This window comes from Burkholderia sp. Bp9031 (assembly GCF_003857965.1).
Taxonomy (GTDB): domain Bacteria; phylum Pseudomonadota; class Gammaproteobacteria; order Burkholderiales; family Burkholderiaceae; genus Burkholderia; species Burkholderia ambifaria_A.
Genome location: NZ_QTPW01000004.1, coordinates 1 through 56,727, shown reverse-complemented (window position 1 = coordinate 56,727; position 56,727 = coordinate 1). Strand labels below are relative to the sequence as shown.

Below are 56,727 nucleotides of genomic sequence, written 5' to 3'. Positions count from 1 at the left end.
GCCGCGCCGTCGCTGCCCGCGCAGTACAGCACCGCGATCGAAGGCGCATCGATCGGGCCCGCCGCGGGCTCGTGCGGCACGGCGATGTACGAGCGCCGGATGATCGCCGTCGAGGATATCGAAACCGATCCGCTGTGGGCCGACTATCGTGCGTTCGCGCTGCCGCTCGGCCTGCGCGCGTGCTGGTCGGTGCCGTTCCTGGACGATACGGGTACCGTGCTCGGCGCGTTCGCCGTCTATCACCGTATGCCGCGGCGGCCCAGCGACGCGGAAACCGACCTGCTGCTCGATATCGGCAACAGCGTCGGCCTTGCGGTGCACCAGGACTGGATCGCGCGGCAGCTCGCACGCAGCGAGGAACATCACCGCCTGGTCGTCAACAGCCTGAACGAGGGGATTCTCGTCGTGTCGCCCGACGGCGTGGTGGTCGCAAGCAATCCGAGCGCGAACCGGATGATGCGCGTGAAGGGCGACCTCGTCGGACGCCGGCTGTCGACGGTGGTCCTGTACAAGCTGCACGAGGACGGCACGCCGATCGCGCCCGACGAATGGCCGACCCGGCGCGCATTCGTCACGGCCATGCCGCTGCTCGACTACTCGGTCGGCTTCGGGCTCGCGGACGGCGACATCATCTGGGTGCGCGGCAACGCGGTGCCGATCGTGAAGCCGGGCGAGACGCAGCCCGAATCGGTGCTCGTGTCGTTTCACGACATCGGCCCCGTGCGCGAAGCGCAGCAGCAGCTGCGCTACCTGGCGACGCGTGACGCGCTGACGGGGCTCTACAACCGGCGCTGGCTCTCCGAGCGGATGCGCGAGCTGTTCGGCACGCGCGATGCGGCGGACGGGCCCGCGCGCGTCGCGATCCTGTTCATCGATCTCGTCGGTTTCAAGAAGGTCAACGACACGGCCGGCCACGACGCCGGCGACGCGCTGCTGCGCAGCGTCGCGGCGCGCCTCGCGGCCTGCGCGGGCGGGCGCCATGCGCTCACGCGCGTCGGCGGCGACGAATTCGTGATCCTCGTCGACCACTGCGACGATCCCGACGAGCTGGCCGTGCTCGCACGCGAGGTGATCGACACGATCGCGAAGCCGTTCGCGATCGCGAACAACGAGTACTGGCTCGGCGTGTCGATCGGGATCAGCGTTGCGCCGCGCGACGGCGACGATGCGGTCACGCTGATGCGCAATGCCGACTCCGCGATGTACGACGCGAAGCAGCGCGGCCGCAATCACTTCACGTTCTTCACCGCGCAACTGAATCTGCGCCTGCAGCGCCGCTTCGCGATCGAGCAGTCGTTGCGGCGCGCGATCTCCTCGGATGCGCTGCGGCTCGCCTACCAGCCGGTCGTCGACGCGCGCAGCGGCCGGACGGTGGGCGCCGAAGCACTGCTGCGCTGGACGAGCCCCGAGCTCGGGCCGATGTCGCCCGCGGAATTCATCCCGGTCGCGGAAGATACGGGGCTCATCGTCGCGATCGGCCAGTGGGTGCTCGAAACGGCCTGCCGGCAGGCCGCCGAATGGCGCCGCACGATCGCGCCCGACCTGATGCTTGCGGTCAACCTGTCGCCGCGGCAGTTCCACGAAGGGCTCGTCGAGTCGGTCGACCGCTGCCTTGCGCAGACGCGACTCGATCCGGGCGCGCTCGAGCTGGAAATTACCGAAGGATTGCTGATGAACGACACGGACACCGTGCTGCCGATGCTCGAGGCGCTCACGGACATGAACGTGCGGATCTCGGTCGACGATTTCGGCACCGGCTATTCGTCGCTCGCGTACCTGAAGCGGTTTCCGCTGCACAACCTGAAGGTCGACCGGTCGTTCGTGTCGGGTGTGCCCGATCATCGCGACTCGGTCGCGATCACGCAGGCCGTCGTCGCGATGGCGCATTCGCTCGGGATGAAGGTGACCGCGGAAGGCGTCGAGACGCAGGCGCAGTCGTGGTTCCTGCAGCAGATCGGCTGCGACATGCAGCAGGGCTACCTGTTCGGCCGGCCGCTCGATCCGACCGACTACGCGCGCCGGCTCGTCGCCGTGTAGGCGCTCAGGCGAAACCGCCGCCGGCCGGCGGGGCGGGCGGGACGGTTGGCGCGGGCGGCGCATCGATCTCGACACGATTCTTGCCGTCGTGCTTCGCGCGATACAGCGCACGATCGGCCGCCTCGATCAGCGATGTCGTCGGCAGGCCGTGGGCCGGCACGATGCTCGCGCCGCCGATGCTGATCGTCACGTAGCGACCGGTCGACGAGTGCATGTGCTCGAGCCGCAGCGTCTCGATCGCGAGGCGGATCTTCTCGCCGAGCAGCCGCGCGGCGCCCGGCGACGTGGTCGGCATCACGACGGCGAACTCCTCGCCGCCGAAGCGCGCGGCGAGATCGCCGGACTGCCCGAGACAGCGCTCGATGGTCGCCGCGACCTGCTTGAGCACGCTGTCGCCCGACACGTGGCCGTACGTGTCGTTGTACAGCTTGAAGTTGTCGACGTCGATCATCAGCAGCGACAGCTCGCTGCGCTCGCGCGTGGCGCGCCGCCACTCGGCGGCCAGGTATTCGTCGAGATAGCGCCGGTTCGACAGCCCGGTCAGGCCGTCCGAATGCGTGAGGCGCCGCAGTTCGAGATTGGCTTCGAGCAGTTGCTGCTGCGATTGCCGCAGCGCGCGATAGGCCTCGTCGCGCTGCAGCAGGTTCATGTACGAGCGCGAGTGATAGCGGATCCGCGCGACCAGTTCGATGCGGTCGGGCAGTTTCACGAGGTAGTCGTTCGCGCCGGCCGCGAATGCGGCGCTCTTGATCACCGGCTCCTCCTGCGTCGACAGCACGATGATCGGTACGTCGCGCGTCGCCGGATTGACGCGGTACGTCTTCACGAGGCTCAGCCCGTCGGTGCCGGGCATCACGAGATCCTGCAGGATGACGGTCGGCCGCGTCTCGATCGCGGTTGCCAGCGCGTCGTCCGAGCGCGGACAGTAGTGGAAGTCGATGCCGTCTTCGTCGACGAGCGCGCGCCGGACGGCTTCCGCGACGATCGTCTGGTCGTCGACCAGCAGGACCATCGCGGGGGCGTCGGCGTGCGGCGTGGGCCGGACGTGTGCGGCGTCGAACGCCGCATGCAGGCCGCCGGGCGGCCGGGTGAGATCGCTAGTCATGATTGATGCCAGGTTGCGCCATGGCTGCGAGGGGTGTAACGGGGTTTCATCGGGCTGGGTCAGATCCGTGCGAGCGCCGCCAGTTCGCCCGCGATGCGCTCGAGCGGCAGGATCGCGCGTGCCGCGCCGAGCGTCGCGGCCGCTTTCGGCATCCCGTAGACGGCGCTGGTCGCCTCGTCCTGCGCGATCGTGTGGTAGCCCTTCATCCGCAGGGCCTTCAGGCCGATCGCGCCGTCGCGTCCCATGCCGGTCAGCAGCACGCCGATCACGCGGCCCGGCCAGTGCTCGGTCAGGCTGTTGAAGAACACGTCGACCGACGGCCGGTACGGCGTGGCGGCCGGCTCGCGCGTGTATTCGAGCGTGCCGGCGCGCGTGATGCGCAGGTGATCGTCGGTCGCCGCGAGCAGCGCGACGCCCGGCTGCGGACGGTCGCCTTCGCGCGCGACGCGCACGGTTAGCGGCGTCTGGCCGTCGAGCCATTGCGCCATGCCTTCGGCGAATGCGCGATCGACGTGCTGGACGATCACGATCGGCGCGCTGAAGTCGGCCGGCAGGCTGCCGAGGATCGACGCGAGCGCGCCGGGGCCGCCGGCAGACGCGCCGATCGCGATCAGCGGGCCGCCGCCCGCGCGTGCAGTCGTGCCGGCCGCGCGCATGCCGCCGGGCGCCTCGAGCAGCCGGCCGATCTGGTCGATCTTCGCGAGCAGCAGCCGGGCGGTGTCGCCTGCTTCGCCTTCGCCGAGGCGCGGCGTGTCGACCGCGTCGAGCGCGCCGGCGCCCATCGCTTCGAACACGCGCCATGCGTTCGTGCCGATGCAGCTCGTCACGATCAGGATCGCGCACGGGCGGCTCGAACGCATGATCCGCCGCGTTGCCTCGATCCCGTCGAACTTCGGCATGATCAGGTCCATCAGCACGACGTCGGGCGGTTGCGCGGCGCACAGTTCGACGGCCTGCGCGCCGTCGGTCGCGACCCACAGCACGCGGTGCTCGGGCCGGCGCGCGATCACACGGCGCATCGCCTCGACGGCAAGCGGGAGGTCGTTGACGATGCCGATGTTCACAAGCGGGATACTCCGGTCGGTTCGTAGTGTTGGAGGTGGGCCGGGTTCATGGAAGGCAGTGCCGGGCGGCGCCGCCGAATGGCATCGGCGGCCGGGACGGCACGGAATTCTTTTCGATTGGCGACGCCCGCATGCTGTCATGCGGCGCGAGCGGCGGCAATCGAAAAAATTGCGCATTGTGTCGTTTCCGCCCCTTTCTTCGATGGCCGGGCGGCATTCTTGCCGTCCGCGCGGCGAAAAACCGCGCACGCGGTCATGCGGCGGTGCGGAAAAGCCGCCGGCGCGCCATGCCGGTGCGTTCGTTTCGACAGGAAGGGACGAGCGCCCGGGGGCGCGTGCGCGGCGCTTGCGTGCCGGCCGTACGACGGCAGGCACGCGTTCAGTCGTTCAATGGCTGCGCGCGTACCCCTGGATCAGCGCGCGCATCATCCCTTCGACAGTCGCGTCGAGCAGATCGGTTTCCTGCTCCGATTCCTCGACGAGCGCGGCATAGGCGGTCGCGAGCGTCACGCGGTCGACTTCCTGGCGTTGCTCCATCAGCGTCACCATCCCGTCCTTCGCCAGATGAGCGGAGAACGCGCGGCTGCCGATGGTCTGGAATACGTCAATCATGGCGGCTCTCCCGAACGTTGCCGATGCCTTCCAGTTTAGTCGGCGCACCGGCGCTCCGCCATGCGTGGCGGGAGCGGGGCGCACGCCGCGGACCGCTCCGGTTCGACACCGCAGAAACACCACGGACACACGGCCGGCGCAACGTAGTACCGGTTTCAACGTTTACCCGAAGCTTCAAATTATCGACTTTTTATCGATAAAGTCTCGTGTTAGATTTTGCGGCCTGAACCCGGTCGAAACCGGGCAGGCGGCGCGTCTTCGCGACGCCGCACATCCGACACAAGGAGGGGCAATGCTGGTGCTGATTGGGGTGCCGATCGTCGTGATCGGTTTCGCGCTGCGCTTCAATGCGCTGCTGGTGGTCACGATCGCGGGCCTCGCGACGGGGCTGGCGGGCGGGATGAATCTCGTCGACATCGTGAGCGCATTCGGCAAGGCGTTCACCGACAACCGCTACATGGGGCTGATCTGGCTGACGCTGCCGGTGATCGCGCTGCTCGAGCGCAACGGCCTCAAGGAACAGGCGAAGCGGATGATCTCGCGCGTGCACGCGGCGACCACCGGCCGCGTGCTGATGCTGTATTTCGTGCTGCGCCAGGTGAGCGCCGCGCTCGGCCTCACGTCGCTCGGCGGACACGCGCAGATGGTGCGGCCGCTGATCGCGCCGATGGCCGAGGCCGCGGCCGTCAGCCAGCACGGCGACCTGCCCGAGTCGGTGCGCCAGCAGATCCGCGCGCACGCGTCGGCCGCCGACAACGTCGCCGTGTTCTTCGGCGAGGACATCTTCATCGCGATCCAGTCGATCCTGCTGATCAAGGGCTTTCTCGAACAGAACGGGATCGCGATCGAGCCGCTGCACCTGTCGGTCTGGGCGATCCCGACCGCGATCGCCGCGCTGCTGATCCACTGCACGCGGCTCGCGCTGCTCGACCGCCGGCTGTCGCGCGGCTTCGGCGCCTTCGGGCGGGAGGGCGCGCGATGATCGGCCTCGAACCGCTCTATACGCTCGCCGGGCTGATGTTCGCCGCGTTCGCGTGCTTCAACCTGACCGACCGCACGAATCCGCGCCGCGTCGTCAATTTCGCGTTCTGGGCGATCTACGCGCTCACGTTCCTGTTCGGCGCGCTGCTGCCGCATTTCGTGACGGGCTGCCTCGCGATCGCGATCGCGCTGATCGCGGGCTCGGGCAAGCTCGGACGCGGCAAGTCGGATGAAGCAGGCGTTGCGGCGGCCGCGCGGCGCGACGCGAAGGCGCTGCGCTTCGGCAACCGGCTGTTCCTGCCGGCGCTGCTGATTCCCGTCGTCACGCTGATCGGCACGTTCGCGCTGAAGCGCGTGCCGTTCGTCGATCCGAAGAGCGTGACGCTGATCTCGCTCGTGCTCGGCACGCTCGTCGCGTTCGCCGTCGCGCTCGCGATGTTGCGCGATTCGCCCGTGCACGCGCTGAAGGAGGCGCGCCACACGATGGACGCGGTCGGCTGGGCCGCGATCCTGCCGCAGATGCTCGCGGCGCTCGGCGGGCTGTTCGCGGTCGCGGGCGTCGGCGGCGTGGTATCGGGGCTCGTGAAGGACTGGGTGCCGATCGACTCGCCGTTCGCGGTCGTTGCCGCCTATACGGTCGGCATGGCGCTGTTCACGATGATCATGGGCAACGGGTTCGCCGCGTTCCCCGTAATGACGGCCGGCATCGGCCTGCCGCTGATCGTCCATCAATTTCACGGCAACCCGGCGATCCTCGGCGCGATCGGGATGCTGAGCGGCTTCTGCGGTACGCTGATGACGCCGATGGCCGCGAACTTCAACATCGTCCCCGCGGCGCTGCTCGAACTGAAGGACAAGAACGGCGTGATCAAGGCGCAGTGGCCGACCGCCGTGCTGCTGCTGGCCGTAAACACGCTGCTGATGTATGCGTTCGTATTCCGCTTCTGACGAGATGAGATGCCCATGACCGACCGACTGACTCCCGAACTCGCATCGAAATTCGCGTCGCTCGCGCTCGCGCACCTGACCCGCGAATATCCGAACAAGCTCACGCATTCGCTCGAAGGCCCGCACGACGTGCAGGGGCCGCGCGCGCTGCACCCGATCTTCTACGGCAGCTACGACTGGCATTCGTGCGTGCACGGCTACTGGCTCGTGCTGCGCGTGCTCGAACGCCATCCGGCGCTGCCGGAGGCCGAACGGATCATCGCCGTCGTCGACGCGCACTTCACCGACTTGAACGTCGCCGGCGAACGCGCGTATCTCGCGCTGCCGCACAACAGCGGCTTCGAGCGGCCTTACGGATGGGCGTGGCTGCTTGCGCTGTCCGCGCAGCTGGAACGGCTCGCGCTGAAGGGCGTGGTGCCGCAGGCCGCCCGCTGGGCGAAGACGATGGCGCCGCTCAACGACCTGTTCGTCGCGCGCTTCGAGACCTTCCTGCCGAAGGCGACCTATCCGCTGCGCGTCGGCACGCACTTCAACACCGCGTTCGCGCTTGCGCTCACGCTCGACTTCGCGCGCGCGACGCAGCGCGACGGGCTCGCGGCGCTGGTCGTCGATACGGCAAAGCGCTGGCACCTGAACGATGTCGCGTGCCAGGCGTGGGAGCCGTCGGGCGACGAGTTCCTGTCGCCCGCGCTGATGGAGGCGGAGCTGATGCGGCGCGTGCTGCCGGCCGGCGAATTCGACGGCTGGTTCGCGCGCTTCCTGCCGGATCTCGCGCGCGGCGAGCCGGCGACGCTGTTCGTGCCGGCGACGGTCAGCGATCGCAGCGACGGCAAGATCGCGCATCTGGACGGGTTGAATCTGAGCCGCGCGTGGTGCCAGCGCTCGCTGGCCGGCGCGCTGCCGGAAGGCGATGCGCGGCGCGCGAAGCTGCTCGATGCGGCCGACCGGCATCTCGCGAGCGCGCTCGCGCATGTGGCCGGCGACTACATGGGCGAGCACTGGCTCGCGACGTTCGCGCTGCTGGCGATCGACGCGTAGTCGATTCGCTGGAGATCGGGCGACCGCCGGGCGGGGTGGCGGCCATAGCGTGAAAGTGTGCTTCGATCGCGTCCCCATCGGCAGGCGGGTGCGCCCGGGCTGCCTGGGCCCGCGTCGATCGTGATCGCGTTCGGGTACGCGCAACCGGCGAACACGTGCCGTCAGCGATCGCGCTTCTACGAACCATGACTGAACATGTAAACGATCGAATGGTCTTTGTACGAAATCCGTCGGGTTTTCGTGATTGGCGCGACGCCTTTGCATCGGGCGCAATACCGCTTTCCATCGGCCGACCGGCGCGACCCGGTGGCGAGTCGATACACTGCCGTACCGGTTGCACGGGCCCCGGCAATCAGGCCCCGACGAAGGAGACAGCAAGATGGACACCCAACGCGCAGCGGTCGTCACGTACCGCGGCAATGCGATCGAGAACACGCACGTCGCCGATGTGGCGGTGGTGAACGCCCGCGGCAAGCTGCTGTTCCGGCTCGGCGATCCGTTCCGGACGACGCTCGCGCGCTCGGCGGCGAAGCCGGCTCAGGCGCTGTCCGTGATCGAGACGGGTGCGCCCGAGCAGTTCGGCTTCGACGATGCCGATATCGCGCTGATGTGCGCGTCGCACAGCAGCGAGGAGCGGCACATCGCGCGCACGCGGGCGATGCTGGCGAAGGTCGATGCGCAGGAGTCGGATTTGCGATGCGGCGGCCATGCGCCGCTGTCGGACGCGGTGTACCGGGCGTGGATCAAGCGCGACTACACGCCGACCGGCGTCTGCAGCAACTGTTCGGGCAAGCACGTCGGGATGCTGGCCGGCGCGCGGTCGATCGGCGCCGCGATCGCCGACTACCATCTGCCGGAGCATCCGATGCAGGTGCGTGTCAAGCATGTGGTCGCCGATGCGTGCGGCCTGCGCGACGACGAGGTCGACTGGGCGATCGACGGCTGCAACCTGCCGACACCGGCGTTCCCGCTCGACCGCCTTGCGCGTCTGTACGCATCGCTGGCCGACGGCGCGGATACGCTGGAAGCCGGCGGCGCCGCGACGACCGATCGCGTGCGCGCGCTGGCGCGGATTCATCATGCGATGACGGCCCATCCGGAGCTGGTTGCCGGAGAGGGGCGCTACTGCACGGTGCTGATGGACGCGTTCGAAGGGCAGGTCGTCGGCAAGCTCGGCGCGGATGCGTGCTACGGGATCGGCGTACGCGCGTCGGCGCGCACGCGGGCGCTCGGTGCCGACGGCGCGCTCGGCATCTCGGTGAAGATCGAGGACGGTAACATCGACGTGCTGTACATGATGGTCAGCGAACTGCTGGAACGGCTGCAGATCGGCACGGACGCGCAGCGCGCGCGGCTCGCCGCGTTCCACCGGCCGCGGATGCTGAACACGCAGGGTGTCGAGATCGGGCACGCGACATTCCCGTTCGAATTGCAGCCTGCCTGAAGGGCGGCAGCGCGTCGATGCCGTGCGCCGTGGCGGCAAGGGCGGCGCGCATCGGCGCCTGATTGCCGACCGGCGTGACCGCGGCGGCGGCTGCCCTCGCAGCCGCTACGCGAGCGCGTCGCGAATCTTCATCAACTCGACTTCCGACAGCTCGCCGATGTGCGCGAGATGTTCCGCGAGAAAGTCCTTCAGCACGCGCAGCTTCGCCGAGCTGCGCCGGTTCGCCAGATACGCGATGTAGATGTAGTCGCCCGTCAGCTTGTTCTGCAGCCGATAGCGCGGCAGCACGGCTTCGAGCCGGCCGCTCGCGAGCAGGTCGCGCACCAGCCAGATCTCGAACTCGGCGATGCCGAGCCCCGCGCAGGTCGCATCCAGCAGCAGCTCCGAATGATCGGTGACGAGGTTGCCGGCCGGCAGTACGCTGTGCCGCGCGTCGCCGCGCACGAGTTCCCAGCGCGGATCGCCTTCGGGATGCACGTAGCGCAGGCAGTTGTGATGCTGCAGGTGGTCCGGCGTCGCGGGGCGCCCGCAGCGGTCGAGATAACCGGGCGTCGCGCACAGAATGCTGTCGTTGCGCGACAGCCGGTGGACGACCAGGTTGTCCAGGTAGTTCTCGCCCTCGTGAATGTCGAGATCGAAACCGCCGGCGACGAGGTCGTTGTGGTTGTCGGTGAGCCGCACGTCGAGCTGGATCGTCGGGTAGCGCGCGAGAAACGGCGCGATCAGCGGCGCGAGATGGCGGCGGCCGAACGCGACCGGCGCGGTGAGCTTCAGCGGGCCGCTCGGCTGGCTATTGAGCTCGGCGACGACGCGCAGCGTGTCGTCGAGGTCGGCGATCAGCGTGACCGCGCGTTCCAGGTAGATGTGGCCGGCCTCGGTCAGCGTCACGCTGTGCGTCGAGCGATGCAGCAGCGCGACGCCGAGCGCATCCTCGATCGCCGTGATCTTGCGCGCGACCGTCGACGTCGACACGTGCATCTCCTTGGCGACCGCGGAAAAGCTTCCCATTTCGACGACTCGCACAAACGCGCGCATCGCGCCGAGGTGATCGATGCCGGTGTCTCTCGCCATTGTTTTCATTCGTCTCTCGCTGTTGCGCCCCGCGCAAAACCGCTTTCGATAATACAGAAGCGAGCTTCTTTATGCAAAGGCATAGAATGCGACCCGTCGTACCGGGAAGCGGCGCACGCAGCCGGTTTCCTGCGGCGGCACGAGACAATTCAGGAGGGGCACCATGACGGAAAACGGCTTCCGCGTCGAAGCGGATCTTTTAGGGAAACGAAGCGTTCCGGATTCGGCGTACTACGGCGTCCACACGCTGCGCGCGAAGGAGAACTTCGACATTTCGGGGCGGACGATCGCGTCGCTGCCGTACCTCGTCATGGCGCTCGCGGCCGTGAAGGAAGCCGCGGCCGATGCGAACTGCGAGCTCGGGCTGCTGCCGGCCGCGTATCGCGATGCGATCGCCGCCGCCTGTGTCGAGATCCGCGAAGGCCGGCTGCACGACCACTTCGTGGTCGACATCATCCAGGGCGGGGCCGGCACGTCGACCAACATGAACGCGAACGAGGTGATCTGCAACCGCGCGCTCGAAATCATGGGGCATGCACGCGGGCAGTACGAATTCCTGCATCCGAACGAGCACGTCAATCTCGCGCAGAGCACGAACGACGTCTATCCGACCGCGATCCGGATCGCGACCTGCTTCGCGGTCGAGCATCTGCTCGAGGCGATGGCGCGCCTGCGCGATGCGTTCGCGGAGAAGGCCGATGCGTTCTCGGGCCTCCTGAAGCTCGGCCGCACGCAACTGCAGGACGCCGTGCCGATGACGCTCGGCCAGGAGTTCTCGACCTACGCGGTGATGGTGACGGAAGACATCGCGCGCCTGCAGGAAGCCGGCCGGCTGATGCGCGAGATCAATCTCGGCGCGACCGCGATCGGCACCGGCATTACCGCGCATCCGCAGTACGCGGAGAAGGCGCTGGCCGCGCTGCAACGCATTACCGGCCTCGACCTGAGCACCGCGCCGAATCTGATCGAAGCGACGCAGGATTGCGGCGCGTTCGTGCAGATCTCCGGCGTGCTGAAGCGGATCGCGGTCAAGCTGTCGAAGATCTGCAACGACTTGCGGCTGCTGTCGAGCGGCCCGCGCGCGGGTTTTGGCGAGATCAACCTGCCGCCGGTGCAGGCCGGCTCGTCGATCATGCCGGGCAAGGTGAACCCGGTGATTCCGGAAGTCGTGAACCAGGTCGCGTTCGAAGTGTTCGGCAACGACCTGACGGTGACCTTCGCCGCCGAGGCCGGACAGCTCCAGCTCAACGCGTTCGAGCCGGTGATCGCGAGCGCGCTGTTCCGCAGCTTCAGCCACCTGACGGCCGCGTGCACGACGCTCGCGGACCGCTGCGTGAGCGGAATCACCGCGAACCCCGAGCGGCTGCGCGAAACGATGGAGCGTTCGGTCGCGCTTGCAACTGCGTTGAACCCGTACATCGGCTACAAGCGCGCGACCGCCGTGGCCGCCGAGGCCCACGAGAGCGGCAAGTCGATCCGCGAGGTCGTGCTGGATCACCAGCTGATGACCGACGCGCAACTGGACGAAGCGCTGCAGCCTGAAGCGCTGATCCGCCCGCGCGCGTACTGATACCGGCCGCGCGGCGCCGGCGCATGCCGCCGGCGACCCTCGCGCTGCCGTTCCCGCAGCGTCCTGTCGACGGACGCCACACATCAAGAAACGGAGACATACCATGAAGCACGCCAGCGAGCGCCCGGCCGAGACGGCCGGCGGCGCGGATCCCCGTCATGCCGACCGGGATGCGATGTTCGCGTCGCACGAATCCGGCTATGAGAAACAGTTGAAGCCGCGACACGTGCAGATGATCGCCATGGGCGGTGCGATCGGCACCGGCCTCTTTCTCGGCGCGGGCGGCCGCCTGCAGAGCGCGGGGCCCGCGCTGGCGGTCGTGTATCTCGTGTGCGGCGTATTCGCGTTCCTGATCATGCGCGCGCTCGGCGAGCTCGTGATGCATCGGCCGACCAGCGGCTCGTTCGTGTCGTACGCGCGGGAGTTCATGGGCGAGCGCGCGTCGTTCGTCGCGGGCTGGATGTACTACCTGAACTGGGCGACCACCGGCATCGTCGACATCACCGCGGTCGCGATCTACATGAAGTACTGGGCCGTGTTCACCGACGTGCCGCAGTGGGTGTTCGCGCTCGGCGCGCTGGGGATCGTGTCGGTGATGAACATGATCGGCGTGAAGGTGTTCGGCGAGATGGAGTTCTGGTTCTCGATCGTCAAGGTGGGGACGCTCGCGCTGTTCCTCGCGGTCGGCGCCGTGTTTCTCGCGAGCGGCCATCCGGTCGCCGGGCAGATGACGGGGCTGCACCTGATCGCGGATCACGGCGGGATCTTCCCGCACGGCATCCTGCCGGCGGTGCTGATCGTGCAGGGCGTCGTGTTCGCGTATGCGAGCATCGAGCTCGTCGGCGTCGCGGCGGGCGAGACCGCCGATGCGCGCAAGGTGCTGCCGAAGGCGATCAACAGCGTGATGTGGCGTATCGCGCTGTTCTACGTCGGCTCGGTCGTGCTGCTGACCATGCTGCTGCCGTGGACCGCGTACAGCGCGCACGAAAGCCCGTTCGTGACGTTCTTCAGCAAGCTCGGCGTGCCGTACGTCGGCACGGTGATGAACATCGTGGTGCTGACCGCCGCGCTGTCGAGCCTGAATTCCGGCCTCTATTCGACCGGGCGCGTGCTGCGCTCGCTCGCGATGGGCGGCTCGGCGCCGCGCTTCGTGTCGCGGATGAATGCGCGCGGCGTGCCGTACGGCGGGATCCTCGTCACGGTCGCGATCAATGCGATCGGCGTGCCGCTGAACTACATCGTGCCGTCCCAGGCGTTCGAGATCGTGCTGAACATGGCGTCGCTCGGGATCATCTCAACCTGGGGCTTCATCGTGATGTGCCAGATCCTGTTCCGCCGCGCGGTCAATCGCGGCGAGCTGAGCCCCGTGTCGTTCCGGATGCCCGGCGCGCCGTTCACGTCGTGGCTCACGCTCGGGTTCCTCGTCAGCGTGCTGGTGCTGATGGCGTTCGATTATCCGGGCGGCACGTGGACCGTCGCGATGATTCCCGTCGTCGTGCTCGCGCTGGTGGTCGGCTGGAAGCTCGCGAAGCGCGGTGCCGCGCGGGAGGCCGCTGCCGCGGCCGGCGCGCCGATCGGCGCCGATCCGGCGAGCAACGTCTGACGATATGTTCGATCGGCACGGGCGGGTCGACCGCCCGTCGCGCTCAGTTCAATCCGGCGCGTGCGCCGACCCAGCGGCCGAAGTCGCCGGCCATCTGCGCCGTGAGTTCGTGGCCGGCGTCATAGAGGCGCGTGTCGTGCGCGACGCCGAGCGCCGTCAGCTTCGCGTCGGCCGTGGTTGCCCACGCGACCGGCAGCTTGTCGTCGAAGCGGCCGTGCATCACCAGCGCGTGGACCGCGCTCAAGGCATCGCGCGACGCGATCAGCGGATCGATCTCCGGCAGGATGCGCCCGCACAGCACCGCGAATGCGGCGACGTCGGCCGGCGACGTGAGCGCGACGCTCGCGCTCATGATGCCGCCCTGGCTGAAACCGGCGATCACGACCGGCAACGCGGGGCTTTCGTTCGCGTCGTCCCGGGCGCGCAACGCGCGCAGCAGCGCGATCAACTGCACGCGGCTCGCCTCCGCGCGGGCCGCATCGATTTCCGGGCCGTTCGGGCCGAAGCGCACCGGAAACCACGCGTGCTGGCCAGGGCCGAACGTCAATGGGCCGCGCACGAACGCGATGTCGATGCGCGGATCGATCGTGCCGGCCAGGTTCAGCAGGTTGGTTTCGTTGCCGCCGACACCGTGCAGCAGCAACAGCCGGCCAGCGGGGTGGCCGGCGGCCGGGCGCAGCCGGTACTGGAGGCCGGATTCGGAGTCGGTGGTCAGCGGCAGGACGTCGGTCATTGCGTGGGTCCGGTAGGGAATCAGTCGACAGTCTAGAGCGCGCGGGCGGGGAGGTGAATCGCCGGGTGGCGATTGATTGTTTCCTGATTGGAATGAATGCGGAGGCCGGGGCCCTCGGTATTGGGGACGGCTACTTATATCGTAGTGCGTGCAAATTTGCCGAGAGGCGACGGTTTGTCGTCAATATGCCGATTGGATGACTCGTCATCGCAACCCATAGTTGATAAAATAGATACGTTTTGTAGATACATGGGGTTGCGAGATGGAGACTGCCAAGATTTTCAAGCATGGTGGATCGCAGGCCGTCCGCTTGCCGAAGGATTTCCGCTTCGATACAACGGAGGTTCGGATTCGTCGGCACGGCGCGTCTGTCATTCTCGAACCGGTGCCGCAAGACTGGGCATGGCTGACACCGTTGATCGGCCCGGTTGACGCCGATTTCGAGGCCGCCGCGGCAACCGAGCCTGCCGCTCAGGAGCGTCCGGGACTGGACGTGTTTGAATGAAGTTTCTGCTGGATACCAATGCGGTGATCGCCATTCTGAAAGGCGAGCCGGCCATGCTGGCCCGATTGCGTAGGCATCAACCCGCAGATTTCGGAATTTCCGCGATCGTCGCGCATGAACTCTATTACGGGGCGTACAAAAGTCAGAGAGCGGCAGCGAATCTGGCACGCGTGGAGGGGCTTCAGTTCGAGGTCGTGTCGTTCGATGCGGAAGATGCGCAGCATGCCGGTGAAATTCGTGCGCAACTGGCCGCGGCGGGAACACCGATCGGGCCATATGATGCATTGATCGCAGGACAGGCGCGAGCGCGGCGCCTGGTGCTTGTCACGCACAACACGCGCGAATTCGAGCGGGTCTCGGAGCTACAGGTCGAGGATTGGCTCGCGGCGGCGCGCGAAAACTGACCGCGGTGCAAGTCATGTGGCAATCGGCGCGGATGACAATCGCGAGCGGCTGGTCTCGCAAGGGCGGTATCGGGCTCGATCCGTGAGCGGCGATGACCGGACCGATGAGACGTCGCGCGTTATTGAATTCGCTATCGTGCGTAAAGGGCTGTATGACCGATTCGCTTCGCAAGATAATGCGCAAACGTTTTACCGATATTCGACCGGATTAAACTGTCGGGTCATGAATAAAAGAATGAATATCCGGATTCGTTTGTTGCACGCTGCCGGGCAACCCCACAGGGCCTCGCAGGCCAGAGGTTAACGGCCGATTCGAGAAAAACTTTAGGGTTTTCTCGCCGCAATTGATCATTGCGATTTCCTCAATGACTGATTGATTCCTGGTCATCGGACGGTCATACACCATCCCCGATAATTCGGCGCTCATATTCTTTCAATCGGCCAAACGGCGATCGAAGCCGGATCGCTGCGGGGAGCTGTACTCATGACCATCCGTCATCGCATTACGCTGCTAGTCGTCCTGACGTTTTTCGCGCTGTCCGCGATCGGCGTGTACGCCGTGTACCAGACGCGCAAGAGCGCGACCGAGGTGCGTCAGGTTACCCAGGGAATCGTGCCGAGCGCGCTCGCGTCCGCCGATCTCGTCGCCGACGTGAAGAACATCCAGATCGCGACGATGACGCTGGTGTACGCGCCCGACGCGAACACCGCCGCGCAGGCGCGCGACGAGCTGAAGGCAAAACAGGCCGCCCTGCGCGCGGCGCTCGACGCGCAGGCCGGATCGGCGGTCGGGCAGGCGCAGCAGGGCCTCGTCGCGCAGGCGAAGGACAGCGCCGCGAACTACTTCGCGGCGATCGACGATACCGTGAAGATGAAGGCTGACGGGAAGCCGGAGATGGCGCAGGCGTACCTGTTCGCGAACGTCGCGCAGTATCGCGACGAACTCGAGAGCATCGTCGATACGCTGCGCGTCGAGAAGAACCGCCAGAAGGACGACGCGATCGGCGCGCTGAACGGCATGCTCGCAACGACGGCGACCGCGATCGCGGCTGTCGCGGGCACGGTCGTCGTGCTGCTGACCGCGCTCGGTTTTGTGCTGTACCGGCAGATCACGCGCCCGCTGATCGGGATGCAGACGGCGATGAGCGAGATCGCGGCGAGCCAGGATTTCACGCGTCGCGTGCCGGTGGGCCGGATGGACGAGATCGGCCATTCGATCGTCGCGTTCAACGGGATGATCGAGAAGATCCAGGAGAACGCCGCGCAACTGAAGCAGAAGACGGCCGACATCCAGGCGATGCTGCAGAACATGCAGCAGGGGATCCTGACCGTCGTCGAGGGCGGCGTCGTGCATGCGGAGTACTCGGCTTACCTCGAGCGCATCTTCGAGACGAGCGACATCGCCGGGCGCGACCTGATGACGCTCGTGTTCGACGATTCGAGCATCGGCGCCGACGCGCGCTCGCAGGTCGATGCGGCCGTGCATGCGTGCCTCGGCGAGGACAGCATGAACTTCGCGTTCAACGAGCACCTGCTCGTCAACGAAGTCGCGAAGCGCATGCCGGACGGCCGCGAGAAGTGGCTCGACCTGAGCTGGTCGGCGATCACCGACGAGACCGACACGGTCGTGCGCCTGATGCTGTGCGTGCGCGACGTGACCGAGATCCGTGAGCTGACCGCGCAGGCCGGGGAGCAGCAGCGCCGCCTCGAGATGATCGGCGAGATCTTGTCGATCAGCCAGGACAAGTTCCACGATTTCGTGCACAGCGCGAAGGGCTTTCTCAGCGAGAACGAGCGGATGATCCGCCAGCACGAACGCGCGGATCATTCGATCGTCGCGGCGCTGTTCCGCAACATGCACACGATCAAGGGCAATGCGCGCACGTACAGCCTGCAGTATCTGACCAACATCGTGCATGAAGCGGAGCAGGCGTACGAAGCGCTGCGCCGCGCGGACGGCGGCCCCGAGTGGAACCGCGATGCGCTGATGGACGACCTGGCCCGCGTGCGCGAGGCGGTCGATCACTATGCGACGATCAATGCGGTCACGCTCGGCCGCCACGGCGAGCCTGCGCAGCACGGCGGCGCCGACTACCTGATGGTCGAGCGCGTGCATATCAGCGAGGGCCTGCGCATGCTCGATGGCGCCGATCCGGCGAACGCGGGCGACTGGCACGCGGCACGCGACTCGGTGCGCCGCCTGCTGAGCCAGTTCGGCACGCAGGGCATCGGCGATGCGCTGGGCGGCGTGATCGAGTCGCTGCCGTCGCTCGCGGCCGAACTCGGCAAGCCGGCGCCCGTCGTGCATATCGACAGCAACGGTCATCGCGTGCGCAGCGAGATCGGCGCGACGCTGAAGAACGTGTTCATGCACCTGCTGCGCAACGCGATCGACCACGGGATCGAGACGTCCGACGAGCGTCGCGCGGCCGGCAAGGCGCCGGCCGGCAAGATCGACATCGCGGTCGACGTCGAGGATGGTGCGCTGCGCTTCGTGCTCGGCGACGACGGCCGCGGCCTCGCGCTCGACCGGATTCGCGGGATCGCGCGCGAGCGCGGCTGGATCGATGCCGGCAACGAAGCCGCGCTGACCGACGAGGCGGTGGCCGAGCTGATCTTCCGTCCGGGCTTCTCGACCGCGCGTGCAGTGACCGAGGTGTCGGGGCGCGGCGTCGGGATGGACGCGGTGCGCAACTTCCTGAAGCGCGACGGCGGCGACATCGCGCTGCGCTTCACCGACGATCGCGTCGGCTCGCCGTATCGCGCGTTCGAGACGATCGTGTCGTTGCCCGTGCGTTTCGCCGCGAACGGTACCGCGCACGACGCCGAGCCGCACGCACGCGCCGGCATCGCGAACGTCGACGCGGTGGTGTGATCGTGCAGGCGTGGATGATTCCGATCGGCGCCGCGCTGGCGGGCGGCCTGGTGGTTGCGGCGATCGCCGCGATCGTGTGTCGCGTCGCGCGAGCGCGGCTCGTCGCCGCGATGATGCGCGAAGCGGATGCGTTGCGCGATGCGCTCGGCACGGCCGATGCGCGGGCCGACGAAGTCGTCGCCGCGCATGCCGAAGCGGCGCAGGCATGCGCGCGCCGCGAAGCGGAGCTCGAGGAAACGCTGGCGCGCGAGGCGGCCGGCACGGGCGAGCAGCGCGACGCGCTGCAGGCGCTCGCGACCGAGCGCGCCGCACTGTCGCAGCATGCGACGAAGCTCGCCGGCGAAGCGGCGCGGTTGCGCGGGCTGGCCGGCACGTTCGAGCGCTGGCACGAGCAGATGATCTCGCTGACCACGCAGAACCAGGACATGCGCACGAAGAACCAGGAGCTATCGGCGATCGTCGCGCACGTGTCGATCGTGTCGCTGAATGCGTCGATCGAAGCCGCGCGCGCGGGCACGGCCGGCCGCGGCTTCTCGATCGTCGCGAGTGAGGTGCGCGGGCTCGCCGCGCGCTCGCAGCAACTGTCGAACAGCTATCGCGACAGCCTGAACCGCAACGATCTCGTGACGGCCGCGACGTTCCAGGACATCCAGGCCGGCGGCAAGATGATCACGGCCGCGCTGGCGACGGTCGAAACGCTGGCCGGGCAGCTGCACGCGCGGCTCGAAGGAGCGGCGGCGTGATCAGTGCGCAGGCCCGGGCCGGTTTCGAGCGGATCTTCTTCGATGCGGCGCGCACGCGGCTCGCGTCCGGCGGCGCGTGCGAGATCCGGCCGGCCGCGGGCGATGTGCACGACGCGTCGCACGACCCGTCACGCATGCAGTCGCGCACGAAGTCGTACGCGGCGCCGAAGGTGCCCGAGCACGTCGCGGTACTGACCATCTCGGCACTGCATTTCCGGCTGCTGCTCGCGCTGCGCTTTCGTGACGACGAGCCGACGCGCCGTCATGTCGCCGCGGCGGCGCCTCGCGCGAGCACGCAGCGGCCGCTGCCCGAAGCGTTCATGGAAGTCGCGAACCTGTGCTGCGGCGCGATCAACCAGGCGCTGACCGCGCCGTTTCCCGATCTCGGGATGTCGACGCCTTACCTGCTGAGCGGCGCGAGCATCGACTACCTGCCGGCGCTGAACCTCGATCACGTGGCCGCATACGACGTGACGCTCGGCGGCGACGTGCGGATCGGCGCGACGCTGTGCGTGTGCGCGAATGCGCCGGTCGATTTCCACGTGCCGGAAGTGGCGAGCGTGGACACGGGCGGCGAGCTCGAACTGTTTTGACCGATTCCGAGGACTTCCCGAGATGACCGTAGACCAACCCGTCAGCAAGGTGCTCGTGCTCGACGACAGCCGTGCGCACGCCGCGACGATCAAGCGCTTCTGCGACGAGCACAACCTGGTCGGGCTGACCGTGCGGCGCAACCGGCTGCTGAAGGTGCTGCGCTCGAACATCGATCTCGGCGCGATCCTGCTCGCCGAGGACTACGGCGGCTCGCCGGACGAGAGCGCGATCATCGCGACGCAGATCGATGCGCTGCGGCCGGAGCTGCCGATCATCCTGCGCCGCGCGTCCGACGCGTCGCGCGACGGGCTGCCCGATGCGCTCGCGCGCGTCGCATGCGCGGCCTACGTCGCCGACGATCTGACGCCGCTCAAGCACGCGATCGATGAATACCTGTTCGGCCGCGACTACCCGAACGCGCTGGTGCGCGGCATCGCGGAGATCACCGAGGCGCGGCTCGACAGCCTGTTCCCGGGCCTCGCGATCGAGCGGGACACGCCGTGCATCGTCCGCGACCAGATCATCTTCGGCGAGGTGTTCAGCCTGATCGCGCTGGAAAGCGCCTGGTGCCGCGGCTACATGCTGCTGCAGACGAGCGAGCAGCCGCTGCTCGACATGATCGGCGGCACGCGAGACGACGCGCGCGCAGCCGATTTCCGCGACGTGAACAGCGTGCTCGGCGAGTTGACCAATCTCGTGTGGGGCGCGTTCAAGAACCGCTATCTCGGCGACGCCGAGGCGCTTGCACGCCATCCGGTGCAGGTGCCGCTCGTCGTCAATCACAAGCAGAAGTTCATTTCGTTCGGCGGCGACTGTCCGCAGCTCTGTTTCAAGTACCGGATGACCGACCCGGCATCGGGGCGGTCGGTGCGGATCGACCAGCGTTTCGTGTTCAGCCTGAGCTGGTCGCCGGAGGATTTCCGCGAATCGGTGCAGGACGTGGGGCCGATGGTCGAATCGGGCGAACTCGAACTGTTTTGAATGTTGAAGTCAGCAACAACGAAAGGGGAAGATGGCATGGCAAAGATTCTGGTGGTCGACGATTCGGGCACGGTGCGCGATGAAGTCGCGGGTTTCCTGCGCAATCACGGGCTCGACGTCGCGACGGCGGTGGACGGCAAGGACGGGCTCGCGAAGCTCAAGGCGACGCCCGGCGTGCGCCTCGTGATCAGCGACGTGAACATGCCGAACATGGACGGCCTGACGATGGTCGAGAAGATCCGCGGGGAACTGGCGAACACGTCGGTCAACGTCGTGATGCTGACGACCGAAAGCAGCCCGGCGATGAAGGAGCGCGGCAAGGCCGCCGGCGTGAAGGGCTGGATCGTGAAGCCGTTCAAGGGCGACGCGGTGCTCGACGCGCTGAAGAAGCTCGCGGGCTGACGGCGCGGCCGGCATGGTGCCGGCATCCACAGACTTCCCCGTTGGACTATATTGATGCGGTATCGCATCACGATCCGCATCACGATCGCTTTCGAATTGGGGACGTCATGGACTCGAATCCCGCTTCAGCAGAACCCATCCTGTTGCGCGACGTGCGCGACGGCGTCGTCACGCTGCGGCTGAACCGGCCGCAACAGTTCAACGCATTGTCGGAGGCGATGCTGGCGAGTCTGCAGGATGCGTTCGATTCGCTGGCCGCCGATCCGCGCGTGCGCTGCGTCGTGCTGGCCGCGGAAGGCAAGGCGTTCTGCGCAGGCCACGACCTGCGCGAGATGCGCGGCAAGCCCGCTCTCGACTACTACCGCACGCTGTTCGCGCAATGCACCCGCGTGATGCTCGCGATGCGCGCATTGCCGGTGCCGGTGATCGCGCGCGTGCAAGGGGTCGCGACGGCGGCCGGCTGCCAGCTCGTCGCCGCGTGCGACCTCGCCATCGCGGCCGACACCGCGCGCTTCGCGGTGTCGGGCATCAACGTCGGGCTGTTCTGTTCGACGCCTGCTGTCGCGTTGAGCCGCAACGTGTCGGCGAAGCGCGCGTTCGACATGCTCGTCACCGGGCGTTTCGTCGATGCGGCGACGGCGGCTGCGTGGGGGCTCGTCAACGAAGCGGTGCCCGAGGATGCACTCGACGCGGCCGTCACGCGCAAGGTCGCGGAGATCGTTGCGAAGAGCCCGGCGGCGGTGCGCTACGGCAAGCAGATGTTCTACCGGCAGCGCGAACTGCCGCTCGACGAAGCGTATGCGTATGCGGGCGACGTGATGGCGCGCAACATGATGGAAGAAGATGCCGGCGAGGGGATCGACGCGTTCCTGGAGAAGCGCAAGCCGGCGTGGCGTTCCTAGCGCGGGGCAATAGCGGTAGCGCGTGCGCGTCGCACGATGCGTGCGTCCTTTTCACACGCCGCAAAAGCAAACGGGCCGCTGGCAAGGCGGCCCGCGATCGGATCCGGATGCGAGGCGACACGCGATCGTGCCGCCGCATCGGCGACCGGCGTTATCGCCCGTAGCTGCCCGTGCGCAGCGCCGGCTGCGCCGTCGACGCGCCGGACGGCACGATCACGACCGGCACGCGCGGTGCAAGCGCGCACATCAGCTCGTAGCCGATCGTGCTGCTGGCTTCCGCGACGTCGTCGACCTTCACCTGATCGCCCCACAGCTCGACGCTCGAGCCGATGCCCGCGTTCGGGCACGGCGTCAGGTCGACGGTCAGCATGTCCATCGACACGCGGCCGACGACGCGCGTCATCGCGCCGTCCACCGCGATCGGCGTACCGGTCGGCGCGTGGCGCGGATAGCCGTCCGCGTAGCCGCACGCGACGACGCCGATCCGCATCGGCTGGTCGGCCGTGAAGCGGCGGCCGTAACCGACCGTTTCCTCGGGCGCGAGCGTCTGCACGCCGATGATCCTGCTGGTCAGCGTCATCGCGGCCATCAGCGGCGTGTCGGCGATGTGCCGCGACGCGCCCGTCGGCGACGCGCCGTACAGGATCGTACCGGGCCGCACCCAGTCGCGGTGCGCGCGCGGATGCCACAGCACGGCCGCCGAGTTCGACGCCGAGCGCTCGCCCGGAATCCCGGCCGTGGCCGCATCGAACTGCTCGAGCTGCCAGTCGACTTCGCCTTCGTCCGCATTTGCGAAATGCATCATCAGCGTGATCTTGCCGATCGACGGCGCGGCCGCCGCGCGTTCCCACGCGGCGCGGAAGGCGTGCGGCCGGTAGCCGAGCCGGTTCATCCCGGAGTTCATCTTCAGCTGGATATCAATCGGCTGCTGCGGCTTCGCGGCGATCAGCAGGTCGAGCTGCTCGTCGCAGTGCACGGCTACCGTCAGCCGGTGGCGGTCGGCCAATTCGACGTCGGCCGGCTCGAAGATCCCTTCGAGCAGCAGCACCGGCTTGTCCCAGCCGAGCTCGCGCACGCGTACGGCTTCGTCGAGATCGAGCAGCGCGATGCCGTCGGCGGCCGCGAGGCCCGGATAGATCCGCTCGATCCCGTGGCCATAGGCATTGGCCTTGACCACCGCCCACACGCGCGATTGCGCGGCGGTGCGGCGGATGAAATCGAGGTTGTGGCGGACGGCGTCAGGACGAATATGGGCGACGATGGGACGGGGCATGACGATGTCTCGGGTCGGAGTGTCGTTCGGCGCACGTGGCGGCGCGGGTTCGGCAGGCTGCTGGCGCGACAACGCATCGAGCCAGTGTTGAGCGCTATCTTATTGGTGATCGACCAGTTTTAATTAACGTATTTGTCCGGGATTTGGTTGAATTTTTGGCGATGGGCCACTGCCGTCGCAACCTCCAGAGGCACCGCTGCCGAGTCTCCCGTCTAGAAAACCGGTGCGCGAACCGCTGGCGCAATGCTAAGCTCTGCGCCACCGTGTCATTGATCAATGTAATCATAAAAGAGGAGACTTTGATGACGACGTCCCAGCTGTGCCTGTTCATCGTCGCGCTGCTGCCGTTCCCGATGACGTTTCTGGCCAAGGCCCGCAAGGGGTACGACAATCACGTGCCGCGCGAGTACCTGGCGAAGCTCGAAGGCTGGCGCGCGCGGGCACAGGCCGCGCACCAGAACGCGTGGGAGGCGCTGGCGCTGTTTACGGCCGGATTGGTCGTCGCCTGGCACAACGGCGCGAACGCGCACCACGTCGACCAGCTCGCGATGGGGTTCGTCGCGATTCGCATCGTTTATGCGCTGATGTACCTGCTGAACTGGGCGTCGCTGCGCTCGCTCGTATGGTTCGCGGGGATGGCCTGCGTCGTCGCGCTGTTCTTTGCCGCACCGTGACGAGGGAATGAACCGCCGACGCCCGCGCGGGCTTCGGAGGCGGGCACGCTACGCGCCGCCCGCACCACCCGCACCGCCCGCGCCGCACACGGCGCACACGCCGCCCGCGCCGCCCGCGCCGCCCGCGCCGCCCGCGCCGCCCGCGCCGCCCGCGCCGCACACGGCGCACACGGCGCACACGGCGCACACGGCGCACACGGCGCACACGGCGCCGCCTTGAGGTCGCGCCGGATGGCGTTGCCGTTCGGGGCTCAGCCCGCTCGTTGAGCCGCGCCGGCGGTTGCCGGTATCAGGGGGTCACAGGTCCGGTGCGCAGTGCCGCATCGAAGCACCAGGCACCCGACACCAAACGCCCGCCCATGCGGCGGGGCACATCGCGGCGATCCGGGCTCGCGGATCGCCGCGGCAACACGCCAGTGCGCGGCAACGGCGGTCGCGCGCACCACAACATGCCCGACTTCAGGCGCCGCCGCACCCCCGGGCGCTTCCGCCGCCATTGCTTCCCACCTGCACCGCGCTTCCTTTTCCTCCGATCTATCCCGTCCGTCCGGCTCGGGTTTGTCTCGATGCATTTACCCATTGAGTATTTTTTTTGGTGTCGTACTATCCGTGTTGACAACACTTGTTGCACTACGGTCTAATTCAACATCGCATGTTGCGGTGCGGCTTGATGTCGTCGTTCCCCGGCCAGCCGGCCGGTTACATCGCTCAATCATGCGGAGAGAAACCATGAGTCGCCGTTCCTTCCTGAAAGCCGTCGCGGTGGTCGCCGCGCTCGGCGCCAGCATTGCGCACGCGGATACCAAGGCGCTCGTCGTCGGGACCGATACGTCGTTCATGCCGTTCGAATTCAAGCAGGGCGACAAGTACGTCGGCTTCGATCTCGACCTGTGGGCGGAGATCGCGAAGGACCAGGGCTGGAAATACACGATCCAGCCGATGGATTTCGCGGGCCTGATTCCGGCGCTGCAGACGCAGAACATCGACGTCGCGCTGTCGGGGATGACCATCAAGGAAGAGCGCAAGAAGGCGATCGACTTCTCCGCGCCGTACTACGACAGCGGGCTCGCGGCGATGGTGCAGGTCGACAATACGTCGATCAAGTCGATCGACGACCTGAACGGCAAGGTGATCGCCGCGAAAACAGGCACGGCGACGATCGACTGGATCAAGGCGCACCTGAAGCCGAAGGAGATCCGCCAGTTCCCGAACATCGACCAGGCTTACCTCGCGCTCGAGGCCGGCCGCGTGGACGCGGCGATGCACGACACGCCGAACGTGCTGTTCTTCGTGAACAACGAAGGCAAGGGCAAGGTGAAGGTCGCGGGCCAGCCGGTCAGCGGCGACAAGTACGGGATCGGCTTCCCGAAGGGCAGCCCGCTCGTGCCGAAGGTCAACGCGTCGCTCGTGAAGATCAAGGCCGACGGACGCTACGCGCAGATCTACAAGAAGTGGTTCGGCGCCGAGCCGCCGAAGATGTGAGCGTGACGGCACAACATGGTGCGGCCGCGCGGCCGCGCCGGTCTTGAATCGAACGGGGAGCAACACGTGAATTTCGATTGGTCGGCGATCTGGGTGGCGTTGCCGGACCTGATGGACGGGGTCCGGTTGACGGTGTTCATCGCGTTTTTCGGGCTGGTGGGCGGGTTCATCGTCGGGATGATCGCGGGCATGTTCCGCGCATACGGACCGAAGGCGATGAACGTGCTCGCTCAGGTTTATATTGAACTGATCCGCGGCACGCCGATCGTCGTGCAGGTGATGTTCCTGTACTTCGCGCTGCCGCTGCTCGCGCATATCCGCATCGACGGCCTGACGGCCGCGATCATCGCGATCACGGTGAATTCGGGTGCGTATCTCGCGGAAGTGGTGCGCGGCGCGCTGCTGTCGATCCCGAAGGGGCTGACGGAAGCCGGCCTCGCGATGGGCCTGTCGATGCCGCGCGTGCTGCTGAAGGTGGTCGGGCCGCTCGCGTTCCGGCGGCTGATTCCGCCGCTCGGCAACCAGTGCATCGTGAGCCTCAAGGACACGTCGTTGTTCATCGTGATCGGCGTCGGCGAGCTGACGCGCAAGGGGCAGGAAATCATTGCGGGCAATTTCCAGGCGGTCGAGATCTGGAGCGCGGTGGCTGTCATCTACCTGATGCTGACCGGCGCAATGACGCTGACGCTTCGGCTCGTCGAAAAGCGGATGAGGATCCTATGAGCATGATCGAATTCCAGAACGTGTCGAAGAGCTTCGGCCATGTACCGGTGCTGAAGCATATCGACCTGAAGATCGACGCGGGCGAGGTCGTGGTCGTGATCGGCCCGTCGGGCTCGGGCAAGTCGACGATGCTGCGCTGTATCAATGCGCTCGAGAAAATCACCGGCGGCGAGCTGCTGGTCGATGGCCAGAGCGTGCGCGGCAACGCGTCGACGATTCGCAACATCCGGCTCGAAGCCGGCATGGTGTTTCAGCAGTTCAACCTGTTTCCGCAAATGACCGCGCTCGAGAACGTGATGTTCGGTCCGATCCAGGTGCGCGGCGCGTCGCGTGCCGATGCGCGCGATCAGGCGATGGCGCTGCTCGACAAGGTTGGCCTCGAATCGCGCGCGAATCATTACCCGTCCGAGCTGTCGGGCGGCCAGCAGCAGCGCGTCGCGATCGCGCGTGCCCTTGCGATCCGGCCGCGACTGATGCTGTTCGACGAGCCGACGTCGGCGCTCGATCCCGAATTGCGCCACGAAGTGCTGAAGGTGATGCAGGATCTCGCGACCGAAGGGATGACGATGATCGTCGTCACGCACGAGATCGGCTTCGCGAAGCGGGTCGGCACGCGGCTGCTGTTCATGGATCAGGGCGGTATCGCCGAGGACGGCCATCCGGTCGACCTGATCGACCGGCCGCCGACACCGCGCCTGAAGGAATTCCTGAAACACGTGTCCTGAACGAAACCGAATCACCTGACATGCCGCTTTCCCTTACTCCCGTCATCGCCGGCACGCCGTTCGACATCGGCGTGCGCCTCGGCGAGCTTGCCCGCCCCGTGTTCGATACGTACATGCAGCAAAGCAGCGCATGGCAGGCCGTGCGCCGCTGGCGCGGCCATCCGTTCGTCGCCGCGCTGCGGCAGGCGGCGCTCGCCGCGTACCCCGATCTCGTCGAGGAACTGGACGGGATCGCGGCAGGCGTCGGCTGGCCGTCCGAGGACATCTTCCTGTGGAACTGCCGCGGCGAACTGATCCACAACGCGCCGGACGGCTGCACGACGCTCGCCGCGCGCGACGCGCACGGCACACGCTGGATCGCGCACAACGAGGACGGCGATCCGTACCTGCGCGAGCGCTGCCTGCTCGTCGACGTGCAGCCACAGGGCAAGCCGGGCTTCATCAGCTTCTATTACCCGGGCTCGCTGCCCGGGCATACGTTCGCCGCGAACCGCGCGGGCATCGTGCAGGCGATCAACAACCTGCGGATCCGTACGCCGGCGCCCGGCGTGCCGCGGATGATCCTCGCACGCGCGGTGCTCGACGCGACGTCGCTCGATGCGGCCGCCGACGTGCTGCGCACGCATGCGCGTGCCAGCGGCTTTCATCACACGCTCGGCGCGACCGGCGATGCGCGGCTCCTGAGTATCGAGGCGAGCGTCGCGCGCTGTTCGGTCGTCGAAGTCGCGGGGCTTGCCGGTCACGCGAATCATCTCGTGCATCCAGGGTGCGACGCGGAAGCGCAGATCGTCACGCAGTCGTCCGGCGATCGTCAGCGCCGCGTCGATGCGCTCACGCCGGGCATCGACGCGATCGACGAAGCCGCGCTGCTGCGCGTGCTCGGCGACCGCGCACCGGAAGGGCTGCCGATCTATCGCGACGATCCGGCCGACCCCGACGACGAAAACACGCTGGCGACCGCGGTGTTCGCGATTCGCGACACGGCGATCGATCTCACCATCCATCAACACGGCACGCAGCGCTTCGCGACGCGCATCGTGCCGTTAGCGCCCGCGCCCGGCGCGTCCTGATCCATGAGGCAACGCATGACGACCGTTTTCCATCGCGCTCCGCGCACCACCTTGCCCGTCGCCGTCGCAGGCGACGGCATCGAGATCATCGATTCGACCGGCAAACGCTATATCGACGCGTGCGGCGGGGCGGCCGTTTCGTGTCTCGGCCACAGCAACCAGCGCGTGATCGACGCGATCAAGCGGCAGGCGCAGCAGCTGCCGTACGCGCATACGTCGTTCTTCACGACCGACGTGGCCGAGGAACTGGCCGACCGGCTCGTCGAAGCCGCGCCGGCCGGTCTCGAACACGTGTATTTCGTGTCGGGCGGGTCCGAGGCGATCGAAGCCGCCTTGAAGCTCGCGCGCCAGTATTTCGTCGAGAAGGGCGAGCCGCAGCGCCGCTATTTCATCGCACGCCGCCAGAGCTATCACGGCAACACGCTCGGCGCGCTCGCGATCGGCGGCAACGCATGGCGGCGCGAGCCGTTCCTGCCGCTGTTGATCGAAGCGCATCACGTGAGCCCGTGCTATGCGTATCGCGACCAGCAGGCGGGCGAAACCGACGAAGCGTATGCGCAGCGCCTGGCTGACGAGCTCGAGCAGAAGATCGTCGAACTCGGTGCGGAAAACGTCGCGGCGTTCGTCGCGGAAACGGTGGTCGGCGCGACGGCCGGTGTCGTGCCGCCGGTGCGTACCTACCTGAAGAAGATTCGCGCGGTGTGCGACAAGTACGGTGTACTGTTGATTCTCGATGAAATCATGTCGGGGATGGGGCGCACCGGTTATCTGTTCGCATGCGACGAAGACGGAGTCGCGCCCGACCTGCTGACGATCGCGAAGGGGCTCGGCGCGGGTTACCAGCCGATCGGCGCAACGCTGGTGAGCGATCGCATCTACCGGACGATCGTCGACGGCTCGGGCTTTTTCCAGCACGGCCACACGTATCTCGGCCATGCGACCGCCTGCGCGGCCGCGCTCGAAGTGCAGCGCGTGATCGCCGAAGAGAAGCTGCTCGACAACGTGAAGGCGCGCGGCGAGCAACTGCGTGCTTCGCTGCGCGCGCATTACGGTGCGCATCCGCATATCGGCGACGTGCGCGGCCGCGGGCTGTTCGTCGGCGTCGAACTCGTGCGCGATCGTGACAGCAAGGCGACGTTCGATCCCGCGCTGAAGCTGCATGCGGCAGTCAAGCGCGAGGCGATGCAGCGCGGCCTGATGGTGTATCCGATGGGCGGCACGATTGACGGCGTGCACGGCGATCACATCCTGGTCGCACCGCCGTTCGTCTGTACCGCGCAGCAGATCGACACGATCGTCGAACGGCTGTCCGGCGCGATCGATGCGGCGCTCGCATCGGCCGGCGCGTGAACCCCGACCTCATCGAACCCTCACCATGACTGACAGACTGCCTCCCTTCGATCCCGCATCGGCCACCGACGAACAGAAGGCCGTGCTCGCCGAGATCCTCAGCGGCCCGCGCGGCAACCTGAACGGGCCGTTCCTCGGCTGGATCGCGAGCCCCGAGCTCGCGCAGCACGCGCAGCGGCTCGGCGCGTTCTGCCGCTATCGCACGGGTCTGTCGCTGCGCCTGTCGGAGCTCGCGATCCTCGTGACCGCCGCGCGCTGGCGCTCGCAGGCCGAGTGGCACATCCACCATCCGATCGCGCTCGATGCCGGCGTGCCGGCCGCGACGGCCGACGCGATCCGGCGTGGCGTCGCACCGGTGTTCGAATCGGACGACGATGCGCTGATCCATGCATTCGCGACCGAGCTGTACGACACACAGCGCGTGAGCGATGCGACGTTCGCGCGCGCACAGGCACGTTTCGGCCACGAGACCGTCGTGAATCTCGTCGCGCTGCTCGGCTATTACGCGCTCGTGGCGATGACGCTCAACACGTTCGGTATGCGCGCGGACGGACAAACTGATTTGCCGTTTCCGGAATAATTGCCGCATGCGCACGCTTCGGTATATGCCGCGCGTGCGTTCCGATTGCGTCGAAAAGCCCGTTCGCACGGGCTTTTCGGCGTTTTGGCATGCGCCGCTCGACATCCTCGCCGCGTCTTGCTGAAGCACATCGCATTACCAGCGCGTCAGCGCAGGCAATTTTCCCCGTACCTGGAATTACGGCAAACAAGTTACGGGGAAATATCGATGCGCTGGGTCCTGTTGATCGTGTTCATTGCGTGCGTCGTGCATACGCACCGACGCGGCAAGATTCGGCACAGGTTGTTCAGGCAACTATCCGATCACTCGACCTTCACCGCGCCGCTGAACTGTTTTTCGTACGCGTTCTCGTCGGTGCCGACCACACCGTTTCTCGACACGCGGCACTTTCCGGAACTCGCGGTGCTGCAGCGCGAATGGCAGACTTTTTCGGGCAACTGCCGATGCGCGCGGCCGCATCGCCGAACGAAACGGGCGACCGCACGGGCGGGCTCAATCATGCGTTCAAGTACCTGTATGCGATTCGCCGCGCCGGCAAGCGGCTGAAGGCGGGGAACCGCACCGTGTACTACGTCGTCAAGTGGGCGCTGTTCGGCGGGATGGCGGTCGCGATCTTCTGCATCTGACGGGCGGAAGGCAGCCGGTGTCGAACCGTCTGACGATAGGGCGACGCAGCGTAGTACGGTCCCGCCGGCCCTGCGTCGGCATCAATGCAACCAAATGTATTCATGCGGGATCTCGCGCGAACGCACGCGTATGATGGCTTGTTCACGTCGAGAAGATCGGTGAGCAAGCATGACTAGTACCCGAAAGACATTGATGATCGCCGGCGGATTGCTGGTTGCCGCGGCAGGCTCCGGCTACGTGATGCTCCTGCGTGCGGACCATCGCGCGATCGCGGAGGCCGGCATCGGCGATTCCGCAGCACCTGTCGCCGCCGTGACAACGGCGAACGACGGCCATACCGCACAAGGCACGATCGCGCCGCCTGCGGCGGTTGCCGTCCCGTCCGCGCATGTGGACGAGGCCGTGCCGCAACAAGCGGCCGTGCGGCCGCCAGCCGCGGCTCCCGCGCGCACGAGCGCGGCGCCACCATCCGCCCCCGTCGCGCCGGTCGTCGCCGCGCAGGCGCCACCGGCGAAGCCGAGTGCGCCGCCGCCGACCGTTCACGTCGTGACGGTCGAGCCGGAGGATTCGACCCCGGCGAAGGCCAAGCCCGCGCAAGCAGTGCAAGCACCGGTGCAAGCGGCGCAGCCGGCACAATCGTCACCCCCGGTTCAGGCCGCGCAAGCGAGCCCCCCGAGTCAGCCGACTCAACGCGCGGCGCGCAAGCGCGACGGGCTCGAACGGCACGCGGCAGCGGCGCCCGTCATGAAATCCGAAACGCCTGAAACCGCTGCGCTCGTGCGTGAATCGGCGAAGCTCGACCCGTCGTTGCCGCCGCCGCAATACGTGGCGACGCCGAGTGGCGACCGACCGCATGTGTCGGCAGGCGCGAATGCGGTGGGCGCTGCGATGACCGACCAGCTGGTCAGGCAGTCGAGCAGCTTCAAGGCGTCTGCACCGGCGAATGCCGGACCCGGCGTAAGCCAGTGAGAAGGGAGCCGCCGCGCTCGCGCAGCGCCGCTCGACACCGGATGAAAAAGGGCCCCGCACGCCGACCAGGGCATGCGGGGCCAAGAGAGACGAATCGGTGCGGCGCGGCGCGCGTTACGCGGCGATCGCTTCTTCGGCCTGCGGCGCGTCGGCTGTAGCCGGCGACACGTCTTGCCGGATCAGGTGATCGAACGCGCCGAGCGATGCCTTCGCACCTTCGCCGACCGCGATCACGATCTGCTTGAATGGCACCGTCGTCACGTCGCCGGCCGCGAACACGCCCGGCACTGACGTTGCACCGCGCGCATCGACGACGATCTCGCCGTGCTTCGACAGTTCGATCGTGCCCTTCAGCCATTCGGTGTTCGGCACGAGACCGATCTGCACGAACACGCCTTCGAGATCGACGCGCTTCGTGTCACCCGAGCGCAAATCCTTGTAGACGAGCCCGTTCAGCTTGCTGCCGTCGCCGGTCAGCTCGGTCGTCTGCGCCTGCGTGACGATCGTCACGTTCGGCAGGCTGCGCAGCTTGCGCTGCAGCACTTCGTCCGCGCGCAGTTGCGCGCCGTATTCGATCAGCGTGACTTCCTTCACGATGCCGGCCAGGTCGATCGCGGCCTCGACGCCCGAGTTGCCGCCGCCGACCACCGCGACGCGCTTGCCCTTGAACAGCGGGCCGTCGCAGTGCGGGCAGTAAGCGACACCGCGGTTGCGGTATTCGCGCTCGCCCGGCACGTTGATTTCGCGCCAGCGCGCACCGGTCGCGAGAATGATCGTCTTCGCCTTCAGCACCGCGCCGTTCGCGAGGCGGATCTGGTGCACGTCGCCCGGAATCAGCGCGTCGGCGCGCTGCACGTCCATGATGTCGACGTCGTACTGCTTCACGTGCTGCTCGAGCGCGACGGCGAACTTCGGCCCTTCGGTTTCCTGCACCGACACGAAGTTCTCGATTGCCATCGTGTCGAGTACCTGGCCGCCGAAACGCTCGGCGACGACGCCCGTCGCGATGCCCTTGCGCGCCGAGTAGATCGCGGCGGCCGCACCGGCCGGGCCGCCGCCGACGATCAGCGTGTCGAATACCGGCTTGTTTTCCAGCGACTTCGCGGCCCGCTCGCTCGCGCCCGTATCGAGCTTCGCGAGGATTTCCTTCACGCTGCTGCGGCCCTGGCCGAACGATTCGCCGTTCAGGAACATCGTCGGCACGGCCATGACCTGGCGCGCTTCGACTTCGTTCTGGAACAGCGCGCCGTCGATCGCGACGTGGCGAATGCGCGGGTTGATCAGCGACATCACGTTCAGCGCCTGCACGACTTCCGGGCAGTTCTGGCACGACAGCGAGAAATACGTTTCGAACGCGTAGTCGCCGTCGAGCGCGCGGATCTGTTCGATCACGTCGTCGTCGAGCTTGATCGGATGGCCGCCCGTCTGCAGCAGCGCGAGCACGAGCGACGTGAATTCGTGGCCCATCGGGATGCCGGCGAAGCGAATGCCGGCCGGCTTGCCGGGTTCGCCGATCGAGAACGACGGCTTGCGCTCGGCGTCGTCGCGGCGTTCGGTCACCGTCACGCGCGACGTCAGCGACGCAATCTCGTTCAGCAGCGCAAGCAGTTCCTGTGACTTCGCGCTGTCGTCGAGCGACGCGACGAGTTCGATCGGGCGCGTGATCTTTTCGAGGTACGCTTTCAGTTGATTCTTGAGATTGGCGTCGAGCATGGCGTTTCGGATTCCGTATTGATGATGCTGGTCGGGCACGTCGTGCCGGAGGAGGGCGCGGGCCGCACGAGGCGGCCCGTCTTGCATGACGCGCGCCTCGTGCGCGGCGCGCGGCGCGATCGTCAGATCTTGCCGATCAGGTCGAGCGACGGGGTCAGCGTTTCCGCACCCGGCGTCCACTTGGCCGGGCACACTTCACCCGGGTGCGCCGCGATGTACTGCGCAGCCTGCACCTTGCGCAGGAGTTCGCCTGCGTCGCGGCCGATGCCGTTGTCGTGGATTTCGCACAGCTTGATCTCGCCTTCCGGGTTGATCACGAACGTGCCGCGCAGCGCCATCCCTTCTTCCTCGATCAGCACGTCGAAGTTGCGCGACAGCGTGAGCGTCGGGTCGCCGATCATCGGGTACTTGATCTTGCCGATCGTGTCCGACGTGTCGTGCCATGCCTTGTGCGTGAAGTGCGTATCGGTCGACACGCCGTAGATCTCGACACCCAGCTTCTGGAATTCCGCGTAGCGGTCGGCGAGGTCGCCCAGCTCGGTCGGGCAGACGAACGTGAAGTCGGCCGGGTAGAACACGACGACGGACCACTTGCCCTTGAAGTTCTCTTCGGACACGGGCACGAAATCGCCGTTGTGATATGCGGTTGCCTTGAACGGTTTGATTTGGGTGTTGATGATCGGCATCTTGCGAGTTCCTTTGCGGTGGTGTTGATGAAGTGTTGCCAGTATCCGGGTTCACCCTGGGTTTGTGAAATTGCTTGTTTTAATCCGCGGCATCGGGAATTTCTATCTGCTTCCGGCCCTCGTTCCGGCGGGCCATCCGGACGGCCCGTGCCGTCCGGGCCGGGCCTTCCGGCGGATTTCGGCCAGTTGGCGCTTCTGACACATTGGGCGTGCGGGAGCGGGCGGCGCCAAGCAACGGCCACGCGCTCCGCGCCAGGGCCCGGCGCCCGTTCGGCACGAACGGCTGCGCGGTCGTTCGACACGCTCCGTCCCACTTCGCCATGAACCTCTTTTCCGGACGCGCCGCACGCGCGCTGCTTGCGTGGTTTCGCGCCATCCTTCTCGAGCGCCGATGCCTGCGTCGGCATTTGCGCGGCACGCTCTGGGCAATCGTCGTCGTGTCGTGCGCCGCGCCGGCGCTGGCCGTCGATACCGCCGCGCCGGCCGTGCCGGCGGCGCCCGCCATCACGGCCAGCGGGCTCGTGCAGATGCCCGACGGCCGGCTGCTCGCGCCGGAGTTCGCGCGTATCGTCACGCGCGGCACGCTCGTCGTCGCGGTGCTCGGCGTCGATCAGCCGCCGTTCTTCATGTCGCGCAGCGGCGCATTGGCGGGCGTCGACATCGACCTCGCCGACGAACTTGCGAAGAAGCTCGGCGTGTCCGTGCAGTTCGACCGCGATGCGCGCACGTTCGACGACGTCGTTCAACTGCTCGCAACGGGGCAGGCCGACGTCGCGATCAGCAAGCTGTCGCGCACGTTGCCGCGGGCGCAGGTGATCCGCTTCAGCGCGCCGTATATCAGCCTGCGGCGCGCGCTGCTGATCAACCGCGTCCGCTTCGCGGAACTCGCGAAAGGGCGGCCGCTGCCCGAAGTCGTGCGCGACTACCGCGGCACGATCGGTGTCGTCGCGGGCTCGGCCTACGCCGAATACGTGCGCAGCGACTTCCCGGCCGCGCAGGTGCGCAGCTATCCGAGCTGGCAGGCGACGCTCGACGCGCTGAACGCCGGCGCGGTCACGGCCGTGTATCGCGACGAGCTCGCGATAAAGGTCGTGATGCAGGACGACCCGTCCGCGCCGATCCGGCTGCGCGTCGCGACCTTCGACGACCTGACCGATGCGCTCGCCGTCGGCGTGCCGGTGTCCGCGCCGACGCTGCTCGCGTTCGTCAACCAGTTCCTGGCCGAGCGCAACAAGCGGCTCGACGTGAAATCCCTGCTCGATGCGATGGGTCACTAGCATGAACATGAACGAGAACATCCGGATCACACCCCGCATCGAGCGGCTGCATGCGTTCGCGATCCATCCGCTCACGGTATTCGGCAGCCTCGCGCTCGGGATCGTGGCGGGCGCGCTGTGGCCGGCGGCCGCGCCGAAGTTCGACTACGTGGGCCAGGTGTACGTCGGCCTGCTCAAGATGACGGCGCTGCCGTTCATGACCGCCGCCGTGATCTTCAGCCTGCAGCGGCTGCTGCGCGACGGCAACGCGTCGGATCTCGTGATGCGCGTGATCACGATCTTCGGCTGCGTGTCGGTGTTCGTCGTGGTGGTCGGCGCGGTCGTGCTGATCGCGATGCGCCCGGGCGAGCATCTGTCGACCGCGACGCTGAAGGCGTTCGGCGCGCTCGTCGGCAGCGACGGCGCGGCGAGCGATACCGTGATGACGCTGTACGGCACCGACCCCGCGGAGAAGTCGTCGGGTCTCGCCGACATGCTGATCGCGCTGGTGCCCGGCAACTTTTTCGCGGCGCTCGCGAGCGGCGACACGCTGAAGGCGCTGGTGTTCTCGCTGTTCTTCGGCTTCGCGTCGGGGCGCGTGCCGGCGAGCATCTCGGCGGCGCTGAGCCAGACGCTGGAGACCGTGTATTTCACGTGCCAGAAAATCATGCACTGGCTCGCGTATCCGACGCCGATCGTGCTGTTCTGCGGCGGCGCCGCGCAGATCGGCACGTCCGGGTTCGGGCCGCTCGAGGCGATGGTCCGCTTCGTCGCGGCGTTCGTCGTCGTCACCCTCGTGCTGATCGCGGCGGCGATCGCCGTGATCTGGAAGCGCTCGGGCGCGACGCTGGCCGAGACGCTCGCCGGGTTGCGCACGCCGTTCGCGATGGCGCTCGCCACGCGCAGCAGCGTGGCCTGCATGCCGAGCATGATCGAGTGCCTGGCCGACGGCTTCGGCTTTGCACGCGCGCGCGTCGAGCTGGTCGTGCCGCTCGCCGTGTCGCTGCTGCGCGTCGGGCCGATGGTCTATTACGCAAGCGCGACGCTGTTCGTCGCGCAACTCTACGAACGCTCGCTCGGCCCGGGCGAGCTTTGTGTCGTGCTGGTCGCATCGGTGCTGGCCGGGTTTGCGTCGACCGGCACGTCGGGCGTCGTGACGGTGTCGCTTGCCGGAATGGCATGCGCGGCGCTGCACCTGCCTTTCGAGGCCGCGTTCGTGCTGTTCGCGGCGGTCGATCCGTTCTGCGAGATATTGCGCACGTTGTTGCTGGTGATCGGCAACTCGGCCGTCGTATCCGCGATCTGCGCGCGGCCGCCGCGCGCGTGAAGGAGACATCATGGCGCTCGTCGGCGTATTGGGCGGAATGGGGCCGCTGGCCACGGTCGACTTCATGCATCGCGTGATTCGCTTGACGCGCGCGCGCTGCGATCAGGAGCACCTGCCGATGATCGTCGCGAACCTGACGCAGACGCCCGATCGCTCGCGCGCGATCATCGGCGGCGGGGCCGATCCGCTGCCGGCACTGCTCGACGGCGTCGCGCTGCTGAACCGCTGCGGTGTCGACGTGATCGCGATTCCGTGCAACTCGGCGCATCACTGGTATGCGCCGCTGCGCGAACGCAGCGCGGTGCCGATCCTGCATATCGTCGAGGCATCGGTGGCCGCGTTGCCGGCCGGCGTGCGGCGTGTCGCGGTGCTCGCCACCGGCGGCACGCTGGTATCGGGCTTCTACCAGGCAGCGCTGCGTGCGCGCGGATTCGAGCCGGTGATGCCGGGCGTAGCCGCGCAGCGCGATATCGCCGCGTGCATCGCGGCCGTCAAGGCGGGGAAGATCGATGCGTCGGTGCGGTGCCTGTCACGCGCGCTCGCGACGCTGGCGCGACGCGACGCGGGTGTCGCGGTGATGGGCTGCACGGAGATTCCGATCGCCGCGCGGGCGTTGCGCGATGCGCCGTTCGCGTTGGTCGACAGCACGCAGGAGCTGGCGCGCGCGACGGTCGCCTATGCGGCCGAGCGAGGATGGGGGCGGGCAGTGTGATGCGCGGCGACGGCGCGATGCGCGGACCTCCGGCATGCATGACGGACTTCGCTCGCGCTAGATCCGATAGGGTGCCCGCACGCCCGGCTCGGTGAGCGGAAAATCCTTCGTGTTGCGCGATACGAGCAGCAGGCCGTTCACTTGCGCCGATGCCCAGACGATTGCATCGGGCAGACGAATGCGACGTTCCTTGCGAATCGTTACGGCGCGATTGGCCACCGTGCTGTCGAGCGGGATGATGTCGAACGACGAAAGCCACGCGCGGATCGGCGCATCGTCGCCGGCCGTCGTGCCGACCAGAACTTCCATCCAGGTCACGATGCTGATCGCCCGATAGTCGTAGCGGGCCAGCTCCGCGCGCGCGGACTCCACGCCGCCGAGATAGTCGATCAGGATGTTGGTGTCGAAGAGTGCCTTTACCATTCCGCGCGCAGTGCCTCCTGATAGGCGAGCCCGTCGAGCGCACGCGCTTTCCAGAGACCGAACACGGTGCAGGCATGCGGCGGCCGGTGCGGCACGACGCATGCGTGGGCCGCAAGCGCGCGGCCCGAATGCGTGGCCGTGCCGCGGATGTCGAAGAGTGCTTTTACCATTCTGAACGCAGTGCCTCCTGATAGGTGAGCCCGTCGACCGCGCGATCCTTCCACAGGCCGAATACGTTATCGGCATGCGCTCGCTTGTGTTGCGCGATATACGCGTCGATCGCGTCGCGAATGATCGCGGCGCGAGGGCGTTGCTCAGTCTCGACGATGGCGGCCAGTTCGTCGAGCTGGCCATTCGACAGATCGATCAGGATACGGCTCATTGCAGCCTCCGATATATGATATGCATATCATATATATGCATGCGGCCGTCCGCAAGGCGCCGGCTCGCCCGGCAAGCATGACGGCTCGCCGGCAGCCGGCGGCGCGGGCGTTCAGGCGGCGATCTTTCTCAGCCAGTCGGCGAGCCGTCTCGCCCCGTCCGGCATGTCCGCATCCTCGCGCGTGCACAGGTAGTAGTCGCGCCCGTCGTCGAGCGCATGGTCGAACAGCTTCACGAGTTCGCCGCTCGCCAGTTCGCGCTCGACCAGCCGCGGGCGCAGCAGCGCCGCGCCGAGATCCGCGCGCGCGGCGCTCAGCGTCAGTTGCCCGTCCTCGAACATCGGCCCCACCGCGTGCGACACGTGCCGCACGCCGGCGCCCTGCAGCCAGTTGACCCAGGTGCTGCGATCCTCGTCGTGCACGAGCGGCGCGTGCGCGAGATCGGCCGGAGTGCGGAACGGCCCGTGGCGTTTCAGGAATGTCGGGCTGCACATCGGCACCATCGCGCCCGGCAGAAGCCGTTCGCAGCGATAGCCGGGCCAGTCGCCGGTGCCGAAGCGGATCGACAGGTCCGACGCGTCGCTTCGATAGTTGCGGTGATGCGCATACAGCACGGTCACGTCGACGTCGGTGTTGTCGGCGAGGAACGCATGCAGCCGGGGGATGAACCAGCCGATGCCGAGCAGCGGAATCAGGCTGATCGTGATCTGCCGCAGCGACGACCGGTCGCGCACGAAGCGCGTCGCGCTGCGCAGCACCGAGAACGCGGCGCTGATCGAGCGGTAATAGTCGCGCCCCTCGTCGGTGAGTGCGAGCAGCCGGCCTTCGCGCACGGTCAGCGGCGTCTGGATGAACGCTTCGAGCAGTTGCAACTGGTGGCTGACCGCGGATGGCGTGATGTCGAGCTCGCGCGCGGACGCGGTGACCGACCCGAGGCGCGCGAATGCCTCGAACGCGCGGACGGCACGCAGCGGCGGATCGTGTGGCAATTGTTCGATATTTTTCATGTATCGAATTTTATCGAAAAATCAGGGTAAGTGACAACGTGAAAATACCCTGTATTTACAGGCAATTACGTTATTGTGTCGGGAATGGCATAAGCATCCAACAATTGAGTATTTGGGGCGAAGATGCTGAATATTTAATATTTTTCATGTTTTGATCCGAATCACTGACCCCCGCACATGAAAATCGCTTTTCTTCCCGCCAGCCTCGCATTCTCCGTGGCCACGCTGATCGCTGCCGTTCCCGCCTTCGCGCAGTCCGCGCCGCAGACGATCCTGATCGGTCTTGCCGCGCCGCTCACCGGCCCGTCCGCGCGGATCGGCAAGGACCTGCAGAACGGCGCGCAGCTCGCGATCGACGACGCGAACGCGAAGCATCCGAGCATCGGCGGCAAGCCGGTCGTCTACAAGCTCGTCGCGGCCGACGACCAATCCGATCCGCGCACGGCCGTCGCGGTCGCGCAGCAACTGGTCGATCAGCACGTGATCGGCGTCGTCGGTCACTGGAATACGGGCTGCAGCGTGCCGGCGTCGCGCGTCTATCGCGATGCGGGCATCCCGCAGATCGCGCCGGCATCCACCGGCCACCCGTACACGCAGCAGGGCTATGCGACGGCGTTCCGCATCATGGGTCACGACGATACGGGCGGCAACTTCACCGGTGCCTATGCGGTGAAGACGCTGAAGGCGAAGCGCATCGCGGTGATCGACGATCGCACGTCGTTCGGCGCGGGGCTGGCCGACCAGTTCATCAAGGGCGTGCAGGCGAACGGCGGCACGATCGTCGATCGCCAGTACGTGAACGACAAGACGACCGATTTCAGCGGCGTGCTGACCGCGATCAAGGGCAAGCGCGCGGATCTCGTGTTCTTCGGCGGGCTCGACGCGCAGGCCGCGCCGATCGCGCGCCGGATGCGCCAGCTCGGCGTGAGCGCGCCGCTGCTCGGCGCCGGCGGTTTCGTGAGCCAGACCTTCCTGTCGCTCGCGGGCAAGGACGGCGACGGCGTGACGGCGCTCGAGCCGGGCCTGCCGCTCGACCGGATGCCGGGCGGCAAGGCATTCGATACGCAATACCGCGCACGCTTCCACGCGCCGATCGAACTGCATGCGCCGTTCGCGTACGACGCGGCCGCCACGCTGATCGCGGCCGCGCAGAAGGCCGGCACGACGCAGCCCGCGAAGCTGGTCGCGGCGGTGCGCGCGATCGACCGGCCCGGCGTGACCGGCCGGGTCGCGTTCGATCAGCAAGGCAACCTGAAGGACCCTGCGTTCACGATCTACCAGGTACGCGACGGCAAGTGGGCCGTCGTCGACGTGCTCGGCGGCGCGCGCACCGCAACGAAATGACGATGGAGACGAACCCCATGACCGACACGACCCATGCATCCGCGGCGGCACCCGAGGACACGCGCCTTGGCATCCTCGCGCGGCGCCGCATCGAAGCGGAAATCATCAAGCCGATCTACGAGATCATGAAGCGCGAGTTCGGCACCGAGCGCGCGCAGGCCGTGATCGCCGAAGCCGTGCGCGGCGCGGCTGTCGACGCAGGCCGCACGTTCGCCGCGCAGGAGCACGACGGCACGAGCGTGCAGTCGTTCATCGCGCTGCAGGTGCTGTGGGAGAAGGACGACGCGCTCGACGTCGAGGTGCATCGCGCGGACGACGCGCACTACGACTACGACGTGCATCGCTGCAGCTATGCGGAGATGTATCACGCGATGGGGCTCGGCGAGATCGGCCACCTGCTGAGCTGCGCGCGCGACAGCTACTTCATCGAGGGTTACGACCCGCGCATCGCGCTGACGCGCACGAGCACGATCATGCAGGGCGGCAAGCGCTGCGATTTCCGCTATGCGCTGCAGGCCGCGCCGCGCGACGATGCAGCGGAGGCCGGCAATGCATGACGACCTCGCGGGCGTACTGCGCGTCGACGGCGCGCGGCTGTGGGCATCGCTCGAACGGATGGCGCAGATCGGCGCGACGCCGAAGGGCGGCGTCTGCCGTCTCGCGCTGACCGATCTCGACCGCGAGTCGCGCGACCTGTTCGTGCAGTGGGCGCGCGACGCCGGCTGCACGGTGCGGGTGGACCAGATGGGCAACGTGTTCGCACGACGCGCGGGCCGCAATCCCGACGCCGCACCGGTGATGACGGGCTCGCACGCCGATTCGCAGCCGACCGGCGGCCGCTACGACGGCATCTACGGCGTGCTCGGCGGCCTCGAGGTCGTGCGTGCGCTCAACGATGCGGGCATCGAGACCGAGCGCCCGATCGACGTCGTGATCTGGACCAACGAGGAAGGCTCGCGCTTCGCGCCGGCGATGATCTCGGCCGGTGTGTTCTCGGGCGTCTATCCGCTCGAATACGGGTTGTCCCGCACCGACGGCGCAGGCAAGACGATCGGCGAGGAACTCGCGCGGATCGGCTACGCGGGCGCCGAGCCCGTCGGCGGCTATCCGGTGCATGCCGCATACGAACTGCATATCGAACAGGGCGCGATTCTCGAACGCGCGGGCAAGACGATCGGCGTCGTGACGGCCGGGCAGGGGCAGCGTTGGTACGAGGTGACGCTGACGGGCGTCGATGCGCACGCGGGCACGACGCCGATGGAGTTCCGGCGCGACACGCTGGTGGGTGCCGCGCGGATGATCGAGTTCGTCGATGCGCTCGGCCGTCGCCATTCGCCACACGCGCGCGCGACGGTCGGGATGATCGAGGCGCGGCCGAATTCGCGCAACACGGTGCCGGGCGGCTGCTTCTTCACGGTCGAGTTCCGCCATCCCGACGATGCGGTGCTCGATGAACTCGATGCGGCGCTGCGTGCGGAGCTGGCGCGCGTGGCGGCCGACGCCGGCCTCGGCGCACAGATCGAGCAGATTTTCACATATCCGCCGGTGCCGTTCGCGCCACGCTGCATCGACGCGGTGCGCGACGCGGCGCAGGCACTCGGGCTGTCGCACATGGACATCGTGTCCGGTGCGGGCCATGACGCGTGCTATGTCGCGCGCGTCGCGCCGACCGGCATGATCTTCGTGCCCTGCGTCGACGGACTGAGCCACAACGAGGCCGAGGCGATCACGCCGGAATGGTCGGCGGCAGGCGCCGACGTGCTGCTGCGCGCGGTGCTGCAGAGCGCGCAGGAAGCGGGCGCCTGATGGGCACGTGACAGGCGCGGCTTACTTGCCGGCCTTGCGCCGCGCCATGTACGTGAGGTACGCGACGACCTGGTCGAGCTCCCGGTCGCTCAGCTGATCGGGCGGAAACGCCGGCATCGCGCGGCCCGGCCAGTCGCGCACCGATGCCGGATTGCGGATGTAGCGGCGCAGCGCGGCGGGCTGGAAGTAGTCGACCGGATTCATCGGCGCGTTCAGGTCGGGGCCGGCCTGGCTGCTGCCCGCGCCGTCGAGACGATGGCATGCGAGGCATTGCGTGACGAATAGTCGCTGGCCCGCGCGGGCCGGATCGTTCGCAGGCAGCGCCGGATCGACGGCGAGCGACGGCCAGCGCGCGAGCGGCGACGATTCGATCGTGATGCGCACGATCTGATACGGCCACTGTTCGCCCCGTACCGACGACGCGTCCGGTCCCAACCACACGAGATAGAACGGCCCTGCGCTGACCTGCTTGCCCGGCAGCTTCGGCCACGGGTGCGCAGGATCCTCGATCGCGAGCCATGCGACGGCGCCGGCCGGTGTGCGGCGGCGCGCGAGATCCAGCGGCAATTGTGCGGCGAAACCGTCGGCCGCGCGTGTTTCGAGCACGCCGTCGGCAGGCAATGGCGTGTCGCCGAGCAGGGCGGCGAACGGCACCGCGCGGAACGTCATCGGCCGGCCGTACGCAATGTCGCGCGGCACGTGGATGTCCGTCGCGTCGGTGCGCGCGAGCAGCGCCTGGCGCGTCAGGACGCGCGGCGTGCCGCCGGTCTCGAGCTCGAGCGAGCCCTGTGCTGACGCGCGCGTGGCGATCAGGCACACCGTCAGCAGCAACAGCGAAAACCACTGGCGCTTCAGCATTCGTTCTCCGTGGCGGGGCGTTCTGGCGGCGGCATAGGACGCGTGCGCCGCGGCCGATGAAGGAATCGGGCGACAGTCTATCCGCTACGGGCGGCGCTGGCGACTGCAGCGCGAAAGCATGGGCGTGGCCGGGAGCGGGCCGGCCGGCCGGCAGGCAGCAGCGTGTCCAGCTACCCGGCCGCCGAATGCGTGCGGAGCGATCGCGCCGTACGATTCGGGCAGCGGCGCAAATGCGCGGGCGAATCGCGTCGATCCGGATCGACGCGCCACGATCTCAATGTGTCGGACACTGCGCGTCGGCCTTCGGCAACGGCGCTTCCCGTGCGGTGTCAAAATCCGCTTCGCGCGTCCCGGACGGTGTCAGCGATACGAAATGCATCGCCCCGTCGCGTGCCGGGAACCCGGCGATGCCGGTCGCGCCCCACGGAACCGGCGAGCGCTGCACGCCGCTCACCGACATGCCCGTTGGCGAAAGCGCCAGCGTCAGAAGCCGCCCGTCGCGAGTCGGCACATACGCATGCGTGCCGTCGACGCCGATCCCGGACTCGCGCACCGACGCCGGCAGGCAGTCGAGCGTGGCGAGGCGACGCCCGTCCGGATCGATCAGCATCGCGACGCCGTGATGGTCAGCGGTCGTCGTGACGACGATGAAACGGTCGACCGCCGGCACATAGGCCGACGAATACACGTAGTACTGGATCGCGTCGTTCAGCGGCCCGAGCGTGTCGAGCTTCGCCGTGACCGGATCGAACATCGCGTATTCGAGCGTCGCGTCCGTGCTGCCTTCGATGTATTTCTGCCAGACCAGCAGCGCGCGGTGCGGCGAGCCCGCGACCACGGGCCACCACTCGCGGCGGTGCGGCGCGACCGACACATGGTTCAGCACGCGTCCTTCGGCATCGTAGGTTTTCACGTAGACGCCGTCGCCGGTGCCGAGGTTGTCGACGCCGCCGCCGTCGATCCAGTCTGCGGAATAGAACACGACGAAGCGTTCGCCCACCGCGGCGACGTGCCCCGAGTGGCCGCCCGCCTCGACATCGTTCGGGTAGGGCTTGATCGGCTTCAGGTCGCGCCGATAGACGCCGTATCGCTGGCTGACCACCTGCGGCGTGTTCCAGCCGTCCTCGAACGTGACGAAGATGTCGCCGCGCGGATTCTGCGCGATCGATACGGGTTCCTGCGCTTCCGGGCGGCTGATGAACGTATGGACGCGCAGCAAGCGCGGCTTGCCCGGCAGCCACTGGCCGACATACACGTCATGCGGCCAGTTGCCGTTGCGCAGCGCGCCGTGCGGCACGATGCCCGAACTGCTGAAGAACACCCAGCGCCGCCCGCCGCCGGCGTCGGCCACGCCGATCCCGTGCATGAAGCGCCGCGGGTCGCCGCTTTCCGGTGGCGCCGCGGGTTCCTGCACGGCGACCGTATGCACGACCGGTGCGCCGGCGCACGTGTACGACGGCGTGGCGACGGCACCGCACGCGCCGCACAGCGCGGTTGCGACGCGCCACGCGGCGGCACGCCGGGCCGCGTGTGTGCGCATGGAAAATGCGTGCGCCACGAACGGCCGTCGCATCATTCGACGGTGACCGATTTCGCGAGGTTGCGCGGCTTGTCGACGTCGGCGCCGCGCGCGCAGCCGACGTGATACGCGAGCAACTGCAGCGGGATCACGTTGACGATCGGCGACAGCGCGTCGCCCGATTCGCGCACGCGGATCAGGTGCGTGTCGCGGTCGGTGTCGATCTCGAGATGATTGCCCGCGAGCACGTACAGCCGTCCGCCGCGTGCGCGCACCTCGGCCATGTTGGACTTCAGCTTCTGGAACAGGCGGTCGTCCGGTGCGATCGTGACGACCGGCATCGCGCTCGTGACGAGCGCGAGCGGGCCATGCTTCAGCTCGCCGGCCGGATAGCCTTCCGCATGGATGTACGACACTTCCTTGAGCTTCAGCGCACCTTCCAGCGCGATCGGATAGTGAATGCCGCGACCGAGGAACAGCGCGTTCTCGGTGCGCGCGAACTTTGCGGCCCAGCCCATGATCTGCGTTTCGAGCGCGAGTGCGTGGCCGATGCGCTCCGGCAGTTCGTGCAGCTTCTTCAGGTGCATTGCCACATGCGCCGCGTCGAGCCGGCCGCGCTGCTGCGCAAGCGCCAGCGTCAGCAGGAACAGCGCGACGAGCTGCGTCGTGAACGCCTTGGTCGACGCGACGCCGAGCTCGATGCCGGCACGCGTCAGGAAGCAGAGCGGTGCCGTGCGCGCGATCGAGCTGGTCGCGACGTTGCAGATCGCCATCGACAGGTCCTGTCCCATCCCGCGCGCGCGCTCGATCGCGCCGATCGTGTCGGCGGTCTCGCCGGACTGCGAAATGCCGACGACGAGCGTGCGCGGATCGGGCACGGTATCGCGATAGCGGTACTCGCTCGCGATCTCGACTTGTGCGGGGATGCCCGCGATGCCCTCGAGCCAGTATTTCGCCGTCAGGCCCGCGTAGTAGCTGGTGCCGCAGCCGAGCAGCAGCACGCTCCGGGTTCTCGACAACAATGCACGGGTGCTTTCGTTGCCGCCGAACAGCGCGGGCGAGATCGTGTCGATGCCGTCGATCGTGGCGGCGATCGCCTTCGGCTGCTCGAAGATCTCCTTCTGCATGAAGTGCTGGTACGGGCCGAGCGCGGCGTCGTCATTGCGTGCCTTGACCTCGCACAGCGGACGCCTGGCTTCGCATCCGACAGAGTCGACGACGTCGATGCGCTCCGGCGTGATCAGCGCGACGTCGCCGTCTTCCAGGTAGACGAAGCGGTCGGTCAGGTCGCCGAGTGCCGCGCAGTCGGACGCGAGATAATTCTGGTCCGCGCCGATGCCGATCACGAGCGGCGAGCCGGCGCGCGCGGCGACGAGCCGCTGCGGTTCGCGCGCGCTCAGCACGGCGATCGCATACGCGCCGTGCAGCCGCTTGACCGCGCGGATGACGGCATCGAACAGGTCGTCGCGATACACGCTGTGGATCAGGTGCGCGATCACTTCGGTGTCGGTTTCGCCGCGAAACGTATAGCCGCCCTCGCGCAGTTCGGCGCGCAATGCCTCATGGTTTTCGATGATCCCGTTGTGCACGACCGCGATCGTGTCGCCCGACATGATCGGGTGCGCGTTCATTTCCGACGGCGCGCCGTGCGTCGCCCAGCGCGTGTGCGCGATGCAGGTCTGCGCTTCGAGACCGAGCGTCAGCACGCGGTCCTGCAGGTCCGCCACGCGTCGCAACGTGCGTTCGCTGCGCAGGCGGCCATCACGCAGCACGGCGATGCCGCACGAATCGTAGCCGCGATACTCGAGCCGGCTCAGCGCATTGACCAGTTGCGGCACCTGATTCTTCAGGCCGCTTGCTCCGACGATTCCGCACATGATTCACCTCGTCTACAGGAAGTTGCCGGCTGGCGCGCGACGCGCGGCAGCACGATTTCAGGAGCGGTGTCGCGCCGTGCGGCATGCGTCGCGCCCGGCGCGGCACGTTTCCGGTGACCTACTCGCGGGGCTGCGGTCCCGCATGCGCGACCCATTCGATGCCCGAGATCGAGCCGTTCGCGTCGTGCGACGCGACGAGAATGCGCGTCGTGCGCCGCGCACCGCGCCGGCGGGCACCCGCGAGCGCGGTTGCCGGCACCGAGCGCGCCTTTACGCCGGCCGAGCGCCGCAGCATTTTCGACACGCGCAACCGGTACGCGAGCGGATGCACGACGCGCCCGGCGATCAGCCATGTGACGATCGTGCCGGCGATCAGCGCGATGCTCGTCACGTAGAACACGATCTGCTCGATCGGCATCTCGGCCTGGTTGAACGGCAGCAGGTAGCGATACGTATAGATGCAAATCGATGCCCAGACACCCCCGACCAGCGCGGGCCGCACGAGGCGGAACCACGCGACGAGCACGGGTCCGACGATGTTGCCGCGCTCGGCGATCAGTTCGCGCGGCGCGCGCAGGGAAAGGTCAATAATCGGCGCGTTCTTCATGTTGAATGCCTCGGTCGGGACTGACCCAAACGGCGCGTTTGCCGCGGCCCCGCAGTAACACGGCGGGCAGGGCGACGACGGTGGTGATCATGCTGATCAGCCAGAACGCGACGGGGTACCAGATGGTGTCAAGGAAGTACATCAGGAGTTTCTCGTCGTAACGACGATCGATCATGCTGCCGATGATCAGCTGCAGGATGCAGGTCGCGACCAGCAGCATCCCGTGCCAGTGCGGCACCACGGACACATGCCAGCTCTGCGGAAGCGGGTAGACGAGGTCGATCAGCGCGAGCAGCAGGATGAACGACATCGAGTACGCCCACGCGATGCCGATCAGGTACTCGGCGAACAGCGGCCACATCATCATCTGCGTCGGCCGCGCGAGCGTGCCCGCGTACTTGAGCAGCACCTGGATGCCGCCTTTCGACCAGCGCAGCCGCTGCCGGTAGAGCCCCTTCAGCGTCTCGGGCATCAGGATCCAGCTGAGCGCGTGCGGCTCGTACACGACGCGCCAGTCGCGGCACTGCAGTTTCCAGCTGATGTCGATGTCCTCGGTCAGCATGTCCGAGCTCCAGTAGCCGACATCGGCGAGCGCGGTCTTGCGGAACATCGTGATCACGCCCGATACCGTGAAGATGCGGCCGTACACCTGCTGCGTGCGCTTGATCAGCCCGACGATCGACGAGAATTCGCCGACCTGCATGCGCCCCAGCAGCGACGTGCGCGTGCGGATGCGCGGGTTGCCGGTGACTGCGCCGACGCCCGGATCGGTCAGGAAATGCTCGAGCATCCAGCCGATCGCATCGTGCGCGAGCAGCGCGTCGCCGTCGATGCACAGCAGGTAATCCGCGTTCGATACGGCTGCCGCGGTGGTGAGCCCGACCGCCTTGCCCTCGTTGCGCGCGTGATGGATCACGAGCAGCCGCGGGATCTCGACGGCCAGCTCGTTGAGAATCTCGCCGGTGTGGTCCTTGCTGCCGTCGTTGACCGCGATGATGTCGTAGTTCGGGTAGTCCATTGCGTCCAGGTGACGGATCACGCTGCGCGCGTTGGCCGCTTCGTTGAAGCACGGCACGACGATCGAGATCTTCGGGATGCCGCTCGACGCGATCGTGCGCATCGACAGCTCGCGGCCTTCCTCGAGCAGGAAGTAGTGCACGACACCGCCGATCATCCACAGGTACGACATGAAGAACGGATAGTAGAAGACGAAGTCCTGCAGGCGCTGGATGATGCTATGGGTGGTCATGGTGTCTTGGTCCCCTGCGTATGCTGCATCTGCATCAGCGCGTTGATCGAGGTGGGGTCGAGGCGGCTCTTCAGCGACATCACGTCGCGCATCGCATCGAGCTCCGGCTGGCCGTTCAGGAAGTTGTCCGGGTAGTAGCCGAAATTCACCGCGCCTTCGCTGCGCAGCCGCCGCATCTGCGTGAGCAGCGTGCTGGCCGGCACCGCCTTCTGCGCGTGCCAGTCGTACGACTGCAGTTCGAACACGGTGCGCTGCAGCCCGCGCTGCTTCGCGCGCACGGCTTTGACGAGCTGGTCCAGCCAGCCATTGGGATCCTTCGCCTGCTCCATGTACGGCATCGCCATCAGCGCGACGTAGTCGTAGGTGGCGAGGAAATCGTCGTAGTTCTGCGCGTACCACGCTTCCGATTCGGGCTTGAGCACCGGCATCGCGAAGATGTTGCGCACGGTCAGCACGTCGCCCACGTTCTGGTGGGCCAGCACGATCTGTTCGAGCTGGCGGGTCAGGTCGATCAGATAGCGCGACTTCTGGCGCGTCCAGCGCTTCATCAGGTCGGGGTTCTCGCGGATCTTGCCGACGTCGGCCGGCAGCCCCCACTGAGCATAGGTGCGCAGCGCATGCCGGCCCGCATCCTCGTAGTCGTCGAGCACGGCGTCGTCGCTGAACAGGATGCCGCTGAACGACGCGTGCTTGCTGAGATCCTCGTAGATCTGCTCGATCATCAGCCGCGCGTCCGGATCGAACGGGCTCAGCCGGAACATGCGCGTACCGTTCTCGCGGGCCGGTGCGCCGCCGTATGCACTCACGGCCTCGAGCCCGCGCTGCTTGTCGGCCGGCGGCCGGAACGCGAGCACCGGCATCCACGCGTACACCTGCACGTTGGAACGCGTGTTGAGCTGCCACGCGGCGCGCGAGAACAGGTCGGCGCGCATCGGCAGGTGCCGGTTCGGGAAATACACCGCTTCGGCCACGCCGGTGCCTTTCGGGTCCGCATACGCCTGGAGATACACCGATTTCGGCTGCATCCGGTAGATGCGCTCGACCAGCTTGCCGAGATTCGCTTCCTGCCGCCCGGGATCCGGGTCGTAGACCTGGTCGAGATCGACCTGCACGGTGCGCTCGGGCACGTCGACGTCGCCGCGGTTGGACGCCGGCTCGCGCATCGAGCGCTCGAACCCGCCGATGTCGACGTCGTACATCATCAGGATCCGTCTCAGCCGGTCCAGAGGTACGTCCGGCGTATTCGGACCGGAGTCGAGGCTGAACTGGATGTCCATCCCGAGCGACGTCGATATTTGGCGCACGGGCTGGTTTTCCGCGCCGTATGGCCACACCATCGAACGTGCGACGATGCCTGTATGTTCGCGGATCTGCTGCACGCAGGTCTGCAGGTCGTCGTGTACGCGAGCCTGGAATTCGGCGTCGGTTTCATAGCGTTTCTCGTTTTGGAGATAGAGGTGCGACGTGGTCGCCGGCAACTCGTTGCCTTGCGGATTCGCGATTGCGCCATGATGGAGATTGTGGGTATGGCAGCCGAGCTCGACGAGGTTCGACTGGCCGAGCTTCTTCACCTCGTCCCACGACAGGAAGGAGTCGCGCGGCACCTGGATCTTGTCGCTGATGCGGATCGGCGTATCCGGCGGTGTATCGATCCACGCGGTGACGATGCCCATCACGGCCGGATACTTGAAGCGCTCGAGCAGCGGCAGCACCTTCGTGTAGTGGCTGCGAAAGCCGTCGTCGAACGTGAGCAGCACCGCGCGCGGCGGCAGCGGCTTGCCGCCGTGCCGCGACTCTTCGATCTGCTTGACCGTGATGGTGTGGTAGTTGTTGGTCTGCAGCCACGAGAAGATCGCGGTCAGCGTGCCGGTATCGACCGCGAACGGGTCCACCAAAGCCGAAGGTGACGAGAACGATGCCATCAGGTTGTCACGCACGTCATGCATGCAGATCACGCGAAACGTCTTGCCGTCGGCCGGATCGGACGGCGGCAGCAGGTCGATCATCTTGGCATTGGTCACGCCCGGAAACAGCGAACAGGCGGCAAATGCGCCCATGCATCCGCACATGAAGGTCCGTCTTGATTGCATCACTCGATCTCCTTGCTAGAACGGCAGGTTGACCGACAGGAAGCCGGTTTCGGAGCGTTCGCGCTCGCCGTCGTATGCGTGGCTGCTGATCTCGACGCCATAGCTCAGCGTGATGTCGTGCTTGAACGTCCACGCGTGCTCGAGGCGCGCGCTCCACAGCGGGCTCGTGCCGAAACCGCGCTCGTTGTATACGCCGCCAGACACCGATATGCGCTGCTTCAGCCCCATGTCGCCCTTCTTCCACAGCATCAGCTGGTGCATGACGGTCGCCGCGGCCGCGTAGTCGCGGCCCGGGCTGAAGTAGGGCGCGTCCTGGCGCGTGTTGCTGTCGGTGCCGAGATCGAGCGATACGTTGACGAGCTGGTTGGCAGACGTGTACACGCGCTGCGTGGCGGTCGCCGAGATCTCCTGGTGCAGGTTCGAATCGCTGTAGCGGCTCACGCCGTAGCTCAGCTTGACCTCGCGACGGTCGTTCTGGCGATACACGACCGAGACGTTCGCCGAGCGGCCCCAGATGTGCGCGGCATACGCCTTCCACGGCAGCGAGTTGTCGTTGGTGTCGAGCGCGCCACTGACCGTCCAGTAGTCGTTCAGCGCGTATGCGATCGACCCGCGTCCGCCGGTTCGGCCGTCCGAGCCGAACGAGCGCGTGACTTCGCCCTGCACGGTGAGCGGCCCGTGCCGGTAGTCGCCACCGACGCCTGTCCGCGTGCGGCTGACGTTGCCGGAGTCGGTCTGCGCATAGCCGAAGAACGTGTGCGAGAAGACGCGCCAGTTGTCGCCGAACGGTTGCGAATACACATAGCTGTCCGACGTGAAGCTGTTGTCGGCCAGCGCGCTGTTGCCGTGCTCGTAGCTCAGGTCGGTCGTGAACACGGGGCTGCGGTACGCCTTGTAGTCGCGCTTGAAGCCGCGCACGGCGCCGCTGTCCGGGAACGTGTTGCCCAGGGTCTGGTCGACGTACTTCGCGCTCGCATAGTCGTCTGCCGTGAGCGACGCACGGCCGAGGCCCGCGAGCATCTCGACACTGTCCGGGTGGTCGGTCAGCGACGCGCGATACATCGCGATCGCCTGGCGCGGATGCGACTGGCTGGACACCGCGTCGGCGTGTGCGGCGCGAATCTCCGAGTTGAACGGCACCTGTTTCTCGAGTTCTTCGAGTGCGGCGATCCCTTCGTCGGGATGACCCGTGAAGATCAGGTATTGCGCGCGCAGCCGGTAGTAGCGCAGATAGTCGCTTTCTCCCGGACCGACGTTGGTCACCTGTTTGGCCGGCGGCAGCGACTTGCCCATGTCGTCGAGCACCTGCTTCGCGTCCGCCGCGCGTCCCTGGTCGACGTACGACCAGAACAGCCCTTCGCGCAGTTCGATCGGACGCGTGCGCGAACCGTACTGGAAGCCGCGGGTCGCGCGATCCGTCGGTGACGCGGTGGCCTGCTGCAGCGCACGCGCGTAGACGGCGTTCGCCTTGGCCGGCTCGCTCAGGTACAGATAGGCGTCGCCGACGGCCGCCAGCGCGTCGATCGAGATTTCAGCGTTGGACGGAATCGTCTCGAACGTCGCGACGGCCGTCTTCATGTCGCCGCGTGCCGCATAGGCGATCGTGCGATCGCCCGCCAGCGCCGTCCTGACCGGCGTGTATTCGGGCGTGGCCGGCATTCGCTTGTCGAGGTCGTCCGCCGCGCGCAGTGCGCTGTCGAGTCCGTCGAAGCGGTCCGCACTCGTCATCGAGCGCGACTTGTCGCGTCCGCCTCGTACCTGCTGACGAATCGACAGTTCTTCCAGTTGCGCGATGTCGACGGCCGAGAATGCATCGGGCCGCGCCTTCGCTTCCTCGAGCGCCTTGATCGCGCCGCCGCTCGCGGCGAGGCCGAACACGTCGTTGCGCACGGTCGCGACGTCGGCGGTGCGGAGGTTCGGTGCCTGGGCATTCGGCATTTCGACGTCAGGTCCTTGCGATCGTTGCATGGATTCGCCGGGTAGCTGGGCGCCGGGCGTCTGTGAACTCGGCCCTTGGGACGACGGCGATTGCGCGCCCGGCATCTCCGTCACGGGCGCGGGCGAGTTCGGCATCGGCGTGCCGGATGCCTGAGCGGTTTGCGTCGGCGCATTCGGCGGCGTGGTGGTCGCGGCTTGTGCGGGCTGCAGCGGGATGTCCGAGGTATGCGCGCTCGGCGCCGGCGCAGCGGATGCGGATGGATCGGATGTGGTTGGGACGGTATGCGCTGGCGTATCGGGCGATTGAGTGCTGGCGGCCTGTGCAGGCGGCATCTGCGCGACCGGTGCCGGCGTATTCGGCGGTGCGGTGTCGGATGTCTGCGCCAGCTGCATCGGCGCGTCCGGCATCTGCGCGACCGGCGCCGGCGTATTCGGCGGTGCGGTGTCGGATGCCTGCGCCAGCTGCATCGGCGCGTCCGGCGTCTGCGCGGCCGGTGCCGGCGTATTCGGCGGTGCGGTGTCGGATGCCTGCGCCAGCTGCATCGGCGTGTCCCGCGTCTGCGCGACCGGCGCCGGCGTACCCGATGACTGCGCGCCAGGCGCCGGGTCGCTCGATTGCGGCGCTTCCGGTTCCACCACGACCGTGGTCGGCATATTCGATGCCTGAGCGATCTGCACCGACGCGTCGGACGCCTGCGCGATCGGCGTCGGCGCTTGAGGGGGCAGAGCGCCCGAACCCTGGGCGACCTGCATCGGCGCCCCCGTTGGCTGCATGTCGGGCGGCAGCGCATCCCGCGCGCCGTTGGTCCCGGCGATTTCGCGCGCGCTTCCCGGTTCCGCGTCGCCTTCGGCGGCGAAGCAGGGGCCGGACGCGACGAGCAGCAACAGCAATGGCGCATGCAGGAGGATCCGCCGGTTGGACGGAGCGACGGTGGTGCATTGTTGTTTACGATTGTTGGCCACGGTATGTCCTCACTTCGAATCGATCACATCGGTTGCATGCCCGACGACGCTCGTCGCCGACCGTCACGCTGCCGGGTGGCGAGACCCGGCCGCATCCGGCCGGTTCACAGGCGGTTGCGGATCGCTTGTCCAAGCAGCGCGCGCGATTCGCTGTTCTTCGGGTCGATGGCGAGTGCCCGGCTCGCGTTTTGCTCCACGCAGTTCCATTTGTCCATCTGTGCGCACGAGCGCGCCTTGGCCAGGGCGCGGGCGCCTTCCACCTCCTCGCGCGTGACGCTGGCAGCCTCCATGTGCGCCGAGTCTGCGATATACGAATGCGGCTGAACTCTCGGCTCGGGGTCGGTGGGTTTTTTCGTGCGCGCCAGCGTTTGCGAGCGCGACGTCCGGTGCGCTTCGGATGAGCGCGTGGCGCGAGTGCCGGCGGATGCGGCGTGCGCGTTGGCCGCGAGCGTCGTGGATGACCCATGCGCACGGCGCGTGTGCTTCGCGTGAGAGCGGGCCGCCATTTGCGGCCGCACGGTCGGTTCGGCCGCGGCGGACATCACGGGCGCGGCCGCTGCAGACGACGCAGCCGGCGCGGCCTGCGCGACGGTCGATGCGACGCCGGCGGGCGCGGAGGCGCCGGAAGCGTTGTCCGTCACGGCCACAATGGCGTTGCGATATTTCCCGACGGCGGAGCCGATCACGCCGGCGATGTCGTGCGTCACGGTTGTGTGGGATGCGTTGCCTACACCCACGTCGCGCTCGACATACGCGAACGCACCGAAGATCGCGGCAAACGCAACGATGCTGAGCGCCGCATTCCTGCCCGGACCCCAGGAGGGTTTCGGCTGACGGGCGGGCGAGCCGTCCGGTCGATCTGCACGAGTCATTCAATGTTCCTCGCTTCGATGGATGGCGGTGAATGGCGTGATTGCGCGCTGTCGGCACGCGGATTCAGGCGGGGCTCACCATTTCAACTGCGTGGTGAGCGCACCCGTTTCGACGATCGCGAACTGCGTGGCCCCCTGATAGGTTCCTTCGACCCGGTAACTTGCATCGGGCACGCTGAACAGACAGCGCGGCCCCGTTGCCTTGAACTCGACGAGCACGCGTCCATGTCGCCGCAGCCGCACCTGGACGTTCGACAGCGGCTGCCCGGTGCCGCCCGATACGAACGACACGCCGAGGTTGTACGGACGGCCGTCGGGGGGAAGCGGCGCCGTACCGTCGATTCGTCCATCACCGCAGATGTACGAAATCACATATCGCTCCGGGCCCGCACCGGACGCAGGCTTCTCGGTTTGGGTCTGGCCCTGGGCCACGGCATGGATGCAGAGTGCGAATATGACGATGCCGAGGCGCGGGCGAGCATGCTGTTTAAATGACGAGGAAGACATTGCAACCTCCATCCGGAATCGATGACAACGCATTTATTCCGAGTCGAAATTATCTGCGTGCTTTTGCGACATGCTATTGATACACGATGGGTTTTGAACAAACAACTATGTGTAGCCCGAATGGCACACTGTTTAAAATGTCTTATTTAAATAGGATTCTGATTTATTCGACGAATGCCTCTCGGCAGAATAAAGGCGATATTGCCGGACATGAAATTTGCTCAGCGGTAGCGATGACCCGGCGGGAAATTTACGACGTAAGAGGTACCGGAATTCGTGCCGAAAATAATGACTGATAAAAGGAAGTTTTGCCTCTGTATTCAAGGCATCGCGATGAAATCGGTGTACACATTGTAGAAATCGAAAAAGAGGGTGCGACGGCTTTGGCGCGAATCGTCGTTCCATGCAAATCGAAACTTTTATTTTGTTCTGTAACAGGTTATTTCCGCTGTTGAAATCGGCAAGTTATTCGGGAGGGATATTTGTGATAGAAATAAATACAGCTCGGACTCGCAAACGTTTGGCTGTTTTACGCGCTTGATTCAACGTGCGATATTCCATCAAAACCCCGGGCAGGACCGGAAAGTGCTCGTTGCCGGGCGCCGCTGGAATGACGGCGCGACGCCCGGTTATCCGCGCATCGTGCGCCGGCGAGTCAGACGATGAGGGACGGGGATGGGGGCTATCGGCCGCCGCTGGCACTGCGGCGCGCAATGCGTACGGCGGCCGGCGCGATCGGATCGGCCGCGATCGTGCTGTCGGCCGCGGCGCGCGGCCGGTTCATGATGTAGGTCCACAGCTGTTCGGCCGCGAGCCCGCGCTTGCGCGCGGACCGGTACAGGCGAATCTCGAGTTCGGTGATCCAGTCCGCCGAACCCGCGCAGACGAGCGAACCTTCCGCGAGCTCCTTCGCCACGCAGCTTTCCGGCAGCCAGCCGATCCCGTGCCCGGCCACGACCATGCCCTTCAGCGCCTCGGACATGTGCGTCTCGAAGCACCGATGCAGCGCATACGATTCCGACGCGTTCAGCAGCAGCATCTCGACGACGTTCCCGAGGAACGCGCCCGACGAATACGCGAGCAGCGGCAGCGGCGCGTCCGGCGCGCCCGGCAGTTCGAATACCGGCTTGCCGCGCGAGTCGGGCGTCGACACCGGCAGGATCCGTTCGACGCCGAGCGTGACGAACGGGAAGTGGTTCGGATCGAGCACGATCGGCAACTGCGGATGGTGATAGCCGAGCAGCAGGTCGCATTCACCTTCGACGAGCTGCTGCACGCCTTCGGGCACGTTCACCGCGTTGACGCGCGCGGTCACGTGGCCGACTTCGTCATTCAGCTGCTTGAGCCATTCGGGGAACAGCGTGAACACGAGCGTATGCGCGACCGCGAAGCGCACGACCTGGTCGCTTGCCGCGAACTGGTCGTAGCCGTTCACGAGGTTGCGTGCCGCATACATGCTGCGCAGGATGTCCGCCGCCAGCCCGCGGAACATCTGTCCGGCCGGCGTCAGCGCGATCGGGTTGATACTGCGGTCGACCAGCTTCGCGTCCATCCACGTTTCGAGTGCGGCGATTCGTCTGCTGAATGCCGACTGCGTGAGGTGCCGATGACGCGCGGCCCGGGAAAAGCTCTTGGTATCCGCAAGGCTCAGGAAATCTTCCAGCCACTTCGCTTCCATTTCGATCTTCGCTTTTTATGGTCGGCGCCCACCGGGGCGGCGGCGCCGTTTCGCTGCACGAACCTTCTAGCCTACCGTGCCTCGTGCGCAAACAGCCGATGTTTTTTTTCGATCGGTGTCAGTCGAAATATGCATGAGCGTTGTCGGCGGCATTACGGCTGCATAAGTTTGAGGCGCCGAACACGGCTAACCGGTTAGTTCACCGCGTCGAACGCCGGTGCGGCCGCAGACGGTACTTCCCCAGGGCCGGCCGCGCGGATTGCGTGGCTGGCCCGCCTTTCCCCGAGTCCATCGCGACGGCCAGGCAGCGTGCCATCCCGGCCGGCAGGCGGGCGTCGGGGATCGCGAAGCCGAGACGAGGGCGGACGGTGCGGGGGCACGATTCGCCATCACGCGCACGATCGGTGCGCGCGTGCATATGGTGCGGTGCAGATTGCACATTCGTGACACGCGGGGGAACTATGTTCGACAGGCGCGGCATCGGTCGCGCGCGATCGTGGCGCGCCGACGCCGCCCAGAGGGTCTTCGCTGCACCGTCGTGGTGCGGCGTGGCGCACGAACGTGCGCGGCGCGGCGCAAAAAGGGGGGAATCGAGCGGATAGCGCAAGGCACGTTCCTTGCAAAGAAGGTATGACGCCGGTCCGGCATGCGCAATGCCGGGGAAGAACGATGGAGAACAATTCGATGAAACCGTTCGATGAAATGCTGCAATCCGGCGAGATGGTGAGGGCGCCTTACGCGCGCCTGAAGCAATGGCTCGACACGCAGAACCCTGCGAGCCTCGCCCAGAAGGCCCACGATGCGGAAGGTGTGTTCCGCAGGACGGGCAT

53 protein-coding genes and 2 pseudogenes (1 of these 55 only partly in view) are annotated in these 56,727 nt (G+C 67.0%); 32 read left to right on the top strand and 23 right to left on the bottom strand.

Going from position 1 to position 56,727, the window contains the following annotated elements:
• Positions 1–2,037, top strand: the 3' portion of a protein-coding gene (locus DIE15_RS06925; RefSeq protein ID WP_124832756.1) for a bifunctional diguanylate cyclase/phosphodiesterase. 213 nt of this gene lie to the left of the window's left edge; the window shows 2,037 of its 2,250 coding nt (coding positions 214–2,250); its start codon lies beyond the left edge, outside the window; the stop codon is at positions 2,035–2,037.
• A 4-nt stretch (positions 2,038–2,041) separates the two neighbouring features.
• On the opposite strand, the gene DIE15_RS06920 is transcribed toward DIE15_RS06925, so the two are convergent.
• The 3 genes from DIE15_RS06920 to DIE15_RS06910 form a co-directional block, all read right to left on the bottom strand.
• On the bottom strand, positions 2,042–3,142 hold the full coding sequence (locus DIE15_RS06920) for a diguanylate cyclase domain-containing protein (RefSeq protein WP_124832755.1): 1,101 nt from the start codon (positions 3,140–3,142) through the stop codon (positions 2,042–2,044).
• Between the two features lie 59 nt (positions 3,143–3,201).
• A complete protein-coding gene (locus tag DIE15_RS06915) occupies positions 3,202–4,206 on the bottom strand; it encodes a chemotaxis response regulator protein-glutamate methylesterase (protein WP_124832754.1) in 1,005 nt (334 codons plus the stop codon).
• Positions 4,207–4,593: 387 nt separating this feature from the next.
• Complete coding sequence (locus tag DIE15_RS06910; protein WP_057923809.1) at positions 4,594–4,818, bottom strand: hypothetical protein; 225 nt, start codon at positions 4,816–4,818, stop codon at positions 4,594–4,596.
• A 292-nt stretch (positions 4,819–5,110) separates the two neighbouring features.
• Between DIE15_RS06910 and DIE15_RS06905 the strand changes: the two genes are divergently transcribed.
• The 4 genes from DIE15_RS06905 to DIE15_RS06890 all read left to right on the top strand — a co-directional run bounded on the left by DIE15_RS06905 (position 5,111) and on the right by DIE15_RS06890 (position 9,229).
• Positions 5,111–5,800: a DUF969 domain-containing protein gene (locus tag DIE15_RS06905; RefSeq protein ID WP_057923808.1), complete on the top strand. Its 690-nt coding sequence runs from the start codon at positions 5,111–5,113 to the stop codon at positions 5,798–5,800.
• The gene (locus tag DIE15_RS06900) at positions 5,797–6,747 is read left to right on the top strand and encodes a DUF979 domain-containing protein (RefSeq protein ID WP_124832753.1); all 951 of its coding nucleotides are present in this window, start codon (positions 5,797–5,799) and stop codon (positions 6,745–6,747) included. Before DIE15_RS06905 ends, DIE15_RS06900 begins: the two co-directional genes overlap by 4 nt.
• Positions 6,748–6,762: 15 nt before the next feature.
• Complete coding sequence (locus tag DIE15_RS06895; RefSeq protein ID WP_124832752.1) at positions 6,763–7,785, top strand: DUF2891 domain-containing protein; 1,023 nt, start codon at positions 6,763–6,765, stop codon at positions 7,783–7,785.
• A gap of 379 nt (positions 7,786–8,164) precedes the next feature.
• A complete protein-coding gene (locus DIE15_RS06890) occupies positions 8,165–9,229 on the top strand; it encodes an asparaginase (RefSeq protein WP_124832751.1) in 1,065 nt (354 codons plus the stop codon).
• A gap of 105 nt (positions 9,230–9,334) precedes the next feature.
• On the opposite strand, the gene DIE15_RS06885 is transcribed toward DIE15_RS06890, so the two are convergent.
• Positions 9,335–10,309: a LysR family transcriptional regulator gene (locus tag DIE15_RS06885; protein WP_057923804.1), complete on the bottom strand. Its 975-nt coding sequence runs from the start codon at positions 10,307–10,309 to the stop codon at positions 9,335–9,337.
• Between the two features lie 154 nt (positions 10,310–10,463).
• Here DIE15_RS06885 and aspA point away from each other — a divergent pair, with 154 nt between their 5' ends.
• Together aspA and DIE15_RS06875 are read left to right on the top strand one after the other, a co-directional pair.
• On the top strand, positions 10,464–11,870 hold the full coding sequence (aspA, locus tag DIE15_RS06880) for an aspartate ammonia-lyase (protein WP_124832750.1): 1,407 nt from the start codon (positions 10,464–10,466) through the stop codon (positions 11,868–11,870).
• 103 nt (positions 11,871–11,973) lie between these two features.
• Positions 11,974–13,473, top strand: coding sequence for an amino acid permease (locus DIE15_RS06875; protein WP_124832749.1), 1,500 nt, complete (start codon positions 11,974–11,976; stop codon positions 13,471–13,473).
• 43 nt (positions 13,474–13,516) lie between these two features.
• Here DIE15_RS06875 and DIE15_RS06870 read toward each other — a convergent pair whose 3' ends face one another.
• Complete coding sequence (locus DIE15_RS06870) at positions 13,517–14,206, bottom strand: alpha/beta hydrolase (protein ID WP_124832748.1); 690 nt, start codon at positions 14,204–14,206, stop codon at positions 13,517–13,519.
• A gap of 262 nt (positions 14,207–14,468) precedes the next feature.
• On the opposite strand from DIE15_RS06870, the gene DIE15_RS06865 reads away from it, so the two are divergent.
• From DIE15_RS06865 to DIE15_RS06825, 8 genes are all read left to right on the top strand, one after another.
• Complete coding sequence (locus tag DIE15_RS06865; RefSeq protein ID WP_011658485.1) at positions 14,469–14,711, top strand: antitoxin; 243 nt, start codon at positions 14,469–14,471, stop codon at positions 14,709–14,711.
• The gene (locus DIE15_RS06860) at positions 14,708–15,115 is read left to right on the top strand and encodes a type II toxin-antitoxin system VapC family toxin (RefSeq protein ID WP_124832747.1); all 408 of its coding nucleotides are present in this window, start codon (positions 14,708–14,710) and stop codon (positions 15,113–15,115) included. Before DIE15_RS06865 ends, DIE15_RS06860 begins: the two co-directional genes overlap by 4 nt.
• 484 nt (positions 15,116–15,599) lie before the next feature.
• A complete protein-coding gene (locus DIE15_RS06850) occupies positions 15,600–17,990 on the top strand; it encodes an MCP four helix bundle domain-containing protein (protein ID WP_057923798.1) in 2,391 nt (796 codons plus the stop codon).
• 14 nt (positions 17,991–18,004) lie between these two features.
• Complete coding sequence (locus DIE15_RS06845) at positions 18,005–18,733, top strand: methyl-accepting chemotaxis protein (protein ID WP_260428192.1); 729 nt, start codon at positions 18,005–18,007, stop codon at positions 18,731–18,733.
• Positions 18,730–19,326 (top strand): hypothetical protein, encoded by a 597-nt coding sequence (locus DIE15_RS06840; protein WP_124832744.1) that lies wholly within the window; start codon positions 18,730–18,732, stop codon positions 19,324–19,326. Before DIE15_RS06845 ends, DIE15_RS06840 begins: the two co-directional genes overlap by 4 nt.
• 22 nt (positions 19,327–19,348) lie before the next feature.
• Complete coding sequence (locus DIE15_RS06835; protein ID WP_057923796.1) at positions 19,349–20,308, top strand: chemotaxis protein CheX; 960 nt, start codon at positions 19,349–19,351, stop codon at positions 20,306–20,308.
• A gap of 36 nt (positions 20,309–20,344) precedes the next feature.
• Positions 20,345–20,710, top strand: coding sequence for a response regulator (locus tag DIE15_RS06830; RefSeq protein WP_006765703.1), 366 nt, complete (start codon positions 20,345–20,347; stop codon positions 20,708–20,710).
• Between the two features lie 107 nt (positions 20,711–20,817).
• Positions 20,818–21,612, top strand: a complete 795-nt coding sequence (locus tag DIE15_RS06825; protein ID WP_124832743.1) for an enoyl-CoA hydratase — start codon at positions 20,818–20,820, stop codon at positions 21,610–21,612.
• A 151-nt stretch (positions 21,613–21,763) separates the two neighbouring features.
• Here DIE15_RS06825 and alr read toward each other — a convergent pair whose 3' ends face one another.
• Entirely contained in the window at positions 21,764–22,885 is a 1,122-nt protein-coding gene (gene alr, locus DIE15_RS06820) for an alanine racemase (protein ID WP_124832742.1), read from the bottom strand.
• Between the two features lie 302 nt (positions 22,886–23,187).
• Between alr and DIE15_RS06815 the strand changes: the two genes are divergently transcribed.
• The gene (locus tag DIE15_RS06815; protein WP_057923793.1) at positions 23,188–23,559 is read left to right on the top strand and encodes an MAPEG family protein; all 372 of its coding nucleotides are present in this window, start codon (positions 23,188–23,190) and stop codon (positions 23,557–23,559) included.
• Positions 23,560–23,607: 48 nt separating this feature from the next.
• On the opposite strand, the gene DIE15_RS37505 is transcribed toward DIE15_RS06815, so the two are convergent.
• Positions 23,608–23,739: a hypothetical protein gene (locus tag DIE15_RS37505; RefSeq protein WP_260428191.1), complete on the bottom strand. Its 132-nt coding sequence runs from the start codon at positions 23,737–23,739 to the stop codon at positions 23,608–23,610.
• Between the two features lie 549 nt (positions 23,740–24,288).
• Between DIE15_RS37505 and glnH the strand changes: the two genes are divergently transcribed.
• From glnH to DIE15_RS06775, 8 genes and pseudogenes are all read left to right on the top strand, one after another.
• The gene (gene glnH / locus DIE15_RS06810; RefSeq protein ID WP_124832741.1) at positions 24,289–25,041 is read left to right on the top strand and encodes a glutamine ABC transporter substrate-binding protein GlnH; all 753 of its coding nucleotides are present in this window, start codon (positions 24,289–24,291) and stop codon (positions 25,039–25,041) included.
• A gap of 15 nt (positions 25,042–25,056) precedes the next feature.
• Positions 25,057–25,764: a glutamine ABC transporter permease GlnP gene (glnP, locus tag DIE15_RS06805; RefSeq protein ID WP_173938470.1), complete on the top strand. Its 708-nt coding sequence runs from the start codon at positions 25,057–25,059 to the stop codon at positions 25,762–25,764.
• Positions 25,761–26,489, top strand: coding sequence for a glutamine ABC transporter ATP-binding protein GlnQ (glnQ, locus tag DIE15_RS06800; protein ID WP_014899691.1), 729 nt, complete (start codon positions 25,761–25,763; stop codon positions 26,487–26,489). The genes glnP and glnQ overlap by 4 nt, the downstream gene beginning before the upstream one ends.
• Before the next feature lie 20 nt (positions 26,490–26,509).
• Positions 26,510–27,559 carry a C45 family peptidase gene (locus DIE15_RS06795; protein ID WP_124832740.1) on the top strand — a complete coding sequence of 350 codons (1,050 nt, stop codon included), beginning with the start codon at positions 26,510–26,512 and terminating at the stop codon, positions 27,557–27,559.
• A gap of 15 nt (positions 27,560–27,574) precedes the next feature.
• On the top strand, positions 27,575–28,909 hold the full coding sequence (locus tag DIE15_RS06790; RefSeq protein WP_124832739.1) for an aspartate aminotransferase family protein: 1,335 nt from the start codon (positions 27,575–27,577) through the stop codon (positions 28,907–28,909).
• Positions 28,910–28,934: 25 nt separating this feature from the next.
• On the top strand, positions 28,935–29,489 hold the full coding sequence (locus tag DIE15_RS06785) for a carboxymuconolactone decarboxylase family protein (protein WP_124832738.1): 555 nt from the start codon (positions 28,935–28,937) through the stop codon (positions 29,487–29,489).
• 207 nt (positions 29,490–29,696) lie between these two features.
• Positions 29,697–30,115 (top strand): annotated as a pseudogene (locus tag DIE15_RS06780) (hypothetical protein).
• Positions 30,116–30,284: 169 nt separating this feature from the next.
• Positions 30,285–31,085: an extensin gene (locus DIE15_RS06775; protein WP_124832737.1), complete on the top strand. Its 801-nt coding sequence runs from the start codon at positions 30,285–30,287 to the stop codon at positions 31,083–31,085.
• A gap of 114 nt (positions 31,086–31,199) precedes the next feature.
• Here the strand turns inward: DIE15_RS06775 and ahpF are convergent, their stop codons facing one another.
• Together ahpF and ahpC are read right to left on the bottom strand one after the other, a co-directional pair.
• Positions 31,200–32,798 carry an alkyl hydroperoxide reductase subunit F gene (gene ahpF / locus DIE15_RS06770; RefSeq protein WP_124832736.1) on the bottom strand — a complete coding sequence of 533 codons (1,599 nt, stop codon included), beginning with the start codon at positions 32,796–32,798 and terminating at the stop codon, positions 31,200–31,202.
• A gap of 122 nt (positions 32,799–32,920) precedes the next feature.
• Positions 32,921–33,484 carry an alkyl hydroperoxide reductase subunit C gene (gene ahpC, locus DIE15_RS06765; protein ID WP_006488685.1) on the bottom strand — a complete coding sequence of 188 codons (564 nt, stop codon included), beginning with the start codon at positions 33,482–33,484 and terminating at the stop codon, positions 32,921–32,923.
• A 320-nt stretch (positions 33,485–33,804) separates the two neighbouring features.
• On the opposite strand from ahpC, the gene DIE15_RS06760 reads away from it, so the two are divergent.
• From DIE15_RS06760 to DIE15_RS06750, 3 genes are read left to right on the top strand one after another with little or no spacing between them, the layout of a single operon-like run.
• Positions 33,805–34,761 (top strand): ABC transporter substrate-binding protein, encoded by a 957-nt coding sequence (locus DIE15_RS06760; protein WP_124832735.1) that lies wholly within the window; start codon positions 33,805–33,807, stop codon positions 34,759–34,761.
• 1 nt (position 34,762) lies between these two features.
• Positions 34,763–36,067, top strand: coding sequence for a dicarboxylate/amino acid:cation symporter (locus DIE15_RS06755; protein ID WP_057923784.1), 1,305 nt, complete (start codon positions 34,763–34,765; stop codon positions 36,065–36,067).
• 10 nt (positions 36,068–36,077) lie between these two features.
• A complete protein-coding gene (locus DIE15_RS06750) occupies positions 36,078–36,779 on the top strand; it encodes an aspartate/glutamate racemase family protein (RefSeq protein ID WP_057923783.1) in 702 nt (233 codons plus the stop codon).
• 57 nt (positions 36,780–36,836) lie between these two features.
• Here DIE15_RS06750 and DIE15_RS06745 read toward each other — a convergent pair whose 3' ends face one another.
• From DIE15_RS06745 to DIE15_RS06735, 4 genes are all read right to left on the bottom strand, one after another.
• Positions 36,837–37,202, bottom strand: coding sequence for a type II toxin-antitoxin system VapC family toxin (locus DIE15_RS06745; protein ID WP_057923782.1), 366 nt, complete (start codon positions 37,200–37,202; stop codon positions 36,837–36,839).
• On the bottom strand, positions 37,196–37,372 hold the full coding sequence (locus tag DIE15_RS36890; RefSeq protein ID WP_162840540.1) for a hypothetical protein: 177 nt from the start codon (positions 37,370–37,372) through the stop codon (positions 37,196–37,198). The genes DIE15_RS06745 and DIE15_RS36890 overlap by 7 nt, the downstream gene beginning before the upstream one ends.
• A complete protein-coding gene (locus DIE15_RS06740) occupies positions 37,366–37,584 on the bottom strand; it encodes a ribbon-helix-helix protein, CopG family (protein WP_057923781.1) in 219 nt (72 codons plus the stop codon). Before DIE15_RS06740 ends, DIE15_RS36890 begins: the two co-directional genes overlap by 7 nt.
• Positions 37,585–37,695: 111 nt before the next feature.
• Positions 37,696–38,589 (bottom strand): LysR substrate-binding domain-containing protein, encoded by an 894-nt coding sequence (locus tag DIE15_RS06735; RefSeq protein WP_124832734.1) that lies wholly within the window; start codon positions 38,587–38,589, stop codon positions 37,696–37,698.
• 177 nt (positions 38,590–38,766) lie between these two features.
• On the opposite strand from DIE15_RS06735, the gene DIE15_RS06730 reads away from it, so the two are divergent.
• Genes DIE15_RS06730 through DIE15_RS06720 form a run of 3 tightly spaced genes read left to right on the top strand, consistent with a single transcriptional unit; the run spans position 38,767 to position 41,739 of the window.
• Complete coding sequence (locus tag DIE15_RS06730) at positions 38,767–39,933, top strand: branched-chain amino acid ABC transporter substrate-binding protein (protein ID WP_124832733.1); 1,167 nt, start codon at positions 38,767–38,769, stop codon at positions 39,931–39,933.
• Positions 39,934–39,950: 17 nt separating this feature from the next.
• The gene (locus DIE15_RS06725) at positions 39,951–40,490 is read left to right on the top strand and encodes an L-2-amino-thiazoline-4-carboxylic acid hydrolase (protein ID WP_124832732.1); all 540 of its coding nucleotides are present in this window, start codon (positions 39,951–39,953) and stop codon (positions 40,488–40,490) included.
• Entirely contained in the window at positions 40,483–41,739 is a 1,257-nt protein-coding gene (locus DIE15_RS06720; RefSeq protein WP_124832731.1) for a Zn-dependent hydrolase, read from the top strand. Before DIE15_RS06725 ends, DIE15_RS06720 begins: the two co-directional genes overlap by 8 nt.
• 21 nt (positions 41,740–41,760) lie before the next feature.
• Here DIE15_RS06720 and DIE15_RS06715 read toward each other — a convergent pair whose 3' ends face one another.
• The 9 genes from DIE15_RS06715 to DIE15_RS06675 form a co-directional block, all read right to left on the bottom strand.
• Positions 41,761–42,597 (bottom strand): cytochrome c, encoded by an 837-nt coding sequence (locus tag DIE15_RS06715; RefSeq protein ID WP_057923778.1) that lies wholly within the window; start codon positions 42,595–42,597, stop codon positions 41,761–41,763.
• Positions 42,598–42,871: 274 nt separating this feature from the next.
• Entirely contained in the window at positions 42,872–44,137 is a 1,266-nt protein-coding gene (locus DIE15_RS06710; protein ID WP_244104852.1) for a hypothetical protein, read from the bottom strand.
• A 32-nt stretch (positions 44,138–44,169) separates the two neighbouring features.
• A complete protein-coding gene (gene glmS / locus DIE15_RS06705) occupies positions 44,170–45,993 on the bottom strand; it encodes a glutamine--fructose-6-phosphate transaminase (isomerizing) (protein ID WP_124832730.1) in 1,824 nt (607 codons plus the stop codon).
• Between the two features lie 118 nt (positions 45,994–46,111).
• A complete protein-coding gene (locus DIE15_RS06700; RefSeq protein WP_124832729.1) occupies positions 46,112–46,600 on the bottom strand; it encodes a Biofilm PGA synthesis auxiliary protein PgaD in 489 nt (162 codons plus the stop codon).
• Positions 46,578–47,849: a poly-beta-1,6-N-acetyl-D-glucosamine synthase gene (pgaC, locus tag DIE15_RS06695; protein WP_124832728.1), complete on the bottom strand. Its 1,272-nt coding sequence runs from the start codon at positions 47,847–47,849 to the stop codon at positions 46,578–46,580. Before pgaC ends, DIE15_RS06700 begins: the two co-directional genes overlap by 23 nt.
• Positions 47,846–49,939, bottom strand: a complete 2,094-nt coding sequence (gene pgaB, locus DIE15_RS06690) for a poly-beta-1,6-N-acetyl-D-glucosamine N-deacetylase PgaB (protein WP_124832727.1) — start codon at positions 49,937–49,939, stop codon at positions 47,846–47,848. Before pgaB ends, pgaC begins: the two co-directional genes overlap by 4 nt.
• A 15-nt stretch (positions 49,940–49,954) precedes the next feature.
• Positions 49,955–52,840, bottom strand: coding sequence for a poly-beta-1,6 N-acetyl-D-glucosamine export porin PgaA (gene pgaA, locus DIE15_RS06685; protein ID WP_124832726.1), 2,886 nt, complete (start codon positions 52,838–52,840; stop codon positions 49,955–49,957).
• Between the two features lie 104 nt (positions 52,841–52,944).
• Complete coding sequence (locus DIE15_RS06680) at positions 52,945–53,712, bottom strand: hypothetical protein (protein ID WP_124832725.1); 768 nt, start codon at positions 53,710–53,712, stop codon at positions 52,945–52,947.
• A 75-nt stretch (positions 53,713–53,787) separates the two neighbouring features.
• On the bottom strand, positions 53,788–54,219 hold the full coding sequence (locus DIE15_RS06675; RefSeq protein WP_124832724.1) for a hypothetical protein: 432 nt from the start codon (positions 54,217–54,219) through the stop codon (positions 53,788–53,790).
• Positions 54,220–54,305: 86 nt separating this feature from the next.
• Here DIE15_RS06675 and DIE15_RS06670 point away from each other — a divergent pair, with 86 nt between their 5' ends.
• Positions 54,306–54,515, top strand: a complete 210-nt coding sequence (locus DIE15_RS06670) for a hypothetical protein (protein ID WP_124832723.1) — start codon at positions 54,306–54,308, stop codon at positions 54,513–54,515.
• A gap of 386 nt (positions 54,516–54,901) precedes the next feature.
• Here the strand turns inward: DIE15_RS06670 and DIE15_RS06665 are convergent, their stop codons facing one another.
• Positions 54,902–55,897, bottom strand: coding sequence for a LysR substrate-binding domain-containing protein (locus DIE15_RS06665; protein WP_124832722.1), 996 nt, complete (start codon positions 55,895–55,897; stop codon positions 54,902–54,904).
• Between the two features lie 684 nt (positions 55,898–56,581).
• Between DIE15_RS06665 and DIE15_RS06660 the strand changes: the two are divergent.
• Positions 56,582–56,727, top strand: a pseudogene (locus DIE15_RS06660) (circularly permuted type 2 ATP-grasp protein); the annotation flags it as partial.

Coding starts and splice junctions, on each gene's coding strand:
- DIE15_RS06920 (WP_124832755.1), bottom strand. CDS start 3,142: ATGACTAGCGATCTCACCCGGCCGCCCGGCGGCCTGCATGCGGCGTTC.
- DIE15_RS06910 (WP_057923809.1), bottom strand. CDS start 4,818: ATGATTGACGTATTCCAGACCATCGGCAGCCGCGCGTTCTCCGCTCAT.
- DIE15_RS06905 (WP_057923808.1), top strand. CDS start 5,111: ATGCTGGTGCTGATTGGGGTGCCGATCGTCGTGATCGGTTTCGCGCTG.
- DIE15_RS06900 (WP_124832753.1), top strand. CDS start 5,797: ATGATCGGCCTCGAACCGCTCTATACGCTCGCCGGGCTGATGTTCGCC.
- DIE15_RS06895 (WP_124832752.1), top strand. CDS start 6,763: ATGACCGACCGACTGACTCCCGAACTCGCATCGAAATTCGCGTCGCTC.
- DIE15_RS06890 (WP_124832751.1), top strand. CDS start 8,165: ATGGACACCCAACGCGCAGCGGTCGTCACGTACCGCGGCAATGCGATC.
- DIE15_RS06885 (WP_057923804.1), bottom strand. CDS start 10,309: ATGAAAACAATGGCGAGAGACACCGGCATCGATCACCTCGGCGCGATG.
- aspA (WP_124832750.1), top strand. CDS start 10,464: ATGACGGAAAACGGCTTCCGCGTCGAAGCGGATCTTTTAGGGAAACGA.
- DIE15_RS06875 (WP_124832749.1), top strand. CDS start 11,974: ATGAAGCACGCCAGCGAGCGCCCGGCCGAGACGGCCGGCGGCGCGGAT.
- DIE15_RS06870 (WP_124832748.1), bottom strand. CDS start 14,206: ATGACCGACGTCCTGCCGCTGACCACCGACTCCGAATCCGGCCTCCAG.
- DIE15_RS06865 (WP_011658485.1), top strand. CDS start 14,469: ATGGAGACTGCCAAGATTTTCAAGCATGGTGGATCGCAGGCCGTCCGC.
- DIE15_RS06860 (WP_124832747.1), top strand. CDS start 14,708: ATGAAGTTTCTGCTGGATACCAATGCGGTGATCGCCATTCTGAAAGGC.
- DIE15_RS06850 (WP_057923798.1), top strand. CDS start 15,600: ATGACCATCCGTCATCGCATTACGCTGCTAGTCGTCCTGACGTTTTTC.
- DIE15_RS06845 (WP_260428192.1), top strand. CDS start 18,005: ATGATTCCGATCGGCGCCGCGCTGGCGGGCGGCCTGGTGGTTGCGGCG.
- DIE15_RS06835 (WP_057923796.1), top strand. CDS start 19,349: ATGACCGTAGACCAACCCGTCAGCAAGGTGCTCGTGCTCGACGACAGC.
- DIE15_RS06830 (WP_006765703.1), top strand. CDS start 20,345: ATGGCAAAGATTCTGGTGGTCGACGATTCGGGCACGGTGCGCGATGAA.
- DIE15_RS06825 (WP_124832743.1), top strand. CDS start 20,818: ATGGACTCGAATCCCGCTTCAGCAGAACCCATCCTGTTGCGCGACGTG.
- alr (WP_124832742.1), bottom strand. CDS start 22,885: ATGCCCCGTCCCATCGTCGCCCATATTCGTCCTGACGCCGTCCGCCAC.
- DIE15_RS06815 (WP_057923793.1), top strand. CDS start 23,188: ATGACGACGTCCCAGCTGTGCCTGTTCATCGTCGCGCTGCTGCCGTTC.
- glnH (WP_124832741.1), top strand. CDS start 24,289: ATGAGTCGCCGTTCCTTCCTGAAAGCCGTCGCGGTGGTCGCCGCGCTC.
- glnP (WP_173938470.1), top strand. CDS start 25,057: ATGGTGCGGCCGCGCGGCCGCGCCGGTCTTGAATCGAACGGGGAGCAA.
- glnQ (WP_014899691.1), top strand. CDS start 25,761: ATGAGCATGATCGAATTCCAGAACGTGTCGAAGAGCTTCGGCCATGTA.
- DIE15_RS06795 (WP_124832740.1), top strand. CDS start 26,510: ATGCCGCTTTCCCTTACTCCCGTCATCGCCGGCACGCCGTTCGACATC.
- DIE15_RS06790 (WP_124832739.1), top strand. CDS start 27,575: ATGACGACCGTTTTCCATCGCGCTCCGCGCACCACCTTGCCCGTCGCC.
- DIE15_RS06785 (WP_124832738.1), top strand. CDS start 28,935: ATGACTGACAGACTGCCTCCCTTCGATCCCGCATCGGCCACCGACGAA.
- DIE15_RS06775 (WP_124832737.1), top strand. CDS start 30,285: ATGACTAGTACCCGAAAGACATTGATGATCGCCGGCGGATTGCTGGTT.
- ahpF (WP_124832736.1), bottom strand. CDS start 32,798: ATGCTCGACGCCAATCTCAAGAATCAACTGAAAGCGTACCTCGAAAAG.
- ahpC (WP_006488685.1), bottom strand. CDS start 33,484: ATGCCGATCATCAACACCCAAATCAAACCGTTCAAGGCAACCGCATAT.
- DIE15_RS06760 (WP_124832735.1), top strand. CDS start 33,805: ATGAACCTCTTTTCCGGACGCGCCGCACGCGCGCTGCTTGCGTGGTTT.
- DIE15_RS06755 (WP_057923784.1), top strand. CDS start 34,763: ATGAACATGAACGAGAACATCCGGATCACACCCCGCATCGAGCGGCTG.
- DIE15_RS06750 (WP_057923783.1), top strand. CDS start 36,078: ATGGCGCTCGTCGGCGTATTGGGCGGAATGGGGCCGCTGGCCACGGTC.
- DIE15_RS06745 (WP_057923782.1), bottom strand. CDS start 37,202: ATGGTAAAGGCACTCTTCGACACCAACATCCTGATCGACTATCTCGGC.
- DIE15_RS36890 (WP_162840540.1), bottom strand. CDS start 37,372: ATGGTAAAAGCACTCTTCGACATCCGCGGCACGGCCACGCATTCGGGC.
- DIE15_RS06740 (WP_057923781.1), bottom strand. CDS start 37,584: ATGAGCCGTATCCTGATCGATCTGTCGAATGGCCAGCTCGACGAACTG.
- DIE15_RS06735 (WP_124832734.1), bottom strand. CDS start 38,589: ATGAAAAATATCGAACAATTGCCACACGATCCGCCGCTGCGTGCCGTC.
- DIE15_RS06730 (WP_124832733.1), top strand. CDS start 38,767: ATGAAAATCGCTTTTCTTCCCGCCAGCCTCGCATTCTCCGTGGCCACG.
- DIE15_RS06725 (WP_124832732.1), top strand. CDS start 39,951: ATGACCGACACGACCCATGCATCCGCGGCGGCACCCGAGGACACGCGC.
- DIE15_RS06720 (WP_124832731.1), top strand. CDS start 40,483: ATGCATGACGACCTCGCGGGCGTACTGCGCGTCGACGGCGCGCGGCTG.
- DIE15_RS06715 (WP_057923778.1), bottom strand. CDS start 42,597: ATGCTGAAGCGCCAGTGGTTTTCGCTGTTGCTGCTGACGGTGTGCCTG.
- DIE15_RS06710 (WP_244104852.1), bottom strand. CDS start 44,137: ATGCGCACACACGCGGCCCGGCGTGCCGCCGCGTGGCGCGTCGCAACC.
- glmS (WP_124832730.1), bottom strand. CDS start 45,993: ATGTGCGGAATCGTCGGAGCAAGCGGCCTGAAGAATCAGGTGCCGCAA.
- DIE15_RS06700 (WP_124832729.1), bottom strand. CDS start 46,600: ATGAAGAACGCGCCGATTATTGACCTTTCCCTGCGCGCGCCGCGCGAA.
- pgaC (WP_124832728.1), bottom strand. CDS start 47,849: ATGACCACCCATAGCATCATCCAGCGCCTGCAGGACTTCGTCTTCTAC.
- pgaB (WP_124832727.1), bottom strand. CDS start 49,939: ATGCAATCAAGACGGACCTTCATGTGCGGATGCATGGGCGCATTTGCC.
- DIE15_RS06680 (WP_124832725.1), bottom strand. CDS start 53,712: ATGACTCGTGCAGATCGACCGGACGGCTCGCCCGCCCGTCAGCCGAAA.
- DIE15_RS06675 (WP_124832724.1), bottom strand. CDS start 54,219: ATGTCTTCCTCGTCATTTAAACAGCATGCTCGCCCGCGCCTCGGCATC.
- DIE15_RS06670 (WP_124832723.1), top strand. CDS start 54,306: ATGGGTTTTGAACAAACAACTATGTGTAGCCCGAATGGCACACTGTTT.
- DIE15_RS06665 (WP_124832722.1), bottom strand. CDS start 55,897: ATGGAAGCGAAGTGGCTGGAAGATTTCCTGAGCCTTGCGGATACCAAG.